At 39.0% G+C, this 48,145-nt stretch carries 41 protein-coding genes, 2 tRNA genes and 1 pseudogene (1 of these 44 cut by a window edge); 32 read left to right on the top strand and 12 right to left on the bottom strand.

Annotated elements, in window-relative coordinates:
* The 4 genes from F909_RS16860 to F909_RS16850 form a co-directional block, all read left to right on the top strand.
* A protein-coding gene (locus F909_RS16860; RefSeq protein WP_005145918.1) for a phage tail protein crosses the window boundary here: on the top strand, positions 1-1,606 show its 3' portion. 1,301 nt of this gene lie to the left of the window's left edge; 1,606 of the gene's 2,907 nt are visible here — the last part of the coding sequence; its start codon lies off the left edge, out of view; its stop codon occupies positions 1,604-1,606.
* Positions 1,606-2,337 (top strand): leucine-rich repeat protein, encoded by a 732-nt coding sequence (locus tag F909_RS20500; protein WP_005145919.1) that lies wholly within the window; start codon positions 1,606-1,608, stop codon positions 2,335-2,337. The genes F909_RS16860 and F909_RS20500 overlap by 1 nt, the downstream gene beginning before the upstream one ends.
* A gap of 64 nt (positions 2,338-2,401) precedes the next feature.
* Positions 2,402-2,797 carry a hypothetical protein gene (locus F909_RS16855; protein WP_005145920.1) on the top strand — a complete coding sequence of 132 codons (396 nt, stop codon included), beginning with the start codon at positions 2,402-2,404 and terminating at the stop codon, positions 2,795-2,797.
* On the top strand, positions 2,794-3,243 hold the full coding sequence (locus tag F909_RS16850) for a lysozyme (RefSeq protein WP_005145921.1): 450 nt from the start codon (positions 2,794-2,796) through the stop codon (positions 3,241-3,243). The genes F909_RS16855 and F909_RS16850 overlap by 4 nt, the downstream gene beginning before the upstream one ends.
* 137 nt (positions 3,244-3,380) lie before the next feature.
* Here F909_RS16850 and F909_RS16845 read toward each other — a convergent pair whose 3' ends face one another.
* Complete coding sequence (locus F909_RS16845; RefSeq protein ID WP_005145923.1) at positions 3,381-3,605, bottom strand: hypothetical protein; 225 nt, start codon at positions 3,603-3,605, stop codon at positions 3,381-3,383.
* The gene (locus F909_RS16840) at positions 3,602-4,822 is read right to left on the bottom strand and encodes a tyrosine-type recombinase/integrase (protein ID WP_005145924.1); all 1,221 of its coding nucleotides are present in this window, start codon (positions 4,820-4,822) and stop codon (positions 3,602-3,604) included. Before F909_RS16840 ends, F909_RS16845 begins: the two co-directional genes overlap by 4 nt.
* A 155-nt stretch (positions 4,823-4,977) precedes the next feature.
* On the opposite strand from F909_RS16840, the gene surE reads away from it, so the two are divergent.
* The 3 genes from surE to F909_RS16825 all read left to right on the top strand — a co-directional run bounded on the left by surE (position 4,978) and on the right by F909_RS16825 (position 7,751).
* On the top strand, positions 4,978-5,748 hold the full coding sequence (gene surE / locus F909_RS16835; protein WP_005145925.1) for a 5'/3'-nucleotidase SurE: 771 nt from the start codon (positions 4,978-4,980) through the stop codon (positions 5,746-5,748).
* A gap of 110 nt (positions 5,749-5,858) precedes the next feature.
* Positions 5,859-6,683 carry a peptidoglycan DD-metalloendopeptidase family protein gene (locus F909_RS16830; protein WP_005145927.1) on the top strand — a complete coding sequence of 275 codons (825 nt, stop codon included), beginning with the start codon at positions 5,859-5,861 and terminating at the stop codon, positions 6,681-6,683.
* Positions 6,684-6,821: 138 nt separating this feature from the next.
* The gene (locus tag F909_RS16825) at positions 6,822-7,751 is read left to right on the top strand and encodes a LysR family transcriptional regulator (protein WP_005145929.1); all 930 of its coding nucleotides are present in this window, start codon (positions 6,822-6,824) and stop codon (positions 7,749-7,751) included.
* A gap of 40 nt (positions 7,752-7,791) precedes the next feature.
* Here the strand turns inward: F909_RS16825 and F909_RS16820 are convergent, their stop codons facing one another.
* Positions 7,792-10,422, bottom strand: a complete 2,631-nt coding sequence (locus tag F909_RS16820; protein ID WP_005145936.1) for a Lon protease family protein — start codon at positions 10,420-10,422, stop codon at positions 7,792-7,794.
* A gap of 187 nt (positions 10,423-10,609) precedes the next feature.
* Between F909_RS16820 and F909_RS16815 the strand changes: the two genes are divergently transcribed.
* From F909_RS16815 to rpmE, 4 genes are all read left to right on the top strand, one after another.
* The gene (locus F909_RS16815) at positions 10,610-12,784 is read left to right on the top strand and encodes an AmpG family muropeptide MFS transporter (protein ID WP_005145938.1); all 2,175 of its coding nucleotides are present in this window, start codon (positions 10,610-10,612) and stop codon (positions 12,782-12,784) included.
* Between the two features lie 2 nt (positions 12,785-12,786).
* Complete coding sequence (gene gloA / locus F909_RS16810; RefSeq protein ID WP_005145940.1) at positions 12,787-13,188, top strand: lactoylglutathione lyase; 402 nt, start codon at positions 12,787-12,789, stop codon at positions 13,186-13,188.
* A gap of 135 nt (positions 13,189-13,323) precedes the next feature.
* The gene (locus tag F909_RS16805; RefSeq protein ID WP_005145942.1) at positions 13,324-14,292 is read left to right on the top strand and encodes a bile acid:sodium symporter family protein; all 969 of its coding nucleotides are present in this window, start codon (positions 13,324-13,326) and stop codon (positions 14,290-14,292) included.
* A gap of 198 nt (positions 14,293-14,490) precedes the next feature.
* Positions 14,491-14,715: a 50S ribosomal protein L31 gene (gene rpmE, locus F909_RS16800; RefSeq protein WP_005145945.1), complete on the top strand. Its 225-nt coding sequence runs from the start codon at positions 14,491-14,493 to the stop codon at positions 14,713-14,715.
* An 89-nt stretch (positions 14,716-14,804) separates the two neighbouring features.
* Here rpmE and F909_RS16795 read toward each other — a convergent pair whose 3' ends face one another.
* Genes F909_RS16795 through epmB form a run of 3 tightly spaced genes read right to left on the bottom strand, consistent with a single transcriptional unit; the run spans position 14,805 to position 19,664 of the window.
* A complete protein-coding gene (locus tag F909_RS16795) occupies positions 14,805-16,898 on the bottom strand; it encodes an EAL domain-containing protein (RefSeq protein ID WP_005145951.1) in 2,094 nt (697 codons plus the stop codon).
* The gene (locus tag F909_RS16790; RefSeq protein ID WP_005145954.1) at positions 16,880-18,634 is read right to left on the bottom strand and encodes a hypothetical protein; all 1,755 of its coding nucleotides are present in this window, start codon (positions 18,632-18,634) and stop codon (positions 16,880-16,882) included. The genes F909_RS16795 and F909_RS16790 overlap by 19 nt, the downstream gene beginning before the upstream one ends.
* A 13-nt stretch (positions 18,635-18,647) precedes the next feature.
* On the bottom strand, positions 18,648-19,664 hold the full coding sequence (gene epmB / locus F909_RS16785) for an EF-P beta-lysylation protein EpmB (RefSeq protein WP_005145955.1): 1,017 nt from the start codon (positions 19,662-19,664) through the stop codon (positions 18,648-18,650).
* 89 nt (positions 19,665-19,753) lie between these two features.
* Between epmB and efp the strand changes: the two genes are divergently transcribed.
* The 10 genes from efp to F909_RS16735 all read left to right on the top strand — a co-directional run bounded on the left by efp (position 19,754) and on the right by F909_RS16735 (position 29,761).
* On the top strand, positions 19,754-20,323 hold the full coding sequence (efp, locus tag F909_RS16780; protein WP_004808248.1) for an elongation factor P: 570 nt from the start codon (positions 19,754-19,756) through the stop codon (positions 20,321-20,323).
* 481 nt (positions 20,324-20,804) lie between these two features.
* A complete protein-coding gene (locus F909_RS16775; RefSeq protein ID WP_005145958.1) occupies positions 20,805-22,907 on the top strand; it encodes a carbon starvation CstA family protein in 2,103 nt (700 codons plus the stop codon).
* Positions 22,907-23,212, top strand: a complete 306-nt coding sequence (locus F909_RS16770) for a YbdD/YjiX family protein (RefSeq protein ID WP_171067253.1) — start codon at positions 22,907-22,909, stop codon at positions 23,210-23,212. Before F909_RS16775 ends, F909_RS16770 begins: the two co-directional genes overlap by 1 nt.
* Positions 23,213-23,290: 78 nt before the next feature.
* A complete protein-coding gene (locus F909_RS16765; protein WP_005145959.1) occupies positions 23,291-24,250 on the top strand; it encodes an AAA family ATPase in 960 nt (319 codons plus the stop codon).
* A gap of 13 nt (positions 24,251-24,263) precedes the next feature.
* Entirely contained in the window at positions 24,264-25,181 is a 918-nt protein-coding gene (locus F909_RS16760) for a DUF58 domain-containing protein (protein ID WP_005145960.1), read from the top strand.
* A gap of 2 nt (positions 25,182-25,183) precedes the next feature.
* The gene (locus tag F909_RS16755; protein ID WP_005145967.1) at positions 25,184-27,169 is read left to right on the top strand and encodes a transglutaminase TgpA family protein; all 1,986 of its coding nucleotides are present in this window, start codon (positions 25,184-25,186) and stop codon (positions 27,167-27,169) included.
* 35 nt (positions 27,170-27,204) lie between these two features.
* A tRNA-Val gene (locus F909_RS16750) sits at positions 27,205-27,281 on the top strand.
* Positions 27,282-27,734: 453 nt separating this feature from the next.
* Positions 27,735-28,196, top strand: a complete 462-nt coding sequence (locus F909_RS16745) for a hypothetical protein (RefSeq protein WP_005145970.1) — start codon at positions 27,735-27,737, stop codon at positions 28,194-28,196.
* A gap of 342 nt (positions 28,197-28,538) precedes the next feature.
* Positions 28,539-29,156: a thiol:disulfide interchange protein DsbA/DsbL gene (locus tag F909_RS16740; RefSeq protein WP_005145973.1), complete on the top strand. Its 618-nt coding sequence runs from the start codon at positions 28,539-28,541 to the stop codon at positions 29,154-29,156.
* Positions 29,157-29,530: 374 nt separating this feature from the next.
* Positions 29,531-29,761 (top strand): hypothetical protein, encoded by a 231-nt coding sequence (locus F909_RS16735; protein WP_005145977.1) that lies wholly within the window; start codon positions 29,531-29,533, stop codon positions 29,759-29,761.
* A gap of 46 nt (positions 29,762-29,807) precedes the next feature.
* Here F909_RS16735 and F909_RS16730 read toward each other — a convergent pair whose 3' ends face one another.
* The 3 genes from F909_RS16730 to F909_RS16720 form a co-directional block, all read right to left on the bottom strand.
* Entirely contained in the window at positions 29,808-30,491 is a 684-nt protein-coding gene (locus F909_RS16730; RefSeq protein WP_005145979.1) for a pirin family protein, read from the bottom strand.
* A 193-nt stretch (positions 30,492-30,684) separates the two neighbouring features.
* Positions 30,685-32,028, bottom strand: a complete 1,344-nt coding sequence (argG, locus tag F909_RS16725) for an argininosuccinate synthase (protein ID WP_005145982.1) — start codon at positions 32,026-32,028, stop codon at positions 30,685-30,687.
* Between the two features lie 275 nt (positions 32,029-32,303).
* Positions 32,304-33,155: a LysR family transcriptional regulator gene (locus F909_RS16720; RefSeq protein WP_005145986.1), complete on the bottom strand. Its 852-nt coding sequence runs from the start codon at positions 33,153-33,155 to the stop codon at positions 32,304-32,306.
* Between the two features lie 164 nt (positions 33,156-33,319).
* Here F909_RS16720 and F909_RS16715 point away from each other — a divergent pair, with 164 nt between their 5' ends.
* The 5 genes from F909_RS16715 to F909_RS21100 all read left to right on the top strand — a co-directional run bounded on the left by F909_RS16715 (position 33,320) and on the right by F909_RS21100 (position 38,501).
* Positions 33,320-34,237, top strand: a complete 918-nt coding sequence (locus F909_RS16715) for a DMT family transporter (RefSeq protein WP_005145989.1) — start codon at positions 33,320-33,322, stop codon at positions 34,235-34,237.
* A 312-nt stretch (positions 34,238-34,549) separates the two neighbouring features.
* A complete protein-coding gene (locus tag F909_RS16710) occupies positions 34,550-36,580 on the top strand; it encodes an NADPH-dependent 2,4-dienoyl-CoA reductase (RefSeq protein WP_005145990.1) in 2,031 nt (676 codons plus the stop codon).
* A gap of 85 nt (positions 36,581-36,665) precedes the next feature.
* Positions 36,666-36,755: transfer RNA gene (locus F909_RS16705), tRNA-Ser, on the top strand.
* Between the two features lie 168 nt (positions 36,756-36,923).
* Positions 36,924-38,135 (top strand): tyrosine-type recombinase/integrase, encoded by a 1,212-nt coding sequence (locus F909_RS16700; protein WP_005145992.1) that lies wholly within the window; start codon positions 36,924-36,926, stop codon positions 38,133-38,135.
* Positions 38,136-38,327: 192 nt separating this feature from the next.
* A complete protein-coding gene (locus tag F909_RS21100) occupies positions 38,328-38,501 on the top strand; it encodes a hypothetical protein (protein ID WP_005145993.1) in 174 nt (57 codons plus the stop codon).
* A gap of 176 nt (positions 38,502-38,677) precedes the next feature.
* Here the strand turns inward: F909_RS21100 and F909_RS16695 are convergent, their stop codons facing one another.
* Positions 38,678-38,944, bottom strand: a complete 267-nt coding sequence (locus F909_RS16695) for a helix-turn-helix transcriptional regulator (protein WP_005145996.1) — start codon at positions 38,942-38,944, stop codon at positions 38,678-38,680.
* Positions 38,945-39,147: 203 nt separating this feature from the next.
* Here F909_RS16695 and F909_RS16690 point away from each other — a divergent pair, with 203 nt between their 5' ends.
* Entirely contained in the window at positions 39,148-39,999 is an 852-nt protein-coding gene (locus F909_RS16690) for a hypothetical protein (RefSeq protein ID WP_005146000.1), read from the top strand.
* A gap of 252 nt (positions 40,000-40,251) precedes the next feature.
* On the opposite strand, the gene F909_RS16685 is transcribed toward F909_RS16690, so the two are convergent.
* Entirely contained in the window at positions 40,252-41,001 is a 750-nt protein-coding gene (locus F909_RS16685) for a hypothetical protein (RefSeq protein ID WP_032877559.1), read from the bottom strand.
* Between the two features lie 239 nt (positions 41,002-41,240).
* Between F909_RS16685 and F909_RS16680 the strand changes: the two genes are divergently transcribed.
* The 4 genes from F909_RS16680 (at position 41,241) to F909_RS16665 (ending at position 46,511) form a co-directional block, all read left to right on the top strand.
* Entirely contained in the window at positions 41,241-43,607 is a 2,367-nt protein-coding gene (locus F909_RS16680; RefSeq protein WP_032877561.1) for a hypothetical protein, read from the top strand.
* 568 nt (positions 43,608-44,175) lie between these two features.
* Positions 44,176-45,102: an inovirus-type Gp2 protein gene (locus F909_RS16675; RefSeq protein ID WP_005146007.1), complete on the top strand. Its 927-nt coding sequence runs from the start codon at positions 44,176-44,178 to the stop codon at positions 45,100-45,102.
* Between the two features lie 64 nt (positions 45,103-45,166).
* On the top strand, positions 45,167-46,126 hold the full coding sequence (locus tag F909_RS16670; protein ID WP_005146008.1) for a hypothetical protein: 960 nt from the start codon (positions 45,167-45,169) through the stop codon (positions 46,124-46,126).
* Positions 46,127-46,268: 142 nt separating this feature from the next.
* A complete protein-coding gene (locus F909_RS16665) occupies positions 46,269-46,511 on the top strand; it encodes an AlpA family phage regulatory protein (RefSeq protein WP_005146011.1) in 243 nt (80 codons plus the stop codon).
* Positions 46,512-46,823: 312 nt separating this feature from the next.
* Here the strand turns inward: F909_RS16665 and F909_RS16660 are convergent, their stop codons facing one another.
* Positions 46,824-47,144: a pyrimidine/purine nucleoside phosphorylase gene (locus tag F909_RS16660; protein ID WP_005146015.1), complete on the bottom strand. Its 321-nt coding sequence runs from the start codon at positions 47,142-47,144 to the stop codon at positions 46,824-46,826.
* 537 nt (positions 47,145-47,681) lie between these two features.
* On the opposite strand from F909_RS16660, the pseudogene F909_RS16655 reads away from it, so the two are divergent.
* A pseudogene (locus F909_RS16655) lies at positions 47,682-48,145 on the top strand (hypothetical protein); the annotation flags it as partial.

A 48,145-nucleotide genomic window follows, 5' to 3' on the forward strand; every position in this document is an offset into this window, starting at 1 on the left:
CGCTTTTGTTTTTAACAAAAGCAACATCAAGTCTTTCAATATTGAAATTGCGAATTCAGATGATCTAATTAACTCAGTAAATGTTAATTATTATGATCGTCAAAACATTAAGAATTCTTCTTTCTCTCTTGATGAAATTGGTTCAATCATGTCATCTGAAGCGAATGCGCAGACATTAGATTTTCCATATTTTATGAATAGACAAAATGCTGAAAAAGTAGGGAATTGGAAACTTAAGCAACTATCAACTCCAACTCGTAAAGGCACTTTTACAACTGGAAAATATGAAGCGCGAAAGATCAATAAGTATGATGTTGTAAAGCTCACATGGCCCAATCAGAACATGCTTGAAATTCCTGTGCGAATCATGAAAATTGGCTTAGGAGACGGGCGCGATAATACTGTAACTTTGGACTGGGTTGAAGTGATTCCATACTCATCAACAGCCTTTCCAAAAATCAATGTTGATCCACCCACATCAATTGTATTGCCACCACAGCCAAATTTAAGTGTGGTATTTGAAATGCCTTATTTAGAAGCTGTTCAGATTTTTGGACAAACACAAGTTGATGCTGAGTTGGCGAATAACCCAGATCTTGGGTATTTGATGGTTGCTTCTAAGAAACCACAAAACAACTCAATCAATGCGTTGTTGTATACAAAAGTGGCGACTAGTTATCAGCAAGCTTCAATTGTAAATTACTGTCCAACTTGTTATCTCGACCAGTCTATTAATTTCTTAACAACAAGTTTTGCTGTGAAAAATGTAGCAGCTATTGGAGATGCTGCTGTTGGGACTCTAATTGTCTGTGATCAAGAGTTGATGGTTTATCAAGGTTATAACCCAACAACTAAGGTGCTGACTGTAAAGAGAGGGGCTCTTGATACTCATCCAAAACCGCATTTTGAAGATGCGGTTTTTTATTTCTATGATGCTTTCAATGCTTATGATTCTGAGCAGTACGTTCTAAGTGAGTTGATCAAAGCCAAGGTCTTAACAACCACACCAAGTGGCATACAAGATTTGGCTTCCGCTCCAGAACTACCACTTGAAATTAATGCGCGTCCTATACGCCCATATCCACCAGCTAACATCAAAATTAATGATGTTTATTTCATTGAGAACTTAGTCATTTCTAATGATGTTGTTGTGACATGGGTTGATCGTAATCGTCTTCAGCAAACAGGTGGATCTATTCTAGGGTGGACGGATGGGAGTGTGACCAAAGAAACAGGAGTCACATACTCAATAGAACTTTCTTCTGAAGGTACTGTTTTGCATTCAGCTTCTGGAATTACAGCAAATACATACACAATTAACCATTCTGTTTTAAAGCCGAATAAAGTGCATAAATTGCGTTTATGGTCGATCCGAGATGGGTACGATTGTTATCAAGTATTTGAGCATAGTTTTTTTGGTGAAGCAGTTAGTTTGACCCTTTCAGCAACAGTGAGTAAAGACAAAGTTGTTGGTTCTACATTACCTGCGGCAAGTGTAACTGCTGTAGTAGATGAGAGTTTAGGTGCAAACATGCGTTGGGATGGCACAAGCATTAAAGGAAAAGCTGTACCAGGATCAACAATCACAATCGAGGTGCAAGAATAATGGCAACTTATACAGGTACTGCTGATGTAAATGGTGATTTTAATATCTCATTTGGTGGCAATAGCTACACATCAGCTCAAAAAGTTACTGTAACAGCAGCTAAGGATGGGACTACGAAGTCAATTGAATTGTTTGCTCCTTCTGATACAACAGGTGGTGGTGTAATTCAATTTAGTGGGACATTGAATAACTTTCCAGCAAATATTGGAGTTATAACTCTTTCTGCTGAAATTAATGGGAGTATTGCAGCCAATGCGTTTAATGCAACACAACAGTCGTTAGGAAACACAGCAACTGGTTTGATAATTAAAGCTGCAACATCCATTGGTTCTTCAGCATTCAGAGCATGGGTAAATGCTACATCCTTAACCCTTCCCGCTACAACACTTACAACTATTGCAGATCAAGCATTCCAAAACTGGTCAAAACTAACTGAGATACTAATTCCTAATAGTGTTACCAGTATTGGGCAATATGGATTCAGGGATTGTACATTGGTTACAAAAATAACCTTGGGTACATCATTGTCAAGCATAGGCGCAAATGCATTTGAAGGATTTTCGAATTGTAATGAAATTAATTGTTTGAGAGCGACGCCACCAACAGCAGGGTCTAGTTTCCTCTTAAACCTTAAGGCTGCCTGTGTGATTAAAGTACCAGTTGCTTCATTATCAGCATATCAAACAGCATCGAACTGGTCGGCACATGCAAGTAAGATGGTTGGCGTATAACAAATTACTTAACAACAAATCCAAAGCCCCAAGCGGGGCTTTTTTATTATCTGGAGAAAAGTGAATGGAACCAGTTTCAACTGGCGGTTTTGCAGCAATTTTAAAATTTTATGGGGTAGCAATCATGGTGACTTTAGCGGTCGCATTGGTTGCAGCCGTTGTGATGATGACTCGGATGCCAAGGTCTCCTCAAGAGTGGGCAGTAGGGTTGATTTGCACAGTGGTATCGAGCCTTGCAGGTGGGTCTTTCATTATTATGAAATTCACCTTACATGCATGGGCCACAGATACATGGGGTTGGTTTGCTATTGGTGGTTTGTTCTTTATGTGTGGGTTACCCGGTTGGGCTTTAGTCCGCTGGATATTCAACTTTATTGACAAGCAAGAAGGCAAAACGATTGTAGAAGTGATCAAAGAAATCAAGAAAGCAAAGAATGATATATCAGGTGGTGAGACATGAGCAAAACAACTAGTTATGTAGGTCTTGATCTTATAGCAAGTTTTGAGGGGACACGCCTCCAATCCTATGATGACGGAGTGGGTGTCTGGACGATTGGCATCGGAACAACAGTTTATCCAAATGGTGTGAAGGTAAAGAAAGGTGACACATGCACATTAGAACAAGCAAAGTCTTACTTCGCACACGATCTAAAACGATTTGAAGCATCTGTGAATAACCTTGTTAAAGTGCCACTATCTCAGAATCAGTTTGATGCGCTTGTCAGTCTTGTCTACAACATTGGGTCAGGCAACTTTACATCATCAACACTTCTTAAAAAGTTGAATACTAAAGACTATCAGGGTGCTGCTGATCAATTCCCAAGATGGAATAAAGCTAAGGGGAAGGTGTTGAATGGCCTAACTCGACGCAGAGCTGCCGAACGAGCACTCTTTCTAAAGAAGTAACTTATATGTGCCAACGATCAAAAATTGCTTCGCTTGTCACAGTGCTGTGTCTATTATTTTCAGGATGCACAGCTCATAGCATTAAAACAAACGTCTCAATCAGTGTTTGCTTGCAGTGTGTGCAACATTAGCAAGCATCACTCCCGCACAATATCTACGCCTTTCAATCTTCGACCACGTGTCACCATAAAATAATCAACTTCTCGTTTTTCTAAAAACTTAATGGCTTCATCTTTGGAGTCAAGAAATACATACTGTTGAGTAATCATCCCATTGATATCTGAATAGTCCTGATAATCTTCAAACAGTGATTGCTGGATATGCAAATATTGCTTGCCTTTCTTTATGTAGAAATACCTCATTTCTCACCCCAACTATCAACAATGTCAGCCCAGTCTTGAAGCATCTTTCTGCGGCTTTCTAAATATTTTGCATGATTATATGTGGCTCTAGTTTTATTTTCTTCAACATGGGCAAGCTGTTTATTGATCCAGTCAGGCTTATAGCCCTTTTCATTTAGTAGAGTGGAAGCTGTAGCCCTAAAATCATGAGTAGTTACCTCTGGCAACCCTATAAACACAAGAGCTCTATTAAGTGTGGTCCTTGCCAGCATTTCATTTGTCTTGAATGGTGCAGAAAATACAAAGGTTTGATCACCACAAATATCATATTGCTCTTTAAGTAGGTTATATAATTGTTCAGACATAGGAACAATGTGTATATGATTTTTTTTGTTACTTCGTTCTTGTTGTCTACGTCTAGAGGCTTTAGGGAATTTAACTATCTTTTCTTCAAAGTCTACAAAAGACCACTGCATTCTGCGAATTTCAGAAGCTCGCAGCATGGAATACATCATTGCAAGGCAAGCATTGCTAACAGTTCTTGTTCCGCCATATAAGCTTAGGCGAACCATAAGTTTAACACGTTCGTCTTTTTCGAGTGGGCGAGCATGTTCTGTTTCTGGTGATTCAATTGCATTTTTTACTGCATAGGTGGGGTCTGTATCAGCGCGAAGAGTTACGATTGCATATTTCATAACTAGGCCTATAAATCGGCGGTTTTGATTGGCAGCTGATTCACCAGTTCCGTAATGCCCAAGTTTCCTAACTCGTTCTATTGTATTTTTTATAATCTTTAACACATCTGCGGAGTTTACTGTTCTTACTGGTTTGTGGCCTATCTCTTTGTATATATCTTTATTCATAGACCTCTTAAACTGAGCTATGTAATCCTCACCCTTATACTTCATTTGATCTAAGATGTACTCTTCAGCGACTGCTTTGAAGGTATTCCCATGGGCTGCTAAGTTCTCTTGTTTTTTATTCCTCTTATCTTCTGATGGGTTAATTCCATCTTTGAGCAAGGTTTTAGTCTCATCTTTCTTTTTTCTAGCCTCAGCCAAAGAGACAACTGGGTATTCACCAAGGCTAATTGTTCCTTCTTTACCATTTAAGGTGTATTTCAATCTCCATACCTTCTTTCCAGAAGGGCGTACTTCAATGTATAGTCTTTCAGCGTCCAGCACTCTATACATTTTTTCAGTTGGCTTTAATGATTTTATTTTAGTGTCAGAAAGCATTAGATTACCCGTCCAGTGTTTTTCGTTACCCGTGACTATACCCGTTTTATTGACAGATTAGTTCATAACAATACAGACTAAAGTAGATTAAAGTTGCTGTGAAATAAAGAGGAAAGGAAGATAAAGCAGACTGATATAGATTTAAGAAGACTAAAGTGAATATTTTAATAGCAAATGATGATGGTGTGTTCGCACCAGGACTACAAGCTTTGGCCCAAGCGTTAAAGCCATTGGGTCGCGTGGTGGTGGTTGCACCTGAAAGTGAACGAAGTGGTTATTCGAGTGCTTTAACGCTAGATCGCCCATTGCGACCTATACAAATCTCTGAAGATGTTTGGGCTGTGAATGGCACACCTGCTGATTGTGTCTATTTATCCATGAATGGACTATTTGATTTTGAGTTTGATCTGGTGGTCAGTGGAATTAATAGTGGTGCCAATCTGGGTGATGATGTTTTATATTCAGGTACTGTAGGTGCCGCTTTTGAAGGACGCTTGATGAAGCATCCAGCAATTGCTGTATCACTAGCTGGATCAAATGTACGCGCTTATGAGCATCCGCAACATTATGCAGTTGCTGCACAATGGGTTCATGATTTTATTGCCAAAGGTTTGCCTGTTTTGCCACCGCGTCATATCTTTAATATTAATATTCCAGATGTGGAACAGATCAAAGGGGCACAGGTCACCTATCAGGGGCGTCGTGCACAATCAAAGCCAATTAGTAGTCATGTTGATCCGCGTGGTCGTCAAGTGTATTGGATTGGATTGGCCGGTGAAGCGATTACTGATCCACAAGCCGTATCGAGTGATATCCAGTCTGATTTTTTTGCAGTTTCGAATGGTTATGTCAGTATTACGCCTATCCAAATGGATGCGACTAACTATGCAGTACTGGAAAATTTGCATGCTCATGTAAATGGTTAGGCGTTTGAATGTTATAACTTTGTGAATATCAGAGGTGAGAACTCGTTTTTTCTCACTTTTTTGATACTCTTAGGCGCAAATATATTAAGGTTTTTTCGATGAGGGCGAAGATGCACTTAAACCATGTCTCGGTTTTTCTATCACAGAAGATGATTAAAACAATCGTTTTGTCTATAGCGGTTGCAACAGTGACAGTGATGACAGGGTGTGCATCTAAACCGCAAGTGCATGGTGGCACACGTTCTGTGCAAGCACCAAATTACTATACTGTTCGTTCAGGTGATACTTTAAGTGCAATTTCAAACCGCTATGGTTTGAACTATTTAGATGTAGCTGCACTCAATGATATCGCTGCGCCTTATCGAATTTATGTGAATCAATCTTTGCGTTTAAAGGGTTCTGTTGCTCAACGTACAACCTCAACACAAAGCATGGCGCAAACCGCACCTATTCAGCGTCAAAGCATTAATTTACCAACGCAGCAGCCTGTTCCACCAAAAACACAGCCTGTGATCCCACGTCCTGTCGTTCCAACCGTGCCTGTGAATCCATCATCGACGCTCGCTTCAAGCTTACGTTGGGTGAAACCGTCGAACGGCCCAATTATCCAAACCTTTAACGTGGCAAGTAATGTGAAGGGAACTCGTTATGGTGGTAACGAAGGTGATCCAATTTTTGCAGCTGCAAACGGGCAAGTAGTCTATGCTGCGGATGGCTTAAAAGAATATGGCAATTTGGTCTTGGTCAAACATATCGATGGCTATATCACTGCATATGCACATAACAGCAAAATGCTGGTGAAGAGTGGTGATAATGTGACTGCTGGTCAGAAAATTGCAGAAATGGGTTCTTCGGGCGCTTCACGCGTTATGATGGAGTTCCAAGTCCGCTTAGATGGAAAACCTGTGAACCCTGTCACGGTTTTACCAAATTAACCCTAGGATTATTAACAATATTTCAATTATTTATTAATAATCCTCTAGTGCATAAATAGACTTCCTTGTATACTCAAATTAGATTGCTTTCATTAGAACAATAAGCATATTAATAAATTAAGGGTAAGAGGGAAGTCTATGCTAGATCAATTGCGTGCAATGGGGGTTTTTGCCTGTGTTGTCGAAAAAAGCTCTTTTAGCGGTGCTGCAAGAGACTTGGGGATTACAACCAGTGCGGTCAGTCAACAAATCCGTTCTTTAGAACAAGAAATGGATGTTACTTTACTTCATCGTTCAACTCGCAAACTCAGCCTTACTGAGGCTGGACAAGCATTCTTCTTAAGTTGCCAAGAAATGTTAGCTGCGGCGGAACGTGGCAAAATCAGAATTAATGAATTACGTGATGATCTGGTCGGTGATTTGCGTATTGCAACTACGCCTGAATTGGGTGCTTTACACGTGATTCCTGCACTTTCTCATTGGATGTCAGCGCATAAAGGCTTGGCAATTCATTTTGAAGCCGATCACCGTTATATCGATTTAATTGAAGAACGCATTGATATTGCGATTCGCATGAGCTTAAAAGTAGATGATCATCAACTGACTGCTGTACCTTTAGCGCGAGTCGATCAAGTATTGGTTGCTTCACCAAGTTATCTAAATCAAGCACAGCCGATTACACGTCCTGAAGACTTGCGTCATCATGAATTACTGCCAATCACCTTGATGCAAGGCTATCAACATTTTGCATTCCGTCATGGCATCAGTGGTGAAGTGGTGAATATCGACATGAAATCACGTTTAGGCACCAATAATGTCTTCGTGGCAAAATCTCTATGTCAGCAAGGTCATGGTATCGCACGTATTTTGTATATGGATATTCAGAAAGAATTGGTGAGTGGTTCGTTGGTTGAAGTTTTACCTGATTGGCAACTACCCGCGTATACCTTGCATGCATTAACGTCTAAGCGTGAACAATACCCAATGAAAGTGCATCGTTGTATTGATGCGTTGAAACAATATTTTGCTCAGTTGCCAGGTGGGCGTTCCTTACAGGGCGTAGCCTAACAAAAAAAGCCATGCTCCCTAAGGAACATGGCTTTTTCTTTTATCTCTTTTTCTTTTGTTTAAGAGATTTTAAGCTTTTTGCTTCAACAGCAGTTTCTTCTGAGACTTTTGCTTCAGCAGTTTCTTTTTTGGCTTTCTTACGCTTTTTCTTTTTCTTTGGTTCATCATCTTCAACTGCTTCACCGTCTTCGATGGCTTGCCAATACTCAAGTTGTTCCATGACCGCAGCGTAGATTGAGTTCTTGCTGTAGCGTCCTTTCTTGTCTAGAGTTCCGACGGGACGTGCCATGAGAATCTCTAAAGCTTGATCAATGGTATCAATGGCATGGACATGAAACTGGCCAGCTTGTACAGCGTCAATCACATCTTGGCGTAACATCAAGTGTTGCATGTTTTGACGTGGAATAATCACCCCTTGTTTACCAGTTAAGCCTTGCAGCTTACATGCATCATAGAAGCCTTCAATCTTAGCATTGACGCCACCAATTGGTTGTACTTGACCTAACTGATTCATCGAACCAGTAATGGCCCAAGATTGATCAATCGGAATTTGGCAGATGGCAGATATCAAGGCGGAGAGCTCCGCAACCGTCGCGCTATCGCCATCGACCTGTCCGTAACTTTGCTCAAATGCTAAAGCCGCAGAGAAGTGTAGTATTTGTTCACGACCGAAATGTGCTTTTAAGAAGCTGGACATGAGCAAAACACCTTTTGCATGCAATGAACCACCCAACTCAACACTTCGCTCAATGTCTAAGATATCGCCGCCACCTTGATATACAGATGCAGTCAGGCGGGAAGGGAGACCAAACTCTACATCGGCATAGTGGATCACAGAAAGGGCATTGATTTGACCTAGGCGATGTCCTGAAGTTTCAATCAACTGGGTACCACGAGACAGATCTTGCCAATATAGCTCACGTAAATAGCCTAGACGATATTGACGATGATGCAGTGCTTGATTTACGTGCTGATCGATAACGATTTTGTCATCTGCTTTAAAGGCATGATGATGGGCTTCACGAATTAAATCACCTAGTGTCGAGGCATGTAGTGATAATGAACTTTGATCTTCGGCTTGACGACTTGAATCCGTCAGTAACGCTGCAAGTGCGGAGCGATCGAAAGGAAGTAACTTGTCAGCCTGAACATAATCAGCGATCAACTGCATATACGCTTGTTCATTACTGTCATTACGTTGTAATGTATCGGTGAAGTCAGCGCGGATTTTAAAGACGCTACCTAACTCTGGTTCAAGCTCTAAAATTTCATAATAAATCTCAGGCTCCGCCAGTAGGATCACTTTAATATCTAAAGGAACAGAAGCAGGTTCAATCGAGATACTGCCAGTTAAGGTTAGCATATGTTCGAGTGATGAAAGCTTAAGTTGCCCTGATTTTAAGGCACGTTTTAAACCCTGCCATGCATAAGGCTGCTCAAGTAGCTGTTCAGCTTCAAGCATTAAAAAGCCGCCGTTGGCTTGATGTAAAGAACCAGGGCGAATCAAGGTGAAATCGGTGGTAATTGTGCCGTTATGGGTGAGTTGTTCAACATGACCTAAGAGGTTGTAGTGCGTTGGAAAATCTTCAAAAATGACAGGTGCACCACTATTCGGTTTGTTGGCAATGATCACATTGGCTTGATAACGTGAAGGAACACGGTTAAATAACGCTGGGGTAAAATCATCTTCCTCTTGCTCTAAGATTAGCTCAACATTATCAATAATATCTTCAGCATAATGCTTTAGGAACAGTTCTAATCCGCTGACCTCTTTGTTTTTATTGAGTATTGACTCAATACGTGGCATCACCACTTGTGTTGCAATGTCACGATTTAAGCTTGAAACTCGATCACGCGCATCATCTTCTAAATCACCTAGATGTAGGCCTAAGCGTTCAAGCTTTTTCTCCATATAGCGGATATTGGAGTTGATTTCTGTACGCTCTTTGCTTGGTAGGGCATTCAACTCATTTTGAGTTAATTCATGATATTCATTCTCTTTGAGTTGTATTGGAATAAATACATGTTTGTCATTACGAGAAATCAATTTTAAATTGATTTCTTCACCTTCTTTGGTGAGTTCAACTAAAGCTTGCTGTTGTACATCTCCAGTATCTTGACGAATACGTTCGATACGATTGTGGTAGCTTTCTGCACTAAAGCGACGTTCTAACTGTTTTAAAATGATTTGCCATGCTTGTTGCAAGGCATTTTGAAATTTAGTGCCTTGTCCAGCTGGAAAGCGGAGTGCAATGGGCTGTCTTGGATTTTTGAAGTTATTAACATATACCCAATCATTCGGAGTCGGCATGGTTTTGGCGTGTTGCTGAAGCAAACGCTTAATCATGGTGCGTTTACCAAGTCCTGCCGTTCCTACAGCAAAAATGTTATAACCTGAATAAGGTAAAGATATTCCAGCTTCAACTGAGGCGCGGGCTCGATCTTGCCCTAAAAAATTATTGAGCGGTTTAATCCGTTTTGTTGAGCTTGGTATCTCAGCTAAATCTGGAATATGAGTCAGTTGCTCTGCACGTAATGCAGTTTTAGTCAGTGTTGGTTGTATGTCCGTCTGCTCAAAAGCGCTAGGTAATGAATTAAGGTTTGCAGTAATAGTGTTTGTTGGTGTTAATGATAAAGTTGTTGCCGTCATTTGATCGAGTTTTTGGGTCACTGTTGCTGTCCAACAAATTAAACTAAAGTTGAGTAATTAAAGGTATACAGTTTTAGGTCTAAAGATCAAGCGAACTTGTGTTTTTTATCGACAAAACAAAAGAATGGTTGCATAAAGCAACTTGCAAGCAAGGACAAGAAACGATTGAATAAGCACATTCACGCATGTTCATGGAAAATAATAACCAATGACAACTCAAGCCTCTAGTTGGGCATCTGCATTTAAAGCATTTTTAGATCGCCGTGCTCTAATTATGTTATTTCTTGGTTTCTCTGCGGGGATTCCAATTTTATTGATTTTTTCTAGCCTATCTTTGTGGTTAGGCGAGGCTGGAATCGATAAAAGTGCGGTCACTTTCTTTAGTTGGGCTGCACTCGGTTATTCTTTTAAATTTGTTTGGGCGCCTTTAATTGACGAATTGCCGGTTCCATTTTTAACCAAGAGTTTAGGTCGTCGCCGTGCTTGGTTGCTCATTGCACAATGTTTAATTATTTGTGCGATTTGTATCATGGCATTTTCTGATCCATCTTTGGGTCAAAGCTATTTAATCCAGATGGCGGTTGGTGCTGTACTGTTGGGCTTTTCGGCAGCGACTCAGGATATTGTTATTGATGCCTACCGTATTGAACTGGCCGAAACTGAAATGCAAACCGTTTTGGCTTCGACCTACAATGCGGGTTATCGTATTGGGATGATCGTTGCTGGTGCTGGTGCGCTGTTTTTGGCTGCCTATTTGGGCACAGCAAAAGGGAACTACATCTACGAAGCTTGGAAATATACCTATTTAACCATGGCAGCCGTGATGGTGGTCGGGATTATCACCACTTTGTGCGTTCGTGAGCCACAAGTAAATCGTGTTTATAAACACTATAAAACCACTGACTATTATCGCTTGGTCTTTGTATTTTTTATTGCTGTTGCAACGTTTGTTATCAGTTATATTTATTCAGGCAATGTCACTGATGCAATCGCAAAGTCAGCAGGAATTAAGGACACAGCTGCATTATTTGGTTTAGAAGCACTACGCTTTTTGACGGCTACAGCTACAGCTTTACTGGTTGGTTTTGGGTTAGTTAAGACTGGTGTTGTAAATCAGCAAATGGCTAAAGAAACATGGGTTGCACCGATTTTAGATTTCTTTAAGCGCTACGGCGTTAAACTGGCCTTGGTTTTATTGCTACTGATCGGTTTCTTCCGTATCTCTGATATTATTGCAGGGGTAATTTCCAATGTGTTCTATCAAGATCTAAACTTTAGTAAGGAACAGATTGCGGAAGCCGTTAAGATTTACGGCGTGCTATTTAGCCTGGTAGGCGGTTTCTTAGGTGGCTTGTTGGCACAACGCATGAACATTATGAAATTGATGTTTGTCGGTGCAGTCTTAGCCAGCTCGACCAATTTGATTTTTATCGGTTTGGTAAAATCGGGTAAGCCACTCGATCAAGTAGAAGTACAAGTTGGTGATCAGCATTATCAAGTTCAGACCGATGAGGTGGGGTATTGGAAGTTACATGTACCGAATGAAGCGTTGTTAAAGGCAGATTCAGTTCAGGTGAGCACCCAATATCAAAACCAAGCCGATTCTAAAATTCAATTGGCAGTACCGTATTTAATCAGCTCGGAACAGCCTCAGATTCAATTGTTACCAATGAGTGGTGATGATCAACTCACAGCAAAAGAGTTAAAACAAAGTTTGGTGATTAAAGGACAGCTCGCGAATATTAAGCCTGAAGATTTAGATGCTGAACGTCCAGTGATCTTACGCTTAGACGGTCAGGAGTTTGTGGCGAAGCTAGATCAACAGGGTTTATTTAGTGGCGTTATCGATGGCAAAATTTTACAGGCATCACCAACTAAAACCATTACAGCTGTAGCAAACTTAAAAAGCAGTGCTGTGAACCAATTGTTAGCAACACGACAATATCGTATTGATACAGCATCCCATGCTGAAACAGCGCTCAATGTAGATATTCAACCGATTGCTGTGATTGATCCTGCTCAACAAGGGACAGTCGAGCTTTCTGGCAAGGTGATTAAAAGCTATAGCTCTTTATGGTTGTATTTAGCCATTATTGTGGATAATTTGGCCTCTGGTCTTGCTGGTGCGGCATTTATCGCCTTCTTGTCCAGCTTAACCAGTGTATCATTTACAGCAGTTCAATATGCGATTTTCAGTTCTCTCATGACGCTCACGCCTAAATTGTTGGGTGGATATTCGGGAACAATCGTCAGCAATATCGGTTATCCAAATTTCTTTTTAATGACAACTTTAATTGGCATTCCAATTTTAATTCTCGTGGTTTGGGTTGCGAAGCTTTTACGCGACCATGAAAACCAAACAACTCAACAGACAGGTGAATAATTATGCGCATGTTACATACGATGCTACGAGTAGGTAATTTAGAACAATCTTTAACGTTCTACACTGAGGTACTTGGTATGAAATTGCTACGCCAACGTGATTATGAAGAAGGGCGTTTTACATTGGCTTTTGTTGGCTATGGCGATGAGAAAAGCAACACTGTGCTTGAGCTTACCCATAACTGGGACACAACTAGCTATGAGCTCGGCAATGCCTATGGTCACATTGCGATTGGTGTTGAAGATGCTTATAAAGCATGTGAAGACATTAAGGCGCGTGGCGGTAAAGTTGTACGTGAAGCAGGTCCAATGAAAGGTGGCGTTACGGTGATTGCTTTTGTTGAAGATCCAGATGGTTACAAAGTTGAACTTATTCAACAAGATCAGGATGCCTACAATAATTAATCTTTGGTCAAATAAGCCCAAGATTTCTTATCTAAAGCCCTAGCTTTATTTATAGAGCCCAGTATGATGTTCGATCAAATGGTCAACAAGTCATGCTGGGCTTTATAGTTCTTAGAGAATAGATAGGGATAAGTTATGTTGAAATTATTGGCATTGGATCGCTTTACCATACTGTTGGTTACCATGGTAATACTGGCGACGTTTTTTCCAGTTTCGGGGCAAATTGCACATTATTTTAATATTCTAACCACCGTCGCAATCGCAATACTTTTCTTCTTACATGGTGCGAAACTGTCCCGTGAAGCGGTGCTTGAAGGAATGATGCATTGGAAAATGCATGCGTTGGTGTTTGCTTTTACTTTCGCCATTTTCCCTGTCATTGGGCTACTCGCTAGGCCTGTCTTGGAACCTCTGTTAGGCCAGCCCTTGTATTGGGGTTTTCTGTTTATGTGTTTCTTGCCCTCAACAGTACAATCCTCAATTGCATTTACCTCTATGGCCAAGGGTAATGTAGCAGCTGCTGTCTGTAGTGCTTCTTTCTCCAATATCATTGGTATGTTTATTACCCCGATTTTGGTGAGTTATTTTATCTTAGGTCAAAGTCAGCATGGTTTTGACCCAACCAAATCGATTATCCAAATTACTTTATTGTTGCTTGTCCCATTTGTTCTTGGGCAATTATTACGTCCTTATGTTTTTCCATATATGGTCAAAGTCCCTAGTATCGTCAAAGCATTTGATCAGGGCTCGATCTTAATGGTGGTGTATGGCGCATTTAGTAGTGCTGTAGTTGCAGGTCTGTGGCATCAAGTCAGTGGATTAACCTTGTTGTATTTAGTGCTTGCGTGTTCAGTGTTATTAACCATTGTTATGCTGCTTGCTTTGTATGTACCAAAATGGTTAGGCTTTAATCGGGCTGATCAGGTGACGATCTTTTTTTGCAGTTCAAAGAAAACACTGGCAAGTGGGGTGCCAATGGCACAAATTCTATTTATTGGGCAACCTTTGGGTATGATTGTGCTGCCAATTATGATTTTTCATCAAATTCAGTTAATGGTATGTGGTGTGATTGCGAATCATTGGGCAAAATCCAAGCAGGAATAGTTCGCAAAATTTAATTCTTTGGCGTATAATACTCGCCACTTGTTGGCTTTGCTCTGACCGTTAGAGTCTCGGTGAGTCAAAAGAAATGGTCTGTTGTGGTGTTGATCTGCAAGTGTGCAAACACTTTGCTTTCCTCGTTTTGAGAGTGATCAATTGCGATAACAGCTTAAGCCTTTCTTACTAATAGGAGCATCGAGCATGCGCGCCGATATTCACCCTAAATACGAAAACTTAGTTGCTACTTGTTCATGTGGTAACGTAATCGAAACTAAATCTGCTCTTGGTAAAGAAACGATTTACCTTGACGTATGTTCAGCTTGCCACCCATTCTATACTGGTAAACAAAAGAATGTAGACACTGGCGGCCGTATCGACAAATTCAAACAACGTTTCTCTGGTATGTCACGTTCTATCAAACGTTAATATCAAGAAAGAAAAAACGGGCAATATGCCCGTTTTTTTTGTGCTCTCTAACTCTCCCTCCTTTTGAAAAGGAGAGTTGGAGAGGATTTTTATTGATCCTGCACATCAGTTAAACGATCAAGTTTTTTCTGGAAATAGTTACCTTGTAGGTAGCGAGCTTCTACATTCCATGCATTTGCAAATAGATTCATATCATTAAGCTCCATCAAGAAAATTTCGACTGACTTTTGCCCAATAAAGTGCAGGATTTTCTCTTGTAATGTTGCCATGTCCTTATCTGAGCTCAGCATCTTAGTAAGTTTGCTATGCAAGCTCAAATATTGAACATCGATTTGTTGTAACATGGTGTCGCTATATAAGGAATCACCAAAACCACGGATCGAGATTTCTGCGCCGTGTTGACGGAGTAAGGCAATTTGTGGCTGTGCTTGAGATAAGTTCTGTTGAAGTGCTTGTTCTGAGAATTGCAAAATCAATGGATGTGCTTGTTTGCTGCCAATAATGGTCAGTAACTTAGCAACCAATTCAGGCAACTTCTTATCATTCAAAAGCACATGGTGATTGAGGTTTACAATCAATTTGGCTTTTGGATATTGAGTAATGAAATTGTGCAATTGCTTGCAAGCTTCAACCAGTATCCAACGATCAAGCTGAATGGATAATTCAGGGTCATCCTTCAGATCACCAAGATCACTTAAATCCTGCCATTGATTGTCAAAAATAAACCCGCCAGAAACTTCATAAGTATGCGTATGCTGATCTTGTTTATCATAGAGCTGTTGATATTTAAGATGAATATCGCCTGTATCAAGTTTCTGTTTCAGCCCTTGTAATAAGGTTAATTGAACTGCTGTTGGAATATGTTCTGTGGTGAGACCAATATCCGCATCAAGTTTTGGCGTATTAAAGACTGGCAATCCTTGTACAAATGCTTTGGTGAGAACTTGTTCAAAGTGTGTCTCATCTGGAATTGCTTGTGCAAGCTCACAATAACCCAATTTCAGGTGCAAGGGGAAAGTATGCTGTGCGGCCACTAGCAGTTGTGGTTTCTGCAAGCTGTTCAAGCCAATCAGAAGCGAGTTTAAGACATTCTTTGATTCAGCCTGAAATAAAGCCACATATATCGCACTATCAACCTGATAAACAGGGGCATTTACCTGTTCTTTGATAAAGTTCTGAATATTGGAAAAATAAGCTTTGCTTCCACGCCAATCTGTTTGGAAGACTTCATTTGGGCAGCTACTCAAGCTAAACAATACCACTGCATTGGCATTTGCAGGGTGATTGGTGAGTTGCCGATTAATCTGTTGTAAAGCGGTATTTAAATTTGATACTTTTTCAGCAGAAACTACTAATGCTGGTGTCGCAGCTGTCGTTTGAGAGGGCGTACCACATTCAATATTAAGTTGAATTTCTTCTTCATTCCCTGACGGCAAAAATTCAAGATGTAATGGATTATTTTTTACAGTTGCATTTTGGGTACGCAGTTCAAAACTACCATGCTCAAATTGCCCTTGAGAAATCTTTTTAAACCGAAGCTTAAATTGGCTTAAGTCCTCTGGTTGTAACACATCCAGAATAGGTAAACCAATCAGTTCATCGGTACTGGTGAAACCGAACAAATTGGCATATTCAGCATTCACATTGATATGAATGCCTTCTTGTAAAATAGCAACCGCTTTATGGCTTTCAGCAACCAAAGACTGTGCCTGAGACTGTGCCGCTTCTAATTCATTTAATAAACGATGTTCAGCTTGTACTAGGCGGCTATAAGACAGCGCACGAACGATGCTGATATAGAATTTTTCTGGAGACTTAAGATTTAATACATCATAGATGCCTTTATGAATATAAGTCTGATATTGATCAGCATTATAGTCATCTGGTTCTAATAGCAGTACAGGTAGGCTCGGCTGTGATGATGCCTGAATTAGGGACAGTGTTTGTTCAATTTTCAGATCATAAGCACGACCAAAAATAACAATATCCCAGGGTAAGTTTAGCTGTTTTTCAAATGTTTTAAGATCATCTAGCAATGTCGCTTGAATTTGATGGTCTTGTGCCGTAAAAATCGCTGAAATTTGATTATAACGTAATTGATTATCATCAATAATCAGTAAACGGGTTTCCGTCCGTTTGAGTTTCTTAGAGAGTAAAGAATTTCTCACTTTAATGCTTCCCATAAATCTTGATCAATTGTGTCCATATTTTTTTGTGCCATATATTTTTGAAGAACAGGGAGTTCCTCATCATTTAGCAGTTCAAACTCAAATTGAACAAAACTCTGGGTAATTAATTGTGCGTTTAATAAATACACTTTGACTTCCTCTTTCCCCAATCTTAAATGAACAGCTTGGTGTTCTCTAAAAATTTGTGAACCTGGTAAAATTAAGGTTGTTTTTGTTTCATCCAAATTTTGGTTTTTTAATAAAAGTGTTGGATGATAATTGCTGATATGTCGATCCGCCTGTAAGCGCACAGCACAAGGGAAAATTTCCTGTGCCAATACCTCTAAACCAAGTTCTAAACTTTTCTCGCTCGATTGTTTAAGCCAACGAATTACTCCTCCACGCCAGTGCCCATGTGATGTTTCTTTAACTAAAATATATTCGCCTGTTCTTAGGTTTTTCGGTGCTTCTCCTGACCATTTAATACGATAACCGTTTACACTGATATCGAGTATATCTGCTTGGTAAACAGCTTTGCTTTCACGGCTTAAACGCTGGATGGCTGATTCTTGATTGTCTGTAGTGCTCTTTTTATCCCAAGCCGACATGAACTTGGATTCGTTTTGCAGACCATAACCGTGGTCTAACAACAAAGTCTCGGAAAAGTTTTTAGCTTTAGATAAATAGAAGTGGGCAGTGAGCAGACCAAAGCAGATGTGCAGTTGTGCTGAATATTCATAACGCTCATGGCGACGTTCTGCGGTTGTACCTAAAATGGTTTGCACATGAAATTTCAGTGCTGGCGTTAAATAGATTTTTTCATTTTTAGAAATATATTCTGCATTTTTATGCAGCGTGGCTGTGACATGATCCAACAAACTATGTGTGCTAATAAAAATGTTCGGATTGAAGCCAGAACTTTGTTTCTTATTATAAATAGGTGGATGATCTTTGGTGGTATCTACCACATATTTGGTGAGATCAGTTTCCTTTGCCAAAATCTGAACCATTTTCGCCCAGTCAAAACTACACTGGAACAATGCCTGTATTTCAGATTGACGAATTTGATTGGTATTAAAAATATCCATCAAAATCAACTGGGCATAGGCCTGCGTAATATTGGTAATCGCACTTGGTTTGCCTTGAGACTGATCTAAGTTGGTATGCTGATATTTATGAGTTACTGCTGCATCATAGAGCTGATGAGCAATTAACCATTGTCCAGCAACTGGCTCGCTATACAACATATGTTGCTGATAGAGAAGTTGGGTTAATTGCTGTAACGATTGAAATGTGGCCAAGGTTCTTGCTGTTTGCAGATTTTTCTTTTGATTCAAAGCGAAAATAGAAAACTTTTGCTGATCAAGCTGGTCATTACTTCGACGCACAATATTGATGTAGATTGCAGCGAAGTAGCAACGCAATAACATTGCGAGTTCAATGATATGTTCATTACGATCAGAACTAATCACGCCCTGATTAAAAAAGTTTTTTTCTAGGCTGCCCAGCACGTTTTCAATAGTCGGATGCAGAACCTGAACCAAGTCAAAACGTAAAGTTTCCGAACATTCTAATTCACTCAGCTCTAGCAGAGCCGCAAACAGTGCTTTGGAGGTATCACCTAACTGCATAATGGACAGATTTGATATCCACTCATTGAGACTTTTAGAATTGGTATCACAAAAGCTAAGTTTGTCCCGTCTTAAGACTGTTGGAATTTGAAAAATATCCGAAAAAGCATTATTCATCATTGTGTTATCAATCTCAGAATGTTTGAACCCCAAAAAGCGGTGTTTTATTTTTTTCGCCCGCAATTTCCCTGACGAGTTTCGGGACGAGATATCCTGGTAAACTCGCTAATACATCACTGTATATCTGATCTATCTCTGAAGATCTTAAATCAAAATGCTGAGCTCCTTTAACTTTATCCAAAACATGAAGGTAATAGGGCATTACTCGTGCTTCAAATAAACGGCTACTCAATGCATTTAAAGTTTCTGCAGAATCATTCACACCTTTGAGCAAAACTGCCTGATTAAGGACGGTTATATGCTGGAATGATAACTGTAGCAACTTCGAGCAAGTGAAATCATCGAGTTCAGCTGCGTGGTTTGAGTGTACCACTACTACAATACGTAGCCTACTGTTTTTTAATATAGAAATCAGCTCTTCATCAATACGATTCGGGATCACAATGGGAACCCGTGAATGAATTCTCAATATCTTAATCTGAGGGAGAGATGCGACTCGTTCTAGCCACAAAGAAATTTTTCGATTGTTTAAAGTGAGCGGGTCACCACCACTTAAAATCACTTCATTGATTTGTGGATTTTGCTCAATATACTGTTTAATGTTGAGCCAATCGTCATTTTTAGGAAGATTCTCCTGATATGGAAAATGACGGCGAAAACAATAACGACAGTGAATCGCACATGCGCCAGTTAAGGTTAGCAAAAAACGTGATTGATATTTGTGTAAAACCCCGGCCATTTGATTTGCGGCTTCTTCACCTAAAGGATCCGTCACAAATTCAGGATGCTCTTCCAGTTCTAGGTGATGGGGTAAGACCTGTAACAATAGCGGATCAAGTGGATCACCTATGGTCATTTTTCCGACGAATGCACGTGGAACGCGCAATTTAAACTGTTCAGAGGCAAGGATTGCCCCTGATAATAGCTGATCGGTAGATAACTCAAGCAGATTTAACAGCTCTAAGGGATCAGTAATTAGGTCACTGAGTTGTGATTGCCAGTTTTGCTCTTGATGTAAATAGTTTATCATGCCATACGTTAAAAATAGTGTTAGTGTCACACCTGTGCGTGTAGTCTAACATTAATAGATTTGAGTTTTAAGTTTGGAGTGCGCCTTTCATGGCCTATTATTCTACAAATGATTTTAAAGCAGGCCTTAAGGTTATGCTTGATGGCAACCCATGTTCAATCATGGAAAATGAATATGTAAAACCAGGTAAAGGTCAAGCGTTTAACCGTGTGAAATTACGTAACCTTCGCTCTGGTAAAGTATTAGAAAAAACATTTAAATCAGGTGATTCTTTAGAAGCAGCTGATATTGTAGAAGTTGAAATGGATTACCTCTACAACGATGGCGAAATGTGGAACTTCATGGATCCTGTATCTTTCGAGCAAATCGCTGCTGATAAAACAGCAATGGGCGATGCTGCGAAATGGTTAAAAGATGATTCAAATGAAAAATGTACGATCATGTTATTCAATGGTGTACCTTTGAACGTAAATCCACCAAACTTTGTTGTGTTGAAAATTATTGAAACTGATCCAGGTGTACGTGGTGATACTTCTGGCGGTGGCGGTAAACCAGCGAAGCTTGAAACAGGTGCGGTAGTACGTGTTCCATTATTCGTACAGCAAGAAGAAAGTGTTCGTGTAGACACGCGTACTGGTGACTACTTAGAACGTGCGTAATTGTGAATGAGTAGCCACGCTACTCAAGATATACAATTATCGAAGGGATGATTAAACAATCATCCCTTTTTTTATGCCAAAGTATTAGATAAATAATTGAAGCTAGAAGGTAAACTTACAAAGATATTTCTTCTACAGAAAATATAGAAAGGGAAATCTAATAAGGGTTTGCTGACATTTCAGCCATGCATTGCGTTATCGGCTAAAACGATATAAACAAGGCATGAAACGCAGGCAATGGCGACCCCCTTGTCAAGTTTCATAACGCAGTTTAGGGAAGTTTTAGCCATAACCCTACGGGACAGGGACATTTTTTGCTGCCACTACGTTATATTTTATTTATTTAGAATAGCTAAATTGCATAAAACATGCCTTGTGCCACCTATAAAATGTCCTCTGTCGCAATGAGAGCTATAGCTCGTAAAGTGAAACGTCAACCAACCCAACCCTAACCACGCATTATGTATTTGAGAGGTTTTGAATGGAGACAACACAAGCAAAGTCAACACTTCCCTCAAAACTCCTATGGAGTTTGGTTGCCATCGTTGGGGCAATTTCATTTGGGATATTGGCGGTTAGTCGTGGTGAGCATGTTAATGCGGTCTGGTTAGTTCTTGCCGCGGTCTGTGTATATAGCATTGCGTATCGATTCTATAGTTTATTTATTGCAAACAAAGTTTTTGAATTAAATCCTAAACGGTTAACCCCAGCTCATCGTCTTGCCGATGGTCTGGATTATGTTCCTACCAATAAGTTTGTTTTATTCGGTCATCACTTTGCAGCGATTGCTGGAGCAGGGCCTTTAGTGGGGCCAATCCTTGCAGCGCAAATGGGTTACTTGCCTGGAACCATCTGGCTTTTAGTCGGTGTGGTGATTGCGGGTGCAGTCCAAGATTTTCTGGTTTTATTTATCTCCACACGACGAGATGGTCGTTCTTTGGGTGAGATGGCAAAACAAGAACTCGGTACTTTCGCTGGTGTCATTGTCATGCTCGGTACACTGGGGGTGATGATCATTATCCTTGCGGTACTTGCATTGGTCGTCGTTAAAGCCTTGGCACATAGTCCGTGGGGTGTGTTTAGTATTGCTGCTACCATTCCAATCGCATTATTTATGGGCGTGTATATGCGTTATCTGCGCCCAGGGAAAATTGCAGAAGTTTCTATCATTGGTTTTGTGTTGATGATGGCAGCAATTGTATATGGTGGTGATGTTGCCAAAGATCCATATTGGGGTCAGTTATTTACCCTCAGTGGTACTCAATTGACATGGGCCTTGATCATTTATGGTTTTATCGCTTCAGTTTTACCTGTTTGGTTGTTGTTAGCACCGCGTGATTACTTATCAACCTTCCTTAAAATTGGTGTAATCGCAGGCTTGGCAATTGGGATTATCTTTGCGATGCCTGATTTGAAAATGCCAGCAGTGACGCATTTTGTTGATGGTACAGGTCCTGTGTTTGCAGGTAGTTTATTTCCTTTCCTCTTTATTACCATTGCTTGTGGTGCGATTTCAGGTTTCCATGCCTTGGTTGCATCAGGCACGACTCCTAAACTGGTCGATAACGAAGTCAATATTCGTATGATCGGCTATGGCGGTATGTTGATGGAATCCTTCGTCGGCATCATGGCAATGATCTGCGCGACGGTACTAGATCCAGGGATTTATTTTGCGATCAATGCGCCAGCAGCAGTTTTAGGCACCTCGGTAGAGACCGCTGCTGAAGCAGTGCGTAATCTTGGCTTCGTGGTTAGCCCAGAAATGTTGACCTTGTTGGCTCAGGAAGTGGGTGAGAGTTCAATCTTGTCTCGTACAGGTGGTGCACCGACATTTGCAATTGGTATGGCACATATCATTTCAGAGATTTTCAATAACCGCTCAATGATGGCGTTCTGGTATCACTTTGCCATTTTGTTTGAAGCATTATTCATTTTAACTGCGGTAGATGCGGGAACACGTGCATGTCGTTTCATGGTGCAGGATACGGTCGGCATCGTGGTTCCAGCGATTAAACAATCAAGTTCATTCTTTGGTAATTTGGTCGGGACCTTTGTTGCAGTCGCAGGTTGGGGTTTCTTCGTTTATCAAGGTGTGGTTGATCCATTAGGTGGGATTAACTCCTTATGGCCGTTATTTGGTATTGGTAACCAAATCTTGGCATCGATGGCCTTGATCTTAGGCACAGTCATTCTATTCAAGATGAAAAAAGAGAAGTATGTTTGGGTCACCATTGTCCCGACGATTTTCTTATTCATTACCTCGATGACTGCGGGTTGGCAAAAGATTTTCCACGAAAATCCGAAAATTGGTTTCTTGGCACAAGCGAATCGTTTCTCTGATGCAATTGCACGTGGTGAAATCCTTGCACCAGCCAAAACAGTTGCTGAAATGCAGACCATTGTCATGTCGAACCAGATCAATGCGGCACTGTGTGGCTTCTTTATGATTGTTGCCATTGTGATGATCATTGCTTCGATTGGTATTGTACGTAGAGCATTGGCGAGTCCAACACCAACAGTGAATGAAGCGCCCGCAGTTTATTCAGAAACCCCGATGACTGCCAATAGCATCAAAGGAGAGTAGTGATGGATTTTAAAATTGCTCGACAAGGCAGTGCGGTGATTGTGAAGATTATTAAATTCACCATCATGTCGCAAAAACATTTACTTTTATCACCCAAGAATTGGTCGCGTATCGCTGTTTTATGGCAGCGTTTGCAGCAGAGTTTTAGGTTGATGGTTGGTGTGCCCGATTATGAAACTTATGTGCAGCATATGAAAGCGCATCATCCTGACTTAACGCCAATGGATGCAAAGACTTTTTATCGTCATTGTATCGATGCACGCTATCCTTCTGCTGGTGGTAATATGAAAAAATGTCCTTGCTAGAAATCAATTGATTTCATTGAAAAAAAACCAAAACAGTGTATGTTGAAACATACACTGTTTTATTTTGGGGATAAAATTATGTGGGGCACGGATCAGGCTTCAGTTCAAGACAAAAAACGACAAAACCAAGCATTAGAACAAGATATTAAAAGCTTTGGTCAAAAGATTGAGCAATTTTTAATTGAAGTCAATCAGCTCATTTTAGATAAGCCTCAACAAACTAAACTAGCGCTGACCTGTTTGCTGGCAGGTGGTCATGTGTTGTTTGAAGATTTACCCGGATTAGGTAAAACGACCTTAGCCAGTGCTCTGGCTCGTTTGGCAGGACTCCATTTTCAGCGGATTCAATTTACCAATGATATGTTGGCCAGTGATGTGATTGGCATCAATATTTTTAATCAGAAAGAACATCTATTTGAGTTTAAGCAAGGGCCGATTTTTACCCAGATTTTGCTGGCAGATGAAATTAACCGTTGTAGTCCTAAAACCCAAAGTGCCTTACTTGAAGCGATGGAAGAAGGTGCCGTGACTGTAGATGGTGTGCATTATGAATTGCCACAACCATTCTGGGTATTGGCAACACAAAACCCACTCTTTCAAAGTGGCACTTATGCATTACCAGAGTCTCAGCTCGACCGTTTCTTGATGCGATTATCCTTGGGTTATCCATCGCGTCAGGCAGAAAAACTCCTGTTACAGCAAAGTTCACGGCAAGTGCTGATTCATCAGTTAGAGGCCGTATTTAATCAAGCTGATATTTTGCATTTACGTGAATTGGCAAAACAGGTTTTTCTCAGCGATGCCGTGCTCAACTATATTTTAGATTTGGCTGCTGAAACGCGTAAGCAACGCCACGGCCTCTCAACTCGTGGAGTGTTGGCTCTGAAGGCTGCGGCACAAGCCTATGCTTTGGTTGAGAGACGCAGTTTTGTGACGACGGATGATGTACAAAACGTATTTGTGGCTGTGGTGGCACATCGCCTGAGTTTAGGTGATATGGAGGTTAAACAGCTGTTGCAGTCAGTTGATGTATTGTAAGTGAGTACAGGCTATGCAAACTGGACTTAAACAACAGCTTAGTCAATGGATCGCGAAACGTTTCCAGATGGATCACAGTAAAATACTGCGACAGAAGGACGTTTTGGTTTTTATCTATAAACAAGGTTTTTTATATCTTGTCCTGATACTGATCACCTTTATTGCGGGAATTAACTATGCAAATAACCTGATTTTAGGATTTTGCTTTTTAATCAGTGCCATTCTTTGTATTAGTTTTTATCTGACCTTTAAGCAATTACATGGTTTACAAATTGATGTTGTGATGCCAGAGGTTGGGCAAGTCGATCAGGCACTTATTTTAAAGCTGCTATTTAAACAGCCTATTAGTGCTGCACGTTACCTAAGAATCCAATGGCAAAATCAAGAGCAACTTGTTTATCTAGATCAGACTCAACATCGCTTTGAATTGCCTTTTGTAGGAGAAAAACGAGGTTTATATGAGTTTGGTGCTGTTAAAATTTATTCTACTTATCCATTGGGATTAGTACGTGCATGGACTTATTTATATCCAAAACATAAAGTCTGGGTTGCACCGAAGGCCTATGATTGGCAGAAAGAACATAAAAATAAACCGACTTCAGCTCAAGATAGCCTAGATGAATTTAAAGAGCTTCGAGGTTTTCAACAAGGTGATTCTTATCAGAATGTGGCATGGAAACAGGTTGCACGCGGGCAGGGGTTCCTAATCAAAATGTTTGAAGCTCAAGCCAATCATCAACATTTAGAAATTGATTATCAGCAGATTCCAGCTCAAAGCCATGAAGATAAATTAAGCTTTATGATGGGTTGGGTTGAGCAATGTGAACAGTTAGGTGATGATTATGCACTTATTTTGCCGCATGCACGCTTAGAAAGTGGGAAAGGACAATCTCAGTTAATTCAGGCCAAACTTTTATTGGCGCAGGCATAATCATGACTAAGCAAATCTATTTCTGTGTCTTGGCTACATTGGCTTTGGTTTTAATCGGGCAAGTTGCGTTTATACCTGTTACTTTGACTGGTTTATGGGGTGTGGTGTGGTTGCTGTTAGTGCGTCGATACAGCAAACAGAGCTGGGTAGCCTTTCCTAAATGGTTTTTGCTGGTCTTTATTTTATTGTCATTAGGATTGGTTTATCTCAATTATCAGACTTTGTTGGGGGTCGAGGCGGGCGTTGCCTTTTTAAGTACCTGTTTATTTGCCAAATGTTTAGAAGCTAAAAATATTCGTGATTTGTTGATTGTCTTTAATTTTGCTCTATTTGTCAGTGCAAGCTTATTGTTACATAGCCAAGCTTTCTGGATGGCATTGATTGTATTTACAGCCTTTGTGATGTGTTTACTTGGTTTGTATCGGATACAGACAGGATTGTTTAATCAAAAGAAGTTGTCATCAAATCAGCTCAAACAAGATGTGAAGCAAATTTTTAAATTTGTAGGTATTGCAATTCCTTTCTTTTTGATTTTATTCATTTTCTTCCCTAGATTACCACCACTTTGGGCAGTTCCAATTCAAAAGGATCAAGCGACAACAGGCATCAGTGATCGGATGTCACCTGGAGATATTGCGCAATTATCGCAATCTTCGGCATTGGCTTTTAGGGTGGTGGCAGATATGTCGCAATTTCCAGGCAGACCAGAACTGTATTGGAGAGCTTTAGTTTTAGATGAATATGATGGAACCACATGGAACAGCAGTTTTTTTAATCAGCAAATCAGAACAATACAGTCTACTCCTCGTAGCGTACCTTATCAGTATTTAGCAGCAGATGAACAAGCGAATTGGATCATGGGATTGGAATATTCGATTCCACAGGAGCGCTATTTGCAGCTTTATCAAGATCATAGTATTCGTCCATCAAAGCTCATCAAACGTAATGTACCGATACAAATGCTTTGGCTAGGAAGAAGGCCAGCAGAAACAGTGTCTTTATCACCGCGGCAACTAGATTTAAATCTTAAGTTTGATGAAGGTCGGGATATTAAAGCACAGCAACTGGCACATACACTTTTTGAAAAAAGTCACAAGCAACCTGAACAATATCTACAATCTGTGCTGTCATGGTATCGAAAAAATGGTTTTGTATACACGTTGACGCCAGGGACTTTAGGGGGGGATCGTATCGATCAATTCCTGTTTTCTAGTCGGAAAGGTTTTTGTGAACATTATGCTTCAAGTTTTGTCATGTTAATGCGTTATGCAGGGATTCCTGCACGCGTAGTGACAGGCTATCAAGGTGGACAGTTGGCTCCAGATGGACAAAGTTGGGAGGTTCGACAGCTTGATGCGCATGCGTGGAGTGAGGTTTATCTTGATGGAAAATGGAAACGAATTGATCCAACTGCGATGATTGCACCGCAACGAATTGACACAGGCATGCAGGATTATCTGACACAAGATCAAACTGTCTGGGGAGATGAGAGTAAGACTTGGCGTTTACAACAGTTCAAATTTCTAAAAAATATGCGGATTTGGAGTGATTATTTAAGTTATCAATGGCAAAGCAAAGTAGTGGGCTATGATGCAGAAAAACAGAAAAACTGGTTATCTAAATTAGGTCTAGATTCAAGTTATGCTTACGCGCTGGTTTTGATTGTTGCTATCGGAACGATTCTAGTGATCTATGTCGCTATTTATTGGTGGCGACAAACAAGGCAGCAAGCGGGCTATCAAAAAGCTGTTCTTAAGTTTCAAAAGAAGTTGCCTAAAAATTTGCATAAGCAACCAGCTGAAACGTTTCAAGTGTGGATGCAGCGTTTAGCCAGTCAGGTTGAGAATGCTCATATATTTGAACAAACGATTGTGTTATATCAAAAAATTGTTTTTTTAGAGCAAAAGGATAGCGCAAATACTCAAGAGTTTAAGCACTTGCTTAAAGACTGCGCAATTGCACTGAAACAATCTCAAAAAAACTTGTGAAGCTGATAAAAAATGAATATGATGCTTCTCATTCTAGGTGTATAGCTCAGTTGGTTAGAGCGCTACGTTGACATCGTAGAGGTCTCCAGTTCGAGTCTGGATATACCTACCAAGATATTAAAGTCATATAGCTTTTTATGAAGTTACATGAACTCCAAAGCCCTGAATCATAACGATTTAGGGCTTTTTTAATTCTTATACGGTTTATTAAAACTAAAAATTGAAAAGTTTGATGGTAAAGAGAAATTAGACATACCTACATGTTGAATTACTTAGAATTTATTTATAGATATTATTTCAAGATGATAAATTACCTTAATAGAAAATCTAAAGTGTTGCAAATAAATACTAGAAATTAATATCGTATTTTTTCTATTATTTTTAATAACTTAATTTATAGACTTATAAAAAATTAGAGGCACAGGGCAACATAGCTATTTTTTAATGACAGAGGGCAGGGATTACATAGATGATTTAATATAAATAAAACTCACTTAATATGATTTTTTTAATGACTTAAATTTAGCCTTTTGATAGATTATCTCTAGTATATAGGGGTGTTTTTATGACAAGAATTTTAATTGCTTCAATCCTATTGGCCTTGAGTTTAAATGTAACCGCTAATTCAGATTTTAATGCTGATGAAGAGTTAACAAAATTAGGGATTGTTGGGCCAGATTTTAAATTTATAGATCTTGAACGAGCTACGGATTTTTTTAAAAAAACGACAGAGAAGCTATCAAGTTCACTGAATTATAAATCAAATGAATTAGTAAAAATAACATCAGCTTCGACGACACCACACTATTCTGCGGTAACGTTTAGCCCTACTGTAGATGTATCTGAAGCCGAAGAAAAAGATTTAGTTGATTTTATGAATACGCGGGAAGCTGTTCAGGTATGGTGTAAAGAGCTTTTCAATTCTAAATATATGGGTGTAAATGATCATAAGGTTGAAGTGTTATATAAAAATAAAGTTGGAGCCACATTAGGTAATGTTGTTTTGAATAATCAAACGTGTAGGTAGATTATTTTATAAAATTGATTTAAATCAATATCTTATATTTAAAAATTTAAAATCCCCAATTTTTGATTGGGGATTTTTATGTCATAAGAAAAAGATGACCGCTCATGAGAGCATAAACAAACGATTTGCTATGCTGTTGTTTTTATGTTTCTTAATTGTTGATTTTAATCAAAAATTTACAAATTAGGAATGTGTAGTGTATTTCCCTTGTAGAATATTCACATCGTCGCTTAACTCTCCTGTTATAAGGATATCAACAGATTTGTACGATAACGTATTGGAATTATGATTTTTTTATAAATGCCCAAGCGCTATAAGATGGCTTTGAGGATAGCGAAATTAATGAAACATTTTATCTTAACCAGTGTAACTGCAATAGTTGCAGTATTTTCTACACATACCATGGCTCTAGACTTTGTTGCAGGTAAAGATTATACGGTAGTACAGAATCCAGAAAAGACGTCTATGCCCGATAAAATCGAGGTGCGTGAGTTCTTTTGGTATGGTTGTACGTATTGCTTTAAATTAGAACCACATATGCAAACGTGGTTAAAGAAAATTCCAAATGACATCTATTTTCTTCGCACGCCAGCGGCAATGACCCCAATGTGGGAGCAAGGCGCACGCGCATATTATGTGAGTGAGGCATTAGGCGTGCGTAAACGGACACATTTACCGTTATTCCATGCCAATTTTTCAGGTAACCAAAGAATTTTACAAAAGGATGCTTTCGCAAAATTCTTTACTCAATATGGTGTACCTGAGAAAAAATTTAATGCGATGTTTGATTCTTTTGCAATCACTGCCAAAATTGCTGAATCCAATCAATTAGCTCGGAAGTATCAACTTACGGGTGTTCCTGCTTTGGTTGTAAATGGCAAATATATCGTTCAGGGCGGTGATGAAAAAGTCATTCAAGTGGTTGAATATCTTGTGGATAAAGAACGGAAACAGAAATAATTTTTAGGTCTTCTAAATAGCTGTATTTTTATTTGCCTATATGGAGAAAAATGTCTTATTCACCGGGGTCATCATTTATTTTGTTTCGCTTTTTTCAGACTCAAAAGGGTGCTTGACCCAATCGAATAATGGTGCTAATTTAATCAATAAGGAAGTCATATACTATTTGGGATTTAAGAGAAATCTTGCCTAAATGAACAAAGATATGACAACCTGAACACGCAGCTAACAACGAACGAAACGATTCAGATCGTTTTTAAAAATGTTCAAGGTTGTAGAAAAGCCCGTTAATCGGGCTTTTTTAATGTCGACTATTTTTGAATAAAATTTAAGCTATAGTGAAATAAAGATTGGGGGAGCAATAGGGGATTGTGATGCTGATGTTTATTATTTTAGTCATTTTGATTGGCTTAGTTTTATTATTTTTTTTTGCAAACAAAACAGGTGCTACACAGGATACTACGGATTATAGTCATCCGTATTCTTCAACAATTTCGAGCTGCGATTCATTTCAGGACAATAACGATACGCATATGGATGATTGTCGTGCAAATGCTGATTCGAATTCTGACTCAAGCAGTTGTGACAGTAGTAGCAATGATTAAAAAAGCTTGTACCCCTTGAGGGTAAGAGGTACAAGCTAAACTGGGTTTAAGGTAAGTCAAACCAAATCATCTGGCTGTCTTGTAATGCAGTAATGGTTGCTGTTTCATCAAACAGTAAAGCATCACCTGCTTTGACAAGGTGATCAGCAATCATGACTTCGCCTGAAATCACGTGCACATAGTTCACTTTTTTCTGTGCGGTAATTTCTAAATGTTGATCTTTCTCAATGACAGCAGTTTTCACTTCCGCATTTTGACGAATGGACATTGGTGCAGATGCATCACCAGCAATCAAGTGCCATTGGTTTGGATGATCTTTCGGGTTAAGCTGAATTTGCTGATAGGTTGGCTCAGCATCTTGCACATTCGGTTGAATCCAAATCTGTAACAGATGCACCGCTTTATCATGCTTGTTCATTTCACTGTGGGTGACCCCTGTTCCGGCACTCATCAATTGCCATTCACCTGCATTGATTTGACCTTCATTGCCCATACTGTCTTTGTGGGAAATGGTGCCATCAAGTACACAGGTTAAGATTTCCATGTTGTCATGAGGATGGGTACCGAAACCATTATGTGCTGCAACCGTATCATCATTAATCACGCGTAGGGCACTGACACCCATATATTTAGGGTTGTACCAGCTACCAAATGAAAAGCTATGATAGGTGTCTAACCAACCTGCTTTAACATGACCACGATTTTCACTACGATGTAGATAAGCATTCATCTTTCATCTCCTAATTATTATGTTTTGCTTGATGTTCATATTATCGATTCATAATGGTGATAAATAGTCTTTTATTGCGACATATTGTTCTATAAATGAAATGATTGAATATTTAAATTTTTATTTCAAATAATAAAAAAGGCTGAATCAAATATTCAGCCTTTTCAAGTTGGTAAATGAATTTACCAATCTTTTATTTTGATTTATTTTCTAGCTGTGGAATTGCAGAACCTTGGCCAACAGCAAGTAAACCTGTTTCAGTATAGATACCGAGTTTTGCACGGGTATCGGTAATGTCGAGGTTACGCATGGTCAACTGACCGATACGATCCATTGGGGTAAACATCGAATCACCTTTCTCCATCGTCAAACGCTCAGCCTCATAGGTGAGGTTCGGAGATTCAGTGTTCATGATGGTGTAATCATTACCACGACGTAATTCGAGTGTTACAGTACCCGTAATCGCTTTAGCAACCCAACGCTGTGAAGTTTCACGTAGCATTAATGCTTGTGAATCGAACCAACGGCCTTGGTAAAGTAAACGACCTAAACGTAGACCATTAATGCGGTATTGTTCGATTGTATCTTCGTTATGGATACCTGTTACCAAGCGCTCATAAGCAATGTGTAACAAAGCCATGCCCGGTGCTTCATAGATACCACGAGATTTCGCTTCGATGATACGGTTTTCGATTTGGTCAGACATGCCTAGACCATGACGACCACCGATGCGGTTTGCTTCTAAAATGAATTCAACTGGATCTTCGATACGTTGACCATTCAGTGCAACTGGCATACCTTCTTCAAAAGTAATGCTCACTTCTTCTGGCTGGATGTCAACGTCATCTTTCCAGAATGCAACACCCATGATTGGGTCTACGATTTTAATACCAGCATTCAAGTATTCTAAATCTTTGGCTTCGTGCGTCGCGCCCAACATATTTGAGTCAGTTGAATAGGCTTTTTCTTTTGACATTTTATAGTCAAAACCGTTGTCGATTAAGAATTGCGACATTTCGGCACGGCCGCCTAACTCATCAATAAAGGTTTGGTCTAGCCAAGGCTTATAGATTTTGAGGGCAGGGTTAGTTAATAAACCGTAACGATAGAAACGTTCAATATCGTTGCCTTTATAAGTAGAACCATCACCCCAGATGTTTACATCATCTTCTTTCATCGCGGTAACAAGCATTGTGCCTGTCACTGCACGACCTAAAGGTGTGGTATTAAAATAAGGCACACCGCCAGTGCTGATGTGGAACGCGCCACATTGAATTGCAGCAATACCTTCAAGTGCAAGTTGTAAACGACAATCGATTAATCGAGCTTTGACTGCGCCGTACTGTTCAGCTTTCTTTGGAATAGCATCATAGTCATCTTCATCAGGTTGACCCAGATTTGCAGTATATGCATAAGGCTCTGCGCCTTTCTGTTTCATCCATAATAAAGCTGCTGAAGTGTCTAAACCACCAGAGAAGGCAATCCCAACTTTTTTACCTACTGGTACATGCTGCAAGATCGTTGCATTATCAGTCATTGCTAGTCCTAACTATTTCGAAATAGGCACCCTAATACATCGGTGACCAAAGAGAATTTATACGCTCAGTACTATATCACTTTTCAAATCGATTTTTTTTGTGTTGGGAAAGGAATTCTTTTTTTTTCATTTAAAAAATAGATTAACATCGGAAAAGTATAAAGTTTTGCGATAAGTATTCACCGTAATGCATTACGTCTTTATGGGCTTTGATAAGCCAAGTGGTGAGGGTGAGAGAAAGGCTGCAAAACTTATCGCTAACATTCAAATTGATTTCAAAGTGCATCATTTAAGCCAATAAATTGCTTCTCAATCGGTGTAAAGGCATGGTCCTGACGTGCAATGAGATACAAGCCGATATCTCGATACTGCTCAGGTGTTTCTCGATAATATTGGATCTTGTATTTTTCGATCAATGATTTGGCAATCATCGAAATACCCATGCCTAACTGGGTAAAGTGAATTAAAGCTTCATGATCATAAATATGGGTGAGTTCACCTTTTGTAAGATTATAGTCCGTATAGATACTGTCTAAAGTTGTCGCATAGCAACATTGTTCAGAAGCCAGCAAGATATTTTGATGATTCAGACAGTCTTCAAGACTCTCGTGGTTGATCATGTTTTTACCAATAATCACCAATTGGTCATCAGCCTTTTGAATGTATTGCAGATTTTTGTGTTTAGGATGTCCTAATGCATAGGCGATATCTAGATTTCCAGCCAAGATCTCATCTTCAAGATAGCCTGTAGGACCTGTTTTTATGGTGATAGAAAGGTCAGGATAAGCTTCATAGAGTTTGCTAAAAGAGGGATAAAAACGCATACCTCCTAGACTGGTATTGGTTCCAAAACGCAAGACACTTTCTTGTTGATAGATCTTATTTTCTGTTTCTTCCCAAGTAAAAATCATCTTTTTGTATTGGGCATATAAGTTCATGCCAGATTCAGTGAGTTCAACACCTTTGGGTTTACGAATAAACAGTTGGCGTTTGTAGTGATTTTCAATTTTTTTGATTTTCGCTGTCATATTGGACTGTAAATAATTCAGCTTATTTGCCGCTGCTGTAATGCTTTTAAGCTCAGCAACAGTAACAAATGATCGGATATCGCTAATATCAATATTCACATGAAGTCCTCAATATTTCATTCTAAACAATTTTAAAATGGCATTACAGCATTCAGATTGAAATAGGCATCAAAAAAAATGATGTATCTATTAAAACATAGCATTATTCATGATGTTATTTGTTTTATACACTAGAGTGACTTTCTAAGGGTTGAGTACAACACGTGAATATTCGAGTCGTTAGTGCAATCGCATTGCTATGCTTGGTGTGGGGATCTTTATGGGGACTGGTCAAACATAGTCTGCAAGTGTTTCCGCCATTCCTCTTTATCTCTACACGTTTGATTTTAGCGGCATTGACATTGATGGTAGTACAACGATGCCTAAAAAAATCCATTTTTCCAAAACACGCTGAATGGAGGTCATTGATTATTCTAAGTATGTTGATCTGCTTTGGTTTCTACGCCACTCAGACTTTTGCTATGCAATTTGTAGACTCAGGCTTATCTGCGGTACTTGTGTTTACCATGCCAATTTTTATTGGTGTGTTAGCACATTATTTCTTAAATGAAAGGTTGAATACGCAGAAAATCTTGGGTCTCATTTTAGGAACCTTAGGGCTTGTCGCAATTTTATGGCCTCAACTCCATCATGTGCATATGAATATGTCACTGCTTGGACAAGTCTTATTGATTGGTTCTGGCTTGTTCTGGGCATTATCTACAGTCTATATCAAAAAGAATTTTGCGACTTATGACAAAATCAAACTGACCATTTGGCAGCTATTATTAGGTGGAAGTTTAATGTTTGTCATGGCCTTATTGTTTGAACCTGTCGATGCTCAGGTTTGGTTAAATCCTTTAAATGAATCAGTATTGTTTTATATTGCAGTGGTTGGAACTGGTTTTGCATTTGTACTCTGGAACTGGATTGTAAGTCAGGTCGATACCTTTATTGCATCTATTTCGATTATGTGTATTCCAATTTTAAGCTTATTGTTTGGTTATCTGGTTTGGCATGAGCCCTTAACACTCAATATCTTAATTGGCGCAGCATTTATTTGCTTGGGAATTGTGATGAGTTCTTTAAAAATAAAAGTACAGAAAAATCGCTTAGCTTATTCAGGCAATCAACAGCGTTAAATGATGGATATACAGAATTCGCTATAAGATTTGAAAATAAATTTCAATAAATCAAAAGCATTGAATATTTCATCCGAAAGAATCAGCTATGTCGTATATGGCTGATTTTTTTATTTTTTAGATGAACCTTTTGGGAGTGTTTATCAATTGAGTTATTTGCATTGTGATTTATTTAGGCCATAAAGATTGACATAAGAGGTCGTATTGACTCTTTCAACACTGAAAATTTTATAAATAGTCATCCCAAATAAATAAAAAAGTATTAAAGTACTATGCAACAAGTTGCAAAGCCAAAATTATAGAAGGAATACCATGACTAGCTATGCAAATATCTTAAAACCATTACATTTGGGTTTTACTACCATTAAAAATCGTGTCGTAATGGGCTCAATGCACTCAGGTTTAGAAGATCGTTTTTTCAATTATCCTAAACTTGCGGCTTATTTCGGTGAGCGAGCAAAGGGTGGGGTTGGCTTGATCATCACTGGAGGAATTTCTCCAAACCGTCAGGGCTGGTTGCTCCCTGCGGGTGGAACGATGAATAGTTTGGCGGATATTCCTCATCATCGTTTAGTTACACATGCCGTACATAAGCATGGCGCAAAAATTTTGATGCAAATTTTACATTCTGGTCGTTATGGTTATCATCCATTTTCGGTTTCATCATCTCCGATTCAAGCACCAATTAATCCATTTAAACCTCGTCAAATGTCAGATGCTCAAATTCTTGCAACCATTGATGATTACGCGCGTTGTGCCAGCTTGGCAAAAAAAGCAGGTTATGACGGCGTAGAAATTATGGGTTCAGAAGGTTATTTAATTAACCAGTTCTTAAGTAGTCATGTGAATAAGCGTACTGACCGTTGGGGCGGTGATATCGACAATCGTATGCGTTTCCCAGTGGAAATTGTAAAAGCGATTCGCGCTAAAGTGGGTGAAAAATTCATTATTGCATTCCGCTTGTCTCTGCTTGATTTGGTACATGATGGCAATACCATGCACGAAGTGATTGTGGTTGCCAAAGCATTGGAAAAAGCTGGAATTACGCTGTTAAATACAGGGATTGGCTGGCATGAAGCACGTGTCCCAACTATTGTGACTTCAGTTCCTCGTGCTGCATTCGTAGATTATACCGCTGCGGTAAAACAACATGTTTCCGTACCTGTGATTGCATCGAATCGTATCAATATGCCTGATGTGGCCGAAGAGATTATTGCTTCTGGCAAGGCCGATATGGTGCAAATGGCGCGTCCATTCTTGGCTGATGCGTACTGGGTAAATAAAACCGCGACCAATCGTGTTGATGAAATTAATACCTGTATTGCATGTAACCAAGCGTGTTTAGATCATGCATTTAAGAATGAGCGCGTCAGCTGTTTAGTCAATCCGCAAGCGTGTCATGAAACAGAATTGGTTTATATCAAAACCAAAAAACCAAAGCGTATTGCTGTTGTCGGTGGTGGTGTGGCGGGGATGTCAGCTGCAACAGTTGCGGCAAGTCGTGGTCATGCGGTGACATTGTTTGAAGCCAATAATGATGTCGGTGGTCAGTTTAATTTGGCCAAAGTTGTACCAGGTAAAGAAGAGTTCCATGAAACGATTCGTTATTTTAAAGTACAACTCAAACAAACCGGTGTTGATGTACGTTTAAATACGCGTGCTAGCCGTGAACAGTTAGAACGTGAAGGTTTTGATGAAGTTATTGTGGCAACTGGTGTTGTACCACGAGCATTAAAAATTCAAGGCAGCACAGCACCACAGGTGTTGTCATATGCAGAAGTATTGCGTGGTGCCGAAGTTGGACATAAAGTTGCGGTGATTGGCGCAGGTGGTATTGGTTTTGACGTTTCAGAGTTTTTATTAAAGCCACCGCATCAACCTCAGCCACAACCTTTGGCAGACTGGCAGCGTGAATGGGGTGTTGATCCAAATCCGAATTATATGTCTGAGGGTGGTACACAACGTCCAGAGGTGGAGATTCCAATTCGCCAGATTTATTTATTGCAACGTAAAACAACTCCGCTGGGTATCGGACTAGGTAAAACCTCTGGTTGGGTGCATCGAGCACAATTGAAAAAACATGCGGTACGTATGCTTCGTGGTGTGCAATATAAAGCAGTCACCGATGAAGGTTTATGGGTCGAGCATAATGGTCATGATCAATTATTGCGTGTCGATACGATTGTGGTCTGTGCAGGGCAGGAATCGGTTAAAGATTTAATGCCAAAAGACGGTGAAAGTACCTCTGCGAACTACCATATTATTGGTGGTGCGAAGCTGGCAGCCGAGCTTGATGCTAAACGTGCGATCCGAGATGGTGCTGAATTGGCCGCTAAACTCTAAAATTGATGAAACATTATGCATTTGAATACATTGCAGTTAAATTTCTCTTGTATAAAGAGGGCAAGCTTTGTATTCTTACGCACATGGAAGCGTGGCAGAGCGGTTTAATGCACCGGTCTTGAAAACCGACGAGGGTGTGAGTCCTCCGTGAGTTCGAATCTCACCGCTTCCGCCAAATTCAAGTTTCTGACACTGTTTAACACTATATAAGTTTATGATTTATAAGGTTAAAGTTAGAAATTAACAATATGACAGGCCGTGACGCACTACGCCAATCGGTGGTTATAAAGTAGTAAAAAATGCAGTAAGATTATTTCTTACTGCATTTTTTTATGTCTGAATTATGGCAACTCGTGGAATCAATAAGCTTAGTGCTTTACAAGTTAAAAAAGCCAAACCTGATCCTGACAAGATGTATAAGCTGTCAGACGGTGGAAATTTGTATTTGCGTATTGACCAAAGCGGTAGCAAGTACTGGATCTTCAATTACACACGTCCGTTCTTAGCCAAACGTAATGATTTATCTTTAGGGACTTATCCTGAAGTTTCGTTAGATGATGCCCGCACTATTCGTGATGAATATAAAAAACTCATCAAGCAGGGTATTGATCCAGCAATGGAGCGGATTGAAACCAAGTCCCAGAAACAGAAAGAAGCAGAAAATACCTTTCGTATTGTTGCAGAAGCATGGCTGTATAAACGTGAGTTGGAACAAAAACAAGATGAAGAGACGATCCGTCGTTTAAAGCACGATGTCTATCCCTACGTTGGTGATTTGACCTTTCCTCAGCTTACTCTAGAAATTCTTGAGATTAAGGTCTTTAAGCGCATTATTGAGCGTGGAGCATTGTCTGTTGCCAAACGGCTTAAATCAGACCTCAACCAAATCTTTAAATCAGCGCGTAAGAAAAAGCTGATCCAATATAATCCAATTGAAGATATAGAATTACCAAAACCTCAAGGCGGAAACTTTGCAGCCGTGACAGAAGAGCAAGACCTAGCTCCGATGCTGAATAAAATTTGGAACTATTCTAAGCTTTATACACGCTGTTTACTGACCACACAGGTAGCGTTAAAAATCTCGGTACTGACCTTTCAGCGACCTGGGGAGATACGCAAGCTTAAAAAGGAATATTTCTATCGTGAGGAACGCTGCTTTAAATTTACAGCCAGTAAAACCAAGCAACTTCATATTGTACCATTGTCAGATCAAGCCTTTGACTTGATTGAGTCAATTATTGATCTGCATCCATACAGTGAATACATCTTTGTGGGTCGGGATGGTAAAACCTTTATTTCTGACAATACCATCAACTCTGCTTTAAAACGCTTGGGCTATGGTGGGGAACAGACGGCACATGGTTTTAGGGCAACTGCTCGTACCATGCTGGATGAGATTTTGGAGCAGCGTGTTGACTTTATTGAACATCAGTTAGCCCATAAGGTAAAAGACAACAATGGCACAGCCTACAACAGAACTAAGTTTTTAAATAATCGTCGGGAAATGATGCAGGAGTGGGCTGATTATTTAGAATCTTTGAGTGAGTTGAAATAGTTAATAGACGACTTGCTTAAAAATGTAGTAGGACTTAAGGGAATTAAAATTATTAATAAAAGTGGTATTTTTTATTCTCAATAAGGAAAATACTTATTGATTTTGCTGAATATTTAATGGAAGATCGAATTCGAAGCTTCTTAAGGCTTTAAAATAATTCAATTTTAAAATCATTAATATAAGGCAATAAATATGGCTAAATGGCAAGTAAGTGTAAGATGTGAAAATAGTGTGAGAAATGTACAAGTAGAAGCTGAATCAGAAAACACAGCCTGTAATCTGGCAATGGATAAAGTTCGCTACCTTTCTACTGAACGAAATCAAAATAAACAGATTAGTGTGCATGCTATAAAAAGATTGAATTAATTTTTGCTTACACTTACATGTATTACTAGTAATTAGGTCGTTCATTTTAAACAGATAAGGCGGAGATTAAATAAATATTAGTTCAAAGTATAAGTTAAGAATTTTTAAAATTAACATTTCATACTTTATGCTCAAGTAACGTATTAAAACAGCCTGTCATCGACAGGCTGTTTTATTTATGCTGCTTGATTATTTTTTTGTTCAAGCCAAGCATTGATTTGGTTTTCAGCCCATGTTGGCATACTTGCGGTCAGGTAGGTCGGTGCAGGGAAGTCACCACGACGTACCATCTTCCAAAAAGTAGATTCTGCGATATTCAATAAGCCTTTGCTGGAAGGCTTGTATGAAACTCTGCGTCTACGGCCACTACGATCCACATAGTCCTTTGCTGGGCGTTCAGGATAGTTCACTAAATCTTTTACACGATAACGGGACTCTAACATTTTACTAATTTCCATTGAGCCAAATTTTACTCAATCATCAATCCGATTTCATCAAACTTTTCGTGTGATGCCGTTTCAATGACTGTTCATGGTCCCATGGTAATTATTTAATTAGATAAGTCCTATGATACTAGGATTGTGAATAAATACTTTACTAGAATATGTGCTAAAATTTTAATTAATAAGTTATTTTAATTTTGATGATGAAAAAAATTAACGATGAAGACATCAATATATTAGAGGCAGAAATGCTTAATTGTTACCTTTACCATGCAGGTGATACAGGGACTTTAAATGAGCAGGAGGAGTTCTCTGCTGACGAAATTATGTTTATAAAAAAATGTATGGTTGATGAGATTTCACTCAGAGGAGAAGCTCAACTCTCACAGTTGCATGAACTGAATTTGTTATTAAATCATATTGCTCAACTAAAAGAAGAATTATTGGGGTTGGACGATAAGCAAAAAAATAAACACAGCGTGATTGGCTATAAACGAATACTTTATGCCTATCTAGCGCTTGATTTTGATCAGCATGTTTTTCAGCACCCAAAGTTACAACGCCGAATCAATGGTATAAAGAATGTGAAAAAGCGTTATGAAGGTAATCTCTATGAAAAGCGAGAGATCATTTATAGGGTATTACGAGAAACTGCAAAAATAAAAGGACGCTGGAAATGTGTTACGGCTGCAATTAATGATGTTTACCCGACACTGGAAAAAGAGCTTAAAGCTTTTGATCAAAATTGGATTAAAAATCGTATAGCAGAAAATACCGGCAAAATTGCAGAATTACAGGATGCTTTAGAAAATAATAAAAAACGATATGAGGGATCTTGTGATATCAAAATTCAGGATCGAACCTATATTAACTACATTAAAAGTCTGGAAGAAGAAAATAGAGAATTTAGACGAGCTTTAAACGCCCATAATGTTGCAGATATTTTGAAGAAAAAAATGGCTTTTAACTCGAATGATCAAGAACAGACACTTCTTAATCATGTGCGGAACTGCCCAGAGCTGCTTGCAAAGATTATTGAAAAAGATTCCAAATAGGGGGGTGGTAATGGGGTGGTGAAGAATAAACGTTTAGGCCAATCAATGGTGCCGATTTAGTAGATGAATTACGATGGATATTGCAGAATTTAAGTTACCTTTAGCAGCTGATAGAGACTAGGAATTTAGCTATTCAACACTTACATTAGTTAAGCAGTTCAATGTAAGAGGGGTCACATTTAAATAAATGGTGGGAGATGATTCCTATAGATTGGTTCCCATGATTCTTAATCCTGTTTTTACCGCTAAAACTCATTTTGTTCTTTTGGTTAGGGGTAGGCGGTGTTCTACGACCAGACCTCTTTTTAATTTTTCTGAGTCTATTTTTTCTGTAGCTGTTGTGCGTCTATATAAAGTTCGAGGTTGATCTGTTTGGCCTTGGGTAAGTTCCGTGCCAAGAGCATCATTTTTTTGTTCGGTATATCCAGTATTTTTACTTTCTGTCTCGGATAAGGTCATTTTATTTTGAAGGAGGGGGTTAGGGAAGGCATGGTTGGTAGTCTCATTCATAGATTTGATGTCGTGACATGATTCTGTAAGGGGCTGATTTTTGTTCTCAGATTGCATTAGATGTAGAGAATTTTCATCAATATTGTTTAAATCGTTTTCTAGCTTTTCTTGTGAATTATTCTCATTTATAAATGGGGTGGGAGTAGATCTTAGGAGTAAACTCTGCCGATGGCTTGCAAGCTCTGCCAAATAGGTTTTTTCACGCTCATAAGCTAATTCTAGCTGTTTTTGCAAGGTGATATTTTGCAAATGCATCATGTTTAAAATATGTCTAAAATTTTCTTGATGATTTATCTTCGTTTTCTTAATTGCTAAAGAGGTGATAACCTGTAACGCATCTTCATAATTTATTTTACCATTTAAAATCATTAATTTACCTATTTTTTTAAGATAGTAAATTTTTGATCTAGAGAGACCTGTCAGTTCGCTTAGTTCAATAACAGTTACTTCTTTCATGATTAAATTGTGTCCAAAATTAGTATAATTAGACATAATTTTATAAAAAAATTGACCGATTTGCCATAATTAAATTAACTCTTTAAGTGAGTTAGAGATTTAAAAAGATGTAGTTATATTATTCACTGTGCATAATGTTTTTATTTATTGTGAATGATGGTAAAATTTTATGTGAATAATAGTAAAAATAACTGTGCTTAATGAGATGGAGTTTATTGTATAGTTTGACTCAATCCAGCTAATATAAAGGATATTCACTGGTTTTGGGTATGTTAATGAATAATTATAAGCTAATAATTAAAGATAAAGATCTATTTGATTTATTTTTTAATCAAGTTCCTTATATCTGGCAAGCTTTAGATCGCTCCGTGAAGCAAGATCAGGCGTACCAACCTGCTTGTTTATATAAAGAATCGGTTCAGGTTGTTCGGGCAATCAATAAGTTTGTAGATGATTTGAAGTCAGGAAGTTTGCCTCGGGCGACTCAGTTGGGAATTAGTGTGACTGGGCATGCTGAATTTGACCCTTTATTTCTTGTTTATTTTAAGGCCCTTCAATTTGAGCGCAAAATGTTCGATATGACCTATCTCGAGCTTGGGTTAAATTGGGTTTATTATCAAAAATTTTTAGAAGAAGATGCAGTTAAGCTACCAAATAATATTCCTTGTATTGAACAGGTTCTGTCGGGTTCTGGTGGTTTGCAGGAACGAAAGCAACAATGGTCACCTTCAAAATTCCATTATAAAAAAGCATGGCGATTGATGAATTTCTTTTCTGAGTTGCAGAAAAGTCCTTTATATATCGAAGAAACCAATAGACAGGTTCAGCAGGTCGTAGAGAATATTAATTCTGCTTTTGCACATTTTGATACGCTTTTATCAATACAGCAGGAAGTGTATACCTTGGTGATTGATATTCGTTTCTTGAGTACAGTGAATCAAACTGAGAATGAACCGTTAGAGCAATTGATTGAAAAAGTACTTAGAGATCGGGCTGATCTACAGCATGCGATTTTTCAATTGATCCCAGATTGGCTGCATGTATATACCAAGCTTGAGCATGATTATCAAAATGGTTTAAAGCTTTCATGTGTTTTTATACTAAGAAGTTACAACATTGATCAGGAAGACGTTATTGTTGCTCATCTACAAGCATTATTGAGGAATAATTTTAGTCACTATGATGCGATTGATGTCGTTAATGGAAATGAGTTTGTACGAACACATGGTAAGAAACATGCTGTTGGTCGTATTGGAATAAATACGCCTGTTCGGATTGAACAATTTAAGTATTGGGTACTCAGCTATTTTTATAAAAAGGATTCATTTGCCAAGCTCATACATCCTGAAATACCTTTTGAGGTGAGTGAGGACTTTAAGCATCAGAATTGGCAACAGCCTGAGATAAAGAAACAAGCTGTGTCATCCAAGGTAAGCCCTCCAGCTAAAAATCTTGCGCAGGTATTGCAGGAATACAAAGTACCAAAAGGCATATGGGATGTTAAACATCTTGTGAAGCGTGTAGCGGATCGTTTGCTCGTTAGTCAGATTTACTACAAAGAATTTTGTGCTGAACAAGGTATGTCAACACAGTATGGTGAGTGGTTGTTCCAAATTGAAGTATTTATTGAGACTTTGTTACACAATCAACAACCAGCCTTTAATGAGGTGAGATTAGCGCATCAGACCTACTTTTTGAATGCTAGAGATATGCAAACATCCACCACACAGCTTGGTCAGCAGTATTTATCGCTTATGAAGCAGATTGCAGTTGATTTTAACCTTTTGGGGCTGATTGATCGTTTAATTCAAAACTACGGTTTACGTACATGGTGGTTTGGGCATGAAGACAATTTGAGCTTGCGGATGAATATTCAACAGATTTTTACAGGCCTTATATTTGATCAGCCAGTCGACTCTGCTGTGTTAGGTCAGTTAAATACTAACCTCCAAGCTGTAAGGAATTATTTTCTTGAACAACAAAGACTAGAAGTAAATAAGCGTGAACTTTTGGAGAAGCATTATGCTCAAGCTGTACGGAGGCATACGTATACGCGAGAATACCTGAATAGCGTATTAGAGCAGAATTGTTGGGCTTATCGTATTACTGTCGAGGTGGGTTCATCAAAGGGATGTTTAAAACAGTCTGAACTATCAAAACTATTTACTGAGTTCATGCGCTTAGCAAAGCGAGCTAAACCTTGTTATTGGTTGCGTGGCTACATAGGTATTTGGCAAGAGAAAAACTGGCCGATGGTTTCAGAATTTACATTAGATGTCGTATTGTTCTTTAATGACCGTTGTCAGGCACAATTACAAACCTTAGTCTACGATCTAAATCAGCGCTGGAACAACTTTCTTGATACTAAAGCTGCCCAGACTTTAAGGCTGCAAGATGCAGAGAATATAAAGTACTATGGCGCAATTAAACCGAAAATATTAATGCGTTCTGTTGATGGATTGAATACAGAGGATAAGCCTCAGAATACTTATTATGTTTGTCTTGAAGCACATGATCGTAAAATGAAAAAAATATTCATTGAACATGTCATACCCTATTTCGCTTATCGGGATGTATTCCATGCTCCGTTTAGTCAGACAGTTCCCAAAGCTTTTATTAAAGGTGTGATACTTAAAAAATAGTTGGCTTTAGCATTGAGCAAGTTCATTTTAATCCACTCATTAATTTCAAAGGCGGACCTGCCAATAGGATTTGTGATTAAGTGAACCTGTTCAGGGAAGGGGGGATTATAGTAATCGGATTTATAGTCTAACAAGTTGTAGAACGTGACACGACTTGGGTTCGCAATAAAAGCTAATTTCTGCCCTAACTCTCGTAAATGAGATTTTCTCTGAAAATACAGGGTTTGTAGGATGGGGGAAGATTTGATTGATCTATGAGTCGATTGATTTTGCAGCTACTGAGTCTTGTGATAAGTCGGTAAATAATATTATTAAATTAATAAACACTTAATAATATTCAATCATAAACACTTCACTAAGATACTCATAGTGAAATTAGAGACTTAATCGTGATGTCTACTGAATCTTGATACCGTCAATCAATACGCTACTATCCCTCAATACAACACATCAGATCAGTACCGAGATTGATCAGGGGGGAGTGGATTCGCCATGTAGGCATCTTTATACATAAAAAAATAATGTTGTCTCCTTAGTTATGTACCAAACATAACGAAGGAGTATCTCAATGCAATATGACCTATCTCATCAAGCTGGCGTCATGACAGCCGTACATGGCTTTGTTGACTGGGTGCTGAATCTGGAGCTAAATCAATCTTCCTTTATCACGCATCTTTGCTCACTGATTCCTGCATTTCAGATCTTTGATCAAGACGGTATTGAGTACAGTGCATCCATTCAGGCTTTTAAAGATATGACTCAAGCAATTGAGGTACTAAGAGGGACTTTATGTCTTGAGGATTATTTGTTACAGCTATCTTCAATTGAAGTATTAAAGTTAGTGCGAAGATTGAAAGATCACCGTAGTTTGATTCTAGATGAGATTCGCTTATTCAGGCAGCAGGAATCAGATAATCAAACCAGCTTTTTGACTTATGTTCAGCAAATGATTCAAGATCATTATCAAGTTCTGATTGTCCGTGTGGATTTAGGTTATTTAAAGAAATTTATGTCGAATGTCACAGTTCATGACTTCTATCTCCATATTCAGTCTCTATGCAAGTACCTAAAAGATAAGAATGGCTGTTTTAAGCATATATTGGGTTATGGTTTAGCTTTAGAGCAAGGGTGTTATACAAAGGGCTACCATGCGCATCTGATGTTGATCTACAACGGCTCAGAACGTTGTCAGGATTGGTTTCTAGGGGATCAGGTCTTACAAAAGTGGCAGACTATTACCCATGATTGGGGATATGGGAGGAATAGCAATACTAAAGAAAACAAAGAGCAGTTTGCCAATAAAGGCTTACTGGGTATTGGCAGGATTCACCGTAAACATCCAAAAGAACTTCAAAATGCTTTGAATGTTGCCAGATACTTAACCAACCCAGAAAAGTATCTACAACAGATGTTAGTTAAACCGATTAATAAAAGAACATTCTTTAAAGGCATTTACCGAGTGCATGGGCGTAACTATCAACTCATATCCGATTAAGTGCCTGTAAAAAAATATGGATGAAACAGTTCTATGAAATCCACAACCTTGTAGAACAACCTCCATGGATATTACACACATTGAACACCAAACAGCACCACGCCTAGAGAAAGATGTGCATGACTTTTTTACTCAGGCACGCTATGGGGCTTCAGGTCCCAAGAAAAGCGATGTTGAAAATGAAAAGAATCTGAAACAGGAATGGTCACAGGTTTTTTTAGATTATTTTGGCGACTGGAATTTTTTGATGTATTCGCATCGAGATGCTGAGCTTGGCTTTTGGATTACTCAATTTCGAAATGCTTATTATTGTGTGCTATCACAAGTAAACCCGTATGCACGTTACTTTATACCAGATACGACACATACTAAGAAATGGATGATTGAACAGATTCTTGAAAAACTAAAGACACTATTTAAGACGACAGGCTTTAATGAGCGTTTACATCAGTACAATGACCAATATGACAAGCATATCAATCAAATTCGAGACTCGTATATTGAGGTCAGCAAGACAAGTGTAGATGCACCAGATATCAAATTTTATCTGAGCTTCCCATCAGAGACAGAGAAACTGCAAACGATTGATTGGGTGATTAAATCATTTCGAAAATTTGAAAAAAACTTGAAATGCCAACCTTGGTTTAGAGGCCAAGTCATATTTACCTACTATCACTTAATTCGTGATAGCTACAGAAACTGCTATGTCATCCGTTTTTACTTAACCTTTCAAAAAGTTTTTTATTCTATCGATACGAATTATTCAGCTTTGATACTGCGATTATGGCAGGAAGCAACGGATGGATTAGGAACATTATTGATTGTAGATGAGGAGCCATCTAAGCAACCATCAGGTAATCCTTTTGGTTTAGGTCGTGATGACGTTCTGGCATTTCCTGAGCCACAAGACCCATTAGATGATTTAGATAACGTGCCTGAAGTTGCTTCTAGTGTATCTGAAAAGATGAATAAGATTTGTATCCTAACACGTGGGTTTAAAGCCTTTCATGGAAAAAAATGGTGATTGAATCAAATCAAATGTAAAACAATTGACCTCTGTATCTATTTGATTAGATACAGAGGAGTTTGAGGGCATATATTTTTTTACGGTGATGGACATGATATGTGCAGAAAGAACGCCTTCATACCACATCGGAGTACATCAGATGAACGCGTTAAATTCACAAACATTTCAGATCAATCAAATTTTAAACATCAGGCAACTAGTTGAAATCACAGGGCTGAGTCGTGCCATAATTTATTCACTTCTAGACCCCAAATCAAAATATTACGAAGCCAGTTTTCCGCAGCAGATTAATTTAACGAGCAATCGAGTTGGTTGGGTTGCGCATGAAGTGAATACGTGGATTGATAAAAAGATCAGTGAACGTGGAATCAGTACTAATTGAATAAAAGCTATGAATTAAGATTGTTGCCCCATCAGTTGTAATACAAGCGCGTAAGCAAAATAAGGAAAAATTTATTCAGCAATGAAGAATGCTTGAGGTGGGGTAAAATCTAAGATTTGTTTACAGAAACGGGGCTGTTCATCTTTTTATTAATCACGAAAGGTGAATTCGTTATATGGATGAGAATATTCTTGCCTATACTTTGGACCACGAATACATTTGGGTCGCAACATTTATCTCCGTCAAGTTTACTACTGGTAAATTATATATCAGAATAGAACACTATGATTTTGGGTATATTAAGTTTATTTGTTATTCAAAATGACAAATATAATCTACGACTTCACTTGTATGAATCTTAAATTGGCTATGGGCTGGGATTTGAAACGACTCACCAGATTTAAAGATTTTTATGTCAGGCACATGACCAATTTGCACACTACATTCCCCAGAGATAATTTCCATACGTTCGGCTAGATGAGTCTTAAAAGTTAGTGGTTCCTCAGATGGAAGAATTACACCTAAAGTTTTTTTAGTTCCGTCTTTTAATACAATAGCATGGCTGATCGATGCGCCATTAAAATGAACATTGGCTTTCTTTTTTATTGAAATAAAATCAAATTGCTCTGACATAGGCTGGTTCCTAATATTTAATGTATTGAGACTATATTAATAAATTATACTAAAAATTCTCAAGGATTTAATGATTGATAAATTCTGACTAGATCATGGTTGATTCACTTACATTATGGCGTGTCGAATAAGCTATAAACAGCTAAACGTATTGACACCCTTTACTTCGCTGATTATCCTTGGCTTGCTGACCTACATTGTCAGTCGGTTTTGACGGACCGTTTTGTAAGACGACATCAGAGTTTTCCCTTCTGAGGGCTGACTTTGTGTGTACTTCTCGTCCTTCTCTCGTTGCGGTAGGGCGAGAGAGGGACACCTTCGGGTGTGCTGGAGTCTTACCCAGTCCGTCAACCCTTTCTCGTTCTGCCACCATAATCTTTGTATTTTGGGCAGAACTCCAAGTTGATAACGGAGTCGACCATGTGCACTACATTCTTAAATTATCATTCTATTTTTACCCCAGTGCTGTGTACGGCTTTGTCTTCACTAGACCAATAACAGCATACATAAAACAATAATTTTATCTGGGGTAAACAAATGAAGGATCTCTATCCTCTGTTTGTCTGTGTGCTCGGATCATTTTTACTGATCGGCTGTGGAAATAAAAATGCTTCCACTGAAGTTTTACGCCCTGACGAAAATGCAGCACTCAGCCAACGACTTGAACCAACACATCGACCTATTCTGGTCGAAGCCAAAGCATTACAACCTTTCTTAAATCAACAACAACTGCCCGATGTAGATGTCTCAGGCTTCCGTGACTATCTGCATGCCCAATCAGGCAATCGATCTGCATTGCTACAATTCCGAGAAAAACTGCAACTCAAGCCAAATCAAATCTTGGTCTTAGGGATAGAAAAACCCAACAAAGAATTGCTACTGGAATTTCCAAACAATGATTTATTTACCAGTGCCAATGATTTAGTGATTAACCATGCACGAATGCTGAAGACCCCAGTTGCAGGAGAGAGCAAAGGCGAATTTGAAACTACGGAGCAATA

Origin of the sequence: Acinetobacter sp. ANC 3929, assembly GCF_000369405.1 — a bacterium.
GTDB lineage: Bacteria > Pseudomonadota > Gammaproteobacteria > Pseudomonadales > Moraxellaceae > Acinetobacter.

Excerpts from the sequence above, each read along its gene's own strand:
- F909_RS20500 (WP_005145919.1), top strand. The coding sequence starts at position 1,606 with ATGGCAACTTATACAGGTACTGCTGATGTAAATGGTGATTTTAATATC.
- F909_RS16855 (WP_005145920.1), top strand. The coding sequence starts at position 2,402 with ATGGAACCAGTTTCAACTGGCGGTTTTGCAGCAATTTTAAAATTTTAT.
- F909_RS16850 (WP_005145921.1), top strand. The coding sequence starts at position 2,794 with ATGAGCAAAACAACTAGTTATGTAGGTCTTGATCTTATAGCAAGTTTT.
- F909_RS16845 (WP_005145923.1), bottom strand. The coding sequence starts at position 3,605 with ATGAGGTATTTCTACATAAAGAAAGGCAAGCAATATTTGCATATCCAG.
- F909_RS16840 (WP_005145924.1), bottom strand. The coding sequence starts at position 4,822 with ATGCTTTCTGACACTAAAATAAAATCATTAAAGCCAACTGAAAAAATG.
- F909_RS16830 (WP_005145927.1), top strand. The coding sequence starts at position 5,859 with ATGCACTTAAACCATGTCTCGGTTTTTCTATCACAGAAGATGATTAAA.
- F909_RS16825 (WP_005145929.1), top strand. The coding sequence starts at position 6,822 with ATGCTAGATCAATTGCGTGCAATGGGGGTTTTTGCCTGTGTTGTCGAA.
- F909_RS16815 (WP_005145938.1), top strand. The coding sequence starts at position 10,610 with ATGACAACTCAAGCCTCTAGTTGGGCATCTGCATTTAAAGCATTTTTA.
- gloA (WP_005145940.1), top strand. The coding sequence starts at position 12,787 with ATGCGCATGTTACATACGATGCTACGAGTAGGTAATTTAGAACAATCT.
- F909_RS16805 (WP_005145942.1), top strand. The coding sequence starts at position 13,324 with ATGTTGAAATTATTGGCATTGGATCGCTTTACCATACTGTTGGTTACC.
- rpmE (WP_005145945.1), top strand. The coding sequence starts at position 14,491 with ATGCGCGCCGATATTCACCCTAAATACGAAAACTTAGTTGCTACTTGT.
- F909_RS16795 (WP_005145951.1), bottom strand. The coding sequence starts at position 16,898 with ATGGGAAGCATTAAAGTGAGAAATTCTTTACTCTCTAAGAAACTCAAA.
- F909_RS16790 (WP_005145954.1), bottom strand. The coding sequence starts at position 18,634 with ATGATGAATAATGCTTTTTCGGATATTTTTCAAATTCCAACAGTCTTA.
- epmB (WP_005145955.1), bottom strand. The coding sequence starts at position 19,664 with ATGATAAACTATTTACATCAAGAGCAAAACTGGCAATCACAACTCAGT.
- efp (WP_004808248.1), top strand. The coding sequence starts at position 19,754 with ATGGCCTATTATTCTACAAATGATTTTAAAGCAGGCCTTAAGGTTATG.
- F909_RS16775 (WP_005145958.1), top strand. The coding sequence starts at position 20,805 with ATGGAGACAACACAAGCAAAGTCAACACTTCCCTCAAAACTCCTATGG.
- F909_RS16765 (WP_005145959.1), top strand. The coding sequence starts at position 23,291 with ATGTGGGGCACGGATCAGGCTTCAGTTCAAGACAAAAAACGACAAAAC.
- F909_RS16760 (WP_005145960.1), top strand. The coding sequence starts at position 24,264 with ATGCAAACTGGACTTAAACAACAGCTTAGTCAATGGATCGCGAAACGT.
- F909_RS16755 (WP_005145967.1), top strand. The coding sequence starts at position 25,184 with ATGACTAAGCAAATCTATTTCTGTGTCTTGGCTACATTGGCTTTGGTT.
- F909_RS16745 (WP_005145970.1), top strand. The coding sequence starts at position 27,735 with ATGACAAGAATTTTAATTGCTTCAATCCTATTGGCCTTGAGTTTAAAT.
- F909_RS16740 (WP_005145973.1), top strand. The coding sequence starts at position 28,539 with ATGAAACATTTTATCTTAACCAGTGTAACTGCAATAGTTGCAGTATTT.
- F909_RS16735 (WP_005145977.1), top strand. The coding sequence starts at position 29,531 with ATGCTGATGTTTATTATTTTAGTCATTTTGATTGGCTTAGTTTTATTA.
- F909_RS16730 (WP_005145979.1), bottom strand. The coding sequence starts at position 30,491 with ATGAATGCTTATCTACATCGTAGTGAAAATCGTGGTCATGTTAAAGCA.
- argG (WP_005145982.1), bottom strand. The coding sequence starts at position 32,028 with ATGACTGATAATGCAACGATCTTGCAGCATGTACCAGTAGGTAAAAAA.
- F909_RS16710 (WP_005145990.1), top strand. The coding sequence starts at position 34,550 with ATGACTAGCTATGCAAATATCTTAAAACCATTACATTTGGGTTTTACT.
- F909_RS16700 (WP_005145992.1), top strand. The coding sequence starts at position 36,924 with ATGGCAACTCGTGGAATCAATAAGCTTAGTGCTTTACAAGTTAAAAAA.
- F909_RS21100 (WP_005145993.1), top strand. The coding sequence starts at position 38,328 with ATGGCTAAATGGCAAGTAAGTGTAAGATGTGAAAATAGTGTGAGAAAT.
- F909_RS16695 (WP_005145996.1), bottom strand. The coding sequence starts at position 38,944 with ATGTTAGAGTCCCGTTATCGTGTAAAAGATTTAGTGAACTATCCTGAA.
- F909_RS16690 (WP_005146000.1), top strand. The coding sequence starts at position 39,148 with ATGAAAAAAATTAACGATGAAGACATCAATATATTAGAGGCAGAAATG.
- F909_RS16685 (WP_032877559.1), bottom strand. The coding sequence starts at position 41,001 with ATGTCTAATTATACTAATTTTGGACACAATTTAATCATGAAAGAAGTA.
- F909_RS16680 (WP_032877561.1), top strand. The coding sequence starts at position 41,241 with ATGAATAATTATAAGCTAATAATTAAAGATAAAGATCTATTTGATTTA.
- F909_RS16675 (WP_005146007.1), top strand. The coding sequence starts at position 44,176 with ATGCAATATGACCTATCTCATCAAGCTGGCGTCATGACAGCCGTACAT.
- F909_RS16670 (WP_005146008.1), top strand. The coding sequence starts at position 45,167 with ATGGATATTACACACATTGAACACCAAACAGCACCACGCCTAGAGAAA.
- F909_RS16665 (WP_005146011.1), top strand. The coding sequence starts at position 46,269 with ATGAACGCGTTAAATTCACAAACATTTCAGATCAATCAAATTTTAAAC.
- F909_RS16660 (WP_005146015.1), bottom strand. The coding sequence starts at position 47,144 with ATGTCAGAGCAATTTGATTTTATTTCAATAAAAAAGAAAGCCAATGTT.